The organism is Iodobacter violaceini, from assembly GCF_011601265.1.
In the GTDB taxonomy this organism is placed as follows: Bacteria; Pseudomonadota; Gammaproteobacteria; order Burkholderiales; family Chitinibacteraceae; genus Iodobacter; species Iodobacter violaceini.
Genome location: NZ_JAAOLX010000002.1, coordinates 514,951 through 562,641, shown reverse-complemented (window position 1 = coordinate 562,641; position 47,691 = coordinate 514,951). Strand labels below are relative to the sequence as shown.

Genomic DNA, 47,691 nt, shown 5'->3' with positions numbered 1-47,691 from the left:
GAAAAATAGCGGGCGGGCCGTTCGCTATTTGCTAGACTTATCCACAGTTGCTCGATGAAAAAGCAACGCCCCGGCCTGGGTCAAAATTGGATCGGCAGGGTGGGTCAAATTTCAATCGGCGCTAACAGGTGTACGCGCCAGGCGGCAAGAAAGACGGCATGCAGATCCTGCCTATCTCGGAAGTGGCGGCTAAGGACGACTTCTGGAACATCAAGAACGTAACCCGGGATGACCAACTAAGCGCCCACCGTGTACCGGCACAACTGATGGGCATCATCCCCAACAACACCGGCGGCCTGGGCGATGTAGAAAAGGCGGCCACCGTGTTTGCCTATAACGAGATTGAACCCTTGCAGGAGCGGATGAAGGAGCTGAACGACTGGCTGGGGGTGGAAGTGATCCGGTTTAAGACGTATTCAGTTATGGCAGAGTAAATTAATTCAGCCCCAATAAGTGGGGCTGATTTAATAAAAGTAAACCTTTGCCTTTCTTATTTAACCACATTTTATATTTTCAATTGTGTATTAGAGGTATTCTGTATTTCCAATTATCCGCATCCACTATGCTGTCTATTGTCGTATAGTTTTCTTTTTCTTTCATTTTTCTTTCTGCACGAGAGGTGTCAAACTCAAACCCTCTGGCTTTCATGCAAATTTTAATTAATTCTTCTTCTCTAACAAGATACCCTCCCGTACTAACTTCATTATAATTAATGAGAAGTTTTATGGCTTCATACTGGCATTCAGTAATATGCGATCTGACAGAAGTACACCCTGTTAGAGTTTCTGTGAATAGCAATAAAATTATTATGTATTGTAGAGTTTTTTTCGTTTTCATGTGGTGGCCAATGGTCTAAATTTTCGTATTATCCATTCTATCTTCTATGTCCTTTATGGCTTCTTTCATTGCTTGGGAAATATTTAAATAGGCAATTTTTCTTTTCAATGAATCTTTTTCTTTATCTTGCATAAAATCAAAGAAAATATCACTGACCTCTCTAGGGAATATAATAGATATGTCGCTTATTATTTCCGCTGGGTATTCGTTATTATTTATTGCGTCAGATAGCTGATTAATTATTTTTGTATACGAAATTTCATATTTTTCTTTTTTACTGTTTAATCTTGCGATTTTTGCATCATAGACAAACCTTCTATGTTGATAATAAATTGTAAGACATGGGGCTATACCAGTTAATAGACCACCAACAATGACTCCTAACAATGTAGATGTTTCCATTAGGAAAATCCTTAATTAGTATGAAGATGCGACTTGTATTGTGTAAACGTTTGTTGAAAAAATAAAAACTATGCTTCTTTGTATAGATCAAGAAGACTACTAATTCTATGATGTTTTCATTGGAAAAATGAAAATATTCAAATTCTGCTTATAAGCCCCCAGCGCGCGCCCTCGTGACCCCGCCACGCCTGCCCACTTAACACACTATTTTTTATGCACCTGCATGGTGAAGGCTTAGGCCGCGCCAGATATGGCCCTATGAGGTAAAAAATGCGCCTATAAAAGCTTGCATAATTTGCGTATTGCTTGCCTGTTATTGCAAGAGACGCAATACGCCATATCAGGGGTGTAATTATATTTCTTGCTACGATTATTTTTAGGGCGTACTACAGTTTTAAGCGGGACAAAATGGCCCGCTTAAAACTGTTCGGTTGAACGCTATGTTAGCGTGTTTGAAAAACTTCATTTAGCTTGATGATTGCAAGAACCGTTGCTGGCTCTTGATCATCAGCTTTAATGCGGTAAACTGGTATGCTACCTGCATTTGTTACCTCTTCGATTTTAAAATCATCCCGCCAATGGGGAGATTCTTTTAGCTTTTTATATGCATCTTCCAGATTGGATTTTTGATTCATGGTATGTTCCTTTTTAAATTATAAATAACAAATTGTATCGACAAAAAAAGCAATTGGGTCAGGTCTTGCATTAACATATTTTCAAATCTAGGCTGACTTTACTATGTGCTAATGCAAGACCTGACCCCAATTTTTTCCCCATTTATTAGTATCCAACTCTATCTATTTTTTCCTCTGTAATTTTGTGAATAGTTTCTGCCAGATTTCGGAGAAAGCTAATATCAGCCGTGAGGTCCTTTGAAAGTTCACAGGAGTACCTCCAATCTTCAAAGCTTTTTGCGTGAGATTCTAGGAAATATTTAAGTTGCTTTGTATCACAGTCCTCATATCTTGGGTATTGAGGTAACGTAATGCGATTTTCAATTTCATTTTGTGTTTCTATATCAAGAGCTTGATACAAACTATCGAGATCATGACCTTTTTTATTTTTTTTGTGATTGAGTATATACAATCCCTTCAGGCCTAGTTCTACAGAAAAAGAAAGGCATACAACAGAGGGGGTAGTAGCAGATACTAATTTACCATTACTTACGAGGAGTTCACTTGCTCTATATGAAGCCTCGAGGAAATCCTTAGAGGACTTAAGGAATGCCTTAGTCATATCAAATGTCATAAATTTCTCTTTATTGGGAATCTGTGGTTAGAATTTTGCAATTCAACAATTAAGAAAACTATTTGTTAGTTTGCAAGACCTAACCTCAATTTTGTTAATTATTTCTGGTTAAAATAAGTCATCAAAATCTTTAAAGTTTCTAGATTCTTCGTTATTTTTTTGTATTTTTTCTAAATTGCGTTGTGCAAGCAAAAAAATTTCATTTATTTGAGGCTTTATTGCATAAAAAGAAACTCCTTTTTCTGGCGATGTTAATGAATGAATCAAATCCCATATTGTTTTGGGTATCTGAAATAACTGGGGTCAGAACAACATTAAATCCTACAATGCTTAATGCTCTTGGAGCCAAAGAAAGCGGATTTAACTTTACTCTGACCCCAGTTATGACCCTTATTACTATTTTTCTGTAGCTATTAATAGCTTCTTACATAAAGCATCAGCGATTGCCTTTGATCTTCTATCAATGAATTTTTCATAATTATTTTCATCTATACCAAAACCACCCACGCTTGAAATTAAATGACTTTTGAGGGACTCCGCAATTTCAGTATTTTTACTTGAAAGTTTTTCAATATATTCCTTGGGCGACTTTTTCCCTATTATATGCTTGTTTGAATAACCATCGATTAGAGTGATATTAGAAATTAAATTTGGTTCGGCATCATTAACATTGTCTTTCAAATATTTCTTCGGGAAAAAATGATGATAGTTTCTGCTGGTTGCAATTTTCAAATTGCTGTTATCAAGTATTACGCTTCCGTTTGTATCAAATGATTTTGGTTGATTATATGCAAATAAGCATAAAATTGATTTGCAAAATGCATTTCCAGATGAGAAATGGACTAATTTAATTTCTTCATAATTTATTTCTTTGATTGTATACTCAGGCGCCTGATCTTCTACAATTTTATCCATTTTGTTAAAATCTTCGATTATCTTAGAGTCTGAGGATGATTGATATCTTTCTGTCAAGCCAACCCAATAAAAATACTGCTCAAGAAGTTTACCTTGATTCAATGTTTGTTTCTTATTATTCGTTTTATAAAAGAAGTACGTAATTGGTATTAACAATGCTGGATATGGCAGCAAATGGGAAACGGGGACACGAAGCTCTGAACGAATAAAATCTATAGCTGAAAATAAAGATTCCGTCATTGGCACCCAATGAGCAATGAAATCCTCCCGTTTAATTTTCAATATATCTCGACCACGAATAGCCCTTTTACATATAGCTGCAACACACTGCATTATTAGAGAATTTGGAATGGTTTCGAACTTTGTCAATGCTAAGCATTTTTTGTCTTCGTCAGACCCATCTCGTAAAACGTCATACTTATCTGCCAAATTAAATCCTTTAGCTTCATCATAGGTTTTTGCAACCATAATTTCGAAAACAGTTAATGCTTTACCACCCGTGTTAATCCTAGAAAAAACTTCACAAGCTATTTCTATTGGGTAGTCTTTTATAGTTATTGTAGAAAAATCGTAATTTACAAGGCGTCCCTTATAGAATTCAATTAATGGAATTACTTCAATTGGAATAGAGCCGAAAAAATCTGAAATATTTTTTGTTAGCAATTTATGTACTGATACATATCTGCCTTGTTCGGCATCTTGAGGAATCTCAGTTGTGACGATTGGTTCATCATCATCTAATTTACCATTAAGATTTATAAATATATCTTGGTAATCTATTTCTTTTCCGTCCTTAGTAATTCGAATGCCTTTGCGAATTGCATAAAGCGAGGTGATCCTCTGTTGCCCATCTAAAATATATTGAACATAATCATTCTTTGGTGTCTCTGGAAGAGTATGATTACCAACCTCCTTATAGCTTCTTAGCTCCTCTCGTGTTTTCCAAAAAATAAATGTCCCTATTGGAAATCCTTTCAAAATTGAGTCAATTAACTTCGCTGACTGCTCCTTTTCCCAAACAAACTCACGCTGAAACATCGGCAACTTTATTTGCCCTGAATCAATCTCTACGAAGAGCGATTCATATTTTTTGTTGTGATTTTCTGGCTGAAGCAAAGTATGGATTTCCGCTTTATTGCCATGCTGCTGGTCACTCATTAAAAAATTTCCTTTAGGTAATGTATTGCATAACGTTTGAATTCACCGGCCTGCGCGGCTTTTCGAGCAGGTCCGGTGGAATGATGGGTTGGGCCTCACTTGGAAGTCTGCTACTTGTTCTGGCATGGCATGTTGGTCATTAGTGCATTGAGCATGACTACCACCGCCGGATCACGACGAAGTTTGAAATTGCTTTGCAGACTATCGTTAAGCATGTTCGACAGATTCACGCTATTGAGAAGCCTCTGATCGCCGCATACGACTGGCACAGCAGTCTGTTCTGATATGAAGAGCAGCGCGCTAATGAACCCGGCTTCATACTGCGAACACAGGTTGAACCCCAGATCTCCGATCTTGCATGTGTCCACCAAATAGTCGGCTGATATTCCGGTATGAACTTTCCCCTTGATCTTTCCGCAGCTGTGATTCTTGGCAAGTAGGGCGAATAGAACTGCGTGAGTTTCCGCATCACGTGCTTTGGGGTTTGTATGAACTTCTTGGATGAACTCATGCACGATGTCTGCCGTGTCTCCACATATGCCATTCCCCTTCGAGTTCATGGTGTACATCATGGCTACAGTGTCCGCAAACCCGGCGAAATAAATCTTGCAGCTAGCCTGCTGCTCTGGGTCTGCTGAACAGGCCATGGCTTGCAAGGAAGCGGGGACGCGGTTGTAGCTTGCAGAAGCAGACTTTGGAACAGGTGCAGGGGCCGGTTTCCCTGTTTCGCAATCAACCCAATCACCGCCTGCCGCACTCTTGACGCAGTTCGCTTGGGCTGCTGCCGCTACAAGCGAGAAGAGCAAAACAAGAACATTTTTTCTCATCTAATGTCTCTGCGGAATCATGCGTTGGGGACGGATGGCGAGAAATGGCCTTGGGGTCACGTCTTGCATTAACATTTCTTCAAAAGCAACGGGGTCAGACCTTACATTTTGCATAAAATCAAAACAAAAGACTTGGCCCCAATTTTTTTATGCCGATATACTACACCCGACTGAGTGGGGATTCCCATCTTTTCTTTGCTTTTGAGTCAGGTTATCGATTGATTACTTGGAATTCAGCGTAAGGTGGTGGTATGAATTTGACATGAAAATAGATGTCATAACTATTTTGTTTAATTATTTCTGCTGCGGGATTTTTGCGGGGCAGGGTGATTATCTGTTGCGATTTGTGGTGATGCCCTTCAATGTGACTTAATTCTAAGTATTTGATTATATTTACTAGATTTAAACCCCTCACGCATGGGGTGCAAGAGGGCTGCTAAGGCTGGCCCTTTTCAATTGCTGGCCGAATTAATTCGCTTGTCAGTTGCTAAGCATTAGCAGGCAGGTCTGATCATTTATCTTGGAATACTGCTTGGTACTGGCTGTCAGGTATCCGCTACTGGCCATTTCTAAATCATGACCAGCGCAGATATGAGCAAAGCCACCTTGTAAATTTCCTAACACAACGGCAGGCTATCCGGCTTATAAACTAATGATTGATTTTACCTGGCCTGTGTTACGTTAAGGATGAGCTTCGCCTTTGATTTTATTGGTGTTTAATGCATTTTTACTGAATGAAAAACATCTGTTTAATATTCTGTTTTCCCATGCGCGGGTGAAATATGTGCGTGTAATTTCACTGCTGTAATTATGTATCTTGTCTCTGATCTTTAAATAACAGAAGTTTTTTTTATTTATGAAGAAAGGAATACGGCGTGATAAAACTTAAAGTCTTTTGCCTGCTTATGCTGGCGTCAGCAGGTGTAATAGCCAGTGAGGCTAATCTGCCTGAGGAAATGCTGCGGGGAAGAAATCAGCAATATCAGGAAGGCTTTCGTGATGGCTTTCGCGAGGCGGTGCGGATGATGAATGGCAATCAGGGAAGTCAGAGTAGCGACAGGCGAAAAATTCAGATTTTGAATGCGACTTATGGCTCAGCAAGAGGGCGGTGTGATTTTACTCAGCGGCTGGCCCGATCTGCCAACGATAAATCATCTTATCGCTTTAAATCAGGTAATCAGTGGTGCGGCGATCCTTCTGATGGTTATCAGAAAATGGCAACGGTTGAATATGCCTGCCGTGGCAAGGTAAGACGAGCTTATGTTCGGGAGGGGCAATCGGAAACGCTGCGGTGTTATTGATTTTTGCTGTTCAATAGCCTGGCGAGTTGTTTTGCATGAAAGAATATGTATGGGTATTTACACTAGATATTGAGCTTTAGTTCTGTTTAATGGCGGCTACTTTATTTATCCAAAAACAAAATGAGTCAAAAGATAAGTTTCATCAGACTTTATGCAGCTGAACAATGCGTTTATTCCGCTGATCGTTGACTAGAATGCATAACAATGTGGGGCTTAACGCGGTCATAGCCGGCTGTTTTTATGTTTGTTGACAAGGCATGCATGGTTTTTTTCGAATAAGCCTTGCTTTCATCGATAAATTTTAAATAAAGGTGGATTGCATGCAAAAAAAATTCTGCCTGTTCAATGTTTTTATTGGAATAATTTTAAATTTATGGATGTTTGTTTTCGCCATTGCTGCTGAGCCATGGGGCGGCCCCATTACCGGGCCGCCAGCTCAAACCGGAAAGACAGTCGTTTTTATTGCTTCAGACCTTAAAAATGGCGGAGTAGCCAATGTGTATCGCGGTTTGGAAAAAGCCTGCCAAAAATTGGGATGGAGGCTTATCTTGCAGAATGGCGAGGGCAAAAATGACAAACTGCAAATGCTATTCGTGCAGAGTATTGCCCGGCAAGCTGATGGCATTGTGTTTGGGGGCTTTCAGCCGGATGATTTTCCGGAGCAACTAAAAATAGCCAAACTGAATAAAATAAAGCTGGTTGGCTGGCATGCAGCAAAAAATCCAGGCGCGACGCCTGATCTGTTTGTTAATGTGGCAACGGATGCGATTGAAGTAGCCGAAATGGCTGCTCATTTTGTGCTGGCTGATGCAATAAAAAATAAACGCCCACTGGGCGTGATTATATTCAATGATAATCAATTTGCAATTGCCAATAATAAAACAAATAAAATGAAACATGTTGTTGAATTGTGCAGCGCTTACAAAGATTGCAGAGTGCTTTCAATTGAAAATGTGAAGATATCTGATTCTTCGCTTCTTATTCCAGAATTGGTTCCAAAGCTTTTAAAGCGCTATGGAAAGAGCTGGACTTATAGTCTGGCCATTAATGATATTTATTTTGACAGTATGAGTTATCCGCTGATTCAGGCAGGGGCTAAAGAGTTGATGCTTGTGGCTGCTGGCGATGGCTCTGCCCTGGCGCTAAGCCGGATCGCTTCATGCCGCTCTCAGCAAGCGGCAACGATTGCCGAGCCGCTGACAATGCAGGGCTATCAATTAGCGGATGAGTTAAATCGGGCTTTTGCAGGCAGCCCGCCAAGTGGTTATATATCGAGGCCAATTTTAGTAACGTGTGATTTTCTTAAGAAAATAGGCAATCTCAGTATCGAAAATGAGTTGGGGTTTGAGAGTGCATACAGCAGAATTTGGAAAAATAAATAAAAAATCAGGGAAAGCTTATATTTTGATGGCTGTTCAAAGGAGGCAGACTCTTTTTATTTGCCGGTTTGGGTTGTACTTGAGGATTGGGGCGGGCGGATATATGCCATTTAATAGCGGGCTGTAGAATTAAAAAAGGCAAACACACTGTGCTTGCCTTTGATTAAAGAAACAGCGGGTATTATTTTGCCATTTCTTCTTTAGGTGCATCTTTTTTCATTTCTGCGGCGTGTTTCTTAGCGTCTTTCCGTGCTTTATGTTTTTTCGTTTCTTTCTTTTGTAAGGTCATGCCGTCTTTGTTCATCAGCCCTTCAGCAAATGAGGCGACAGAAGTTAAAGCAATACACGATGCTGCAATTGCGATAATAAGCTTTTTCATAAATGGAGCTCCTTGGATGAAAACGTCTGGATGTAGATTAAAGCTGCAATTTAGCTCATGTCAGCATGCCTGATATTTCAGTAGCATTACATGCTCTTGTGAGCAATGAGCGTCCTTATTCATAAACTACATCAGGTGTTTTTTCCAGAAGGAAAAACGGTAATATTGTCACTGGCTTTCGATTTTATTGGGTTTGTGTTTTAAAAGCTTTTAAGTTTTGGTGTGAAAACAAGCTTGCAGGCTGATTGTGTAATGACAATCTGGGTTGCTGAGTTCATGTTTTCTTTGATATCGGCCAGTTTTATATGGGGAGTGATTGCGCTTAATCACCACCGCCCCCGCCTCCGCATCCGCCGCTACAGCCCCCGCTGCATCCGCCACTATCCCCGCTGCTGTCTGATCCGCCGGAAGAATCTGAGCTGCTGCCAAAATCGCTGCTGCTGGTGAATTCACTACTGAGATCAGATGAATAAAATCCTGCGCCGCAATGCACTGTGCCGCTGCTGCTTGCCGCAAGCTGGCTGCAGTCGGGGGTGTAATAAAAGCCATTGGCTAAGTTCCATTTAGCATCTAAGGCAAAGAGCAAAGGCAGGCGGGTTGGGTGTTTGGGGTTGATGTTTTCTTCAAGGCAGGCATAGCGCCAGCAGGTGCGTAAGCCATCGTTATTTCGCAGCTCAGGGCTGAGCGCGCTGGCGGGGGTGTGATGCAGATAGCGGCCAAAGGCTTTCTTACAAAAGGCCTGATAGTTTTTGGTGTAAAGAATGAATTCATGCCAGAGATCATCCACCACTTGTGAAGGCATGGCGATGTGGCGATAGCCGCTTTGATGATAAACCTGAAAAAACTGCCTGAGGGCATGCGCCACCAGCTGCCGGTCTTTGAGGTTAAGCTCTGGCCTGACTTTGTGCAGCTTATCAAGCAGGCCGGGCGGGAACATATAGCTGCGAATATAATCCGCACGGGCTGTTTTTCTGAGGCGGTGCCACATTAAAAGCAGGGCAATGCTCAGGGTAAAAAGGAGGAAGTACATATTGCTCGCTTGTTTTGATGAGGAATGGATGCGCCATAATGCCCCGGGCCTGTGTCCAGGCTCCGGGGCGCTTGATCAGGCGTCCAGGCCATCCTGTACTAACTCTGCTGCACGTAAGACTGCGCGCGCTTTGTTTAAGGTTTCCTGCCATTCGCTCTGTGGTACCGAGTCAGCCACAATGCCGGCTCCGGCTTGCATATACAGTACTTTGTCTTTCACAACCGCAGTACGCAGGGCGATGGCGACATCCATATCGCCATTAAAGCCCAGATAGCCAACAGCGCCGGAGTAAATGCCGCGCTTTACCGGCTCCAGCTCGGCAATGATTTCCATGGCCCGCACCTTAGGCGCGCCAGAAACGGTGCCGGCGGGGAAGGTAGCTTTAAGCACATCAATATTGCTCATGCCAGGTTTTAGTTTGGCCTCCACGCTGGACACAATATGCATGACGTGTGAATAACGCTCGATCACCATTTTATCGGTTACCGCTACGCTGCCGGTTTGCGCCACTCGGCCTGCATCGTTGCGGCCCAGATCCATCAGCATAATGTGCTCGGCAATTTCTTTAGGATCGGCCAAAAGCTCGGCTGCGAGTGCTTCGTCTTCCATGCGTGTTTTGCCGCGTGGCCGTGTGCCGGCAATCGGGCGCACGGTGACGGTATCGTCTTCAAGCCGTACCAGAATCTCTGGCGAGGCACCCACAATATGAAAGTCACCAAAATGGTAGAAAAACATATACGGCGATGGGTTTAAGGAGCGCAGCGCGCGGTAAAGCGAGATTGGCGATTCTTCAAAGGGCAGGCTCATGCGCTGTGAAAGCACCACCTGCATGATGTCGCCATCAATAATGTAATCTTTGGCTTTAAGTACAGCAGCTTTAAACGCTTCCTCGCCAAAGCCTGATGTCATCTGGCTGACGCTGGGTGCCCGGCCTTGTAGTGGAATTTTGGCGGGCTCGCGTAAGGCCATACGCAGGGTATGGATGCGGTCGGCAGCGGTCTGGTAAGCGTTATTTTGTTCGGTATTGGCGTAAACCACTAAAAATAATTTGCCGGACAGATTATCAACCACCACCAATTCTTCAGACAGCAACAGCTGGATATCGGGCGCGCCAATTTCATCCGGCTTGGGATGATTGGCTAGTTTTTTCTCGATGTAAGCGATGGTTTCATAGCCAAAGTAGCCGACTAAGCCGCCCAAAAAGCGCGGCAGCATTTTATTGGCCGGGGCACGGTAGCGCTGTTGAAAGCTTTCAATAAAATCCAGCGGATTGCCCTGATGGGTTTCAATCACCTCGTTATTACAGATAACTTCGGTCAGATTGCCACGCACTTTTAAGCGTGTGCGGGCGGGCAGGCCAATAAAGGAATAGCGGCCAAACCGCTCGCCACCAACAACAGATTCTAAAAGATAGGTGTAAGGCTGATTTGCCAGTTTCAGATACACAGACAAAGGCGTATCTAAATCGGCAAACAGCTCTAATGCCAGCGGAATGCGGTTGTAGCCTTGCTCTTTAAGTGCATTAAATTCGGTGATCGACAACATGGATAGACTCCAAACTGGGTTTCGGTGACATGACGCAGAAATTTGTAAGCAAAAGGGCGGGCAGCAAGCTTTACATGCTGCCTGTGCAAATTAAGAGCGACGCCATCGCTGTGGGTTGGAGTAAAAGCCCATATTGCTCCGTGAGGTGAGAGATCTACCCCGATTTTTGCCGATCTTAGTCAGGATGGTCAACCTTCTTGATGGGCCAAATGGGGCAGCTTTGCTGATTTCTTCGCTTTACAGAGGAATATATCTTTGCGAGTGCTGTCTGAAAGGTATTTTGATATCCGTTTTCTCCGTGGCCGCAGTGCTTTCGTTCAGCGCACCGTGCGTTGCGCCATTTCGAGCTGGGAAAGCAGTTTTTGTAATTTGGCTTCGAGCTGATGATCCAGTGCAATAAAGTGCATGCCCAGCAGTAAAACGTCGTGCTGCGCTGAAATTTCCTGGAATTGGCGCAGGCTGCAAATCTCAATCAGTGTGCTGGCGGAGCCAGTATGGCCAAGTTCTATGATGATTTTATGTTGCTGAGCTATTTGTAGCACTTGTGCAAAATCTGCCGGAACCCAGCAAGAGAGCCCGCCAATGGATAAATCACAGATCACAAAGCGTGAGGCTTTGCTGCCGGTGCTTTGAAACTGGCAATAGAAGGGCTGATTCTCAGGAATTTTGGTGCGAAAGTGCTCCCGCCGCTGCAGCTTAATAATGGAATCGGGTATGGAGGTGCGAAATGCCGCCTGCCCCTGGTAGCGCCATGGGTTCAGATCGCAGTTGAATTTAACTAAAGAGCCACCGCCAGGTGTTGCAATACAGATTGCTTCGCAAACAGGAATATCCGCCTGAGGGTTGAACAGGCAGCAGATATTGTCGGCCTGGTTTATTTCTAAAAGGTGGCTGAGAATCAGCTCGTCGCCGTTGTTCAGAAATAAATTAATGGCATCTCCGTGTTTTTGGAGCATGGAAAAAATAGATAAGATTTCACGCCGGTCTGTCTTTCTGAATGATTCCAGCTCGTCGACTTCATTGATCAGCGATTTGAGTGTGGTTTTAAAATTCATACGCCCTTCGCACTTGTTTGGGGACGCAGGCTTACGTCCACTTTAATAATTTAGGCGATAAATCTATCGCTGGCCTGTCGTGGTGTGATTGTTTTGGGTGGATGGTATTTTTTACATCCTGCTCTGCATTTCGTCGCGCTTTTATACGTCTTATCTGCCTGAGTTGCGCTTTATCTCATCCTCCTGAACCTTGTGTTAAGGCCGCATATATTGGATGCATTCTTCTGATGAGGTCTGCTCAATGTATCCCGTTATCTTAAAACAGGTTAGCAAGCATTATCGTATGGGCTCGGTTGTTGTGCCCGCCTTGCAAGAAGTCAATCTGGTTATTTATCCCAACCGTTTTACGGTTATTGCCGGCCAGTCGGGCAGCGGTAAAAGCACTTTGCTTAATTTAATCGGTTGCATAGACCGCGCCGACGAGGGTGAGGTGATTGTGGCGGGGCAATATATTGCGCAGCTGCCTGATAATGCGCTGGCCGATTTCAGAGCGCGGCATTTAGGGTTTATTTTTCAGAATTTTAATTTGCTGCCCGTATTGTCAGCCTTTGAAAATATTGAATACCCGCTGCGCATGCTGAATATGCCTGCCACCAAACGTAAAGCCCGCGTGATGGATTTGCTGGATGCAGTAGGGCTGGCCGATAAAGCTCAGCATCGCCCGGGGCAATTATCCGGCGGGCAAAGACAGCGGGTGGCGATTGCCCGCGCACTGGCCCCCGCGCCGCAATTGGTGCTGGCCGATGAGCCAACGGCCAATCTGGACAGCCAGACGGGTAAGGCCATTTTGCAATTAATGCGCCGTATGCAGCTGGAGCATCAGGTGAGCTTTGTGTTCTCTTCCCATGATCCGCAGGTGCTGGCCGAGGCCGATGATGCCATCATGATTCGTGACGGGCGGGTGATCTCTGTAGAGCAGTTTGACCGGTCGGCAGCCAGAAAACAGGAGGTGCTGGTATGAAAATCTTCTCTTTAGCCATGCGTAATCTTTTGCGCAATTATCGCCGCTCTCTGGCTACCTTACTGGCGATGCTGGTGGGGGCGGTGACCATCTTATTATTTGGCGGCTACAGCCAGGATCTTAATTTAGGGCTGCAAACCGGCTTTGTGCAAAGCAGTGGTCATTTGCAAATTCAGCATAAAGATTATTTTTTATACGGCAATGGGAATCCGGCCGCTTACGGTATCGCTGATTATCCCAAGTTGCTGGAGGTCTTGCAAAAAGACCCTGTGCTGGCCCCCATGCTGAATGTTATTACCCCCACGCTGAGCCTTGGCGGCATTGCCGGGAATTTTTCGGCGGGCGTATCCCGCACGGTGCTTGGGCGTGGCTCAATAGTGGAAGACCAAAATAAGCTGCGGCAGTGGAATGATTATGATTTTCCGATTAAGCCCAAAAAATCAGCGCTGACAGGCACAGCAGAAGATGCCGTGGTGATTGGCTCTGGTGTGGCTCGGGTCTTGGCTTTGTGCGGCGTTTTGCAAGTGAAGAACTGCCCGCAGCCCAGTGTGGAAGCTGCCAGTGGTGCGGATGCGCCCGCCGATGTACTGGCCTTGTCAGAAGGCACGGCGGGCACAGCAAACACTGGGCGTATTGAAATGCTGGCGGCTAATTCGCATGGTGCGCCTAATGTGGCGGCCCTGACGGTGGTGAAGGCTGAAACCATTGGGGTGAAAGAGCTGGATGATATGTTTGTGGGCCTGCATTTATCTCAGGCTCAAAAGCTGATTTATGGTGCGGGCACGCCGCAGGTTACGGCAATTGTGCTGCAGCTGAAGCACAGCAGCCAGATGGCCGCAGCCAGAGCGCGGCTGGCGGAATTGCTGGCCGGGCCACTTAAAAACCATCCGCTTGAAGTGCTGGATTACACCACGATTAATCCGCAATACGGCCAAATCACCGGCATGTTTACTGCCATCTTTGGGTTTATTTCCTTACTGATTGGCTCGATTGTGCTGTTTACCGTGAGCAACACCATGAGCATGGCCGTGGTAGAGCGAACTGTAGAAATCGGCACCCTGCGCGCTATCGGCTTGCGCCAGTCGGGTATCCGCCGCTTATTTGTCTGCGAAGGCGTGCTGCTGGGTTTATTGGGTGCGGTGGCAGGGCTGCTTACGGCGTTGGCTCTGGCGTGGATTGTGAATCACAGCGGCCTGACCTGGACTCCGCCGGGTAACGTTGATCCTATTCCGCTGACTGTACGGGTGTGGGGCGAGAGCCGGATGCTGCTGACGACGGCACTGGGGCTGGTGGGCGTGGCCTTATTGTCGGCATGGTGGCCGGCAAGGCGGGCTGCGCAGCTCAATATTGTGGATGCCTTACGGCATACCTGAGCAGGAGCGAGAAATGGTCTCAATCTTATATGTGCATCTGGTTTTTGCGATAAGCGCCTTATTAATGGGTGGGGCGGTGTTATGCCTGGCTAAGGGATCGGCCCGGCACCGGCTCATGGGCAGGGGCTGGATGGTCTTAATGGCGGGTACGGCGATCTCCTCTTTTTGGCTGTCGGGCTTGTGGGAAGACCATCGTTTCAGTCCTGTTCATTTATTGTCGGTATGGGTGCTGGTTTGCATTGTAGTGGCGGTTCGTGCGGCCAGGGCCGGGCAAATTAAGCTGCACCGGCGCTTTGTCCTGGGGAGTTATCTGGGTTTGCTGGGGGCAGGCGCAGCAACGCTGCTGCCCGGGCGCTTGTTTCACACGTTTTTCTTTGCCTGAGAACGGGGAGATTGTAATGAAACTACTGTTTGTGATGAGCCTGTTACTCAGCAGCGCCAGTTTTGCTGCGGTGGATGCACAGGCTTTGCTGGCGGCCAGCGATGCTATTCGTAATCCGGATAAATCGTTTGGTCTGAATTCAACGCTGATCGAATACCGCAAAGGCAAAGAGAGCGACAGAAATACGCTGGCGATTTATTCCCGGCCAGATAACGGGCGTTTTCGTAATTTGATCCGCTTTGTGGCGCCCATTCGCGATGCGGGTAAATTGCTGCTCAAAGATGGCAATGATTTATGGTTTTATGATCCGGCCAGTAAGGCCAGCGTGCGGATCTCACCCCAGCAGCGCTTGCTGGGGCAGGCCGCTAATGGGGATGTGTTAACGGTGAATCTGGCGCTGGATTACCGTGCGGCATTTTCGGGTGAAGAAGAAATCCAGGATGGCGAGCGTAAAAAGCGTGTGTGTTACAAGCTGACTCTTAAGGCTGTTTCGCCGGATGTAACCTACCACGGCATTGAGCTTTGGATCGACAGCAGCAGTAAACAGCCGGTTAAATCTTTGTTTTATACCGAAAGCGGCCGTTTGTTAAAAACAGCGTACTTCCGCCATTATCAAACCCTGCTTGGGGCGGAGCGACCAAGTGAAACGGTGATTATTGATGGCCTTGATCCAACATGGGTTACGGTGATTAAAAACAGCGATTACGCATGGCGTGATGTGCCTGAAAGCTGGCTGCAGAGGGATTATCTGCCCCGCTTTAAGCCGGAGTAAGCGATGAAATGGCTTATCGCTTTGCTGAGCTCCGCAGCAATCGCCAGCGATCAGGATGCGCTCCTGCTGGCGGATCAAACCTCGGCAGAAACGGTGGTAAACAGTGATTGGTATTTATCTGTAGAGGGGGCATGGGGCAAAGCGTATTCAGATAAGGGCAGCGAAAATACCCAGCGCCGCTCGCTGGATTTTCGTCTGGATACCGCGCTGACGGCGGATTGGCGTGTGGTGCTGGCAGACAGGCTGGATGGTTTTGGCCCTGGCTGGCAAGAGCCGGAAAGTAAAGTTAATACTTTAAAAGAAGCCTATTTAAGCTGGCAACCTGCTGCCGATATGGTGTTTGATTTTGGCCGGATAAATACCCGCTTTGGGGTGGGGCTGGGCTATAACCCGAGTGATTTTTTTAAAGAAGGGGCGGTCAGATCGGTGGTTTCGGTTGCCCCTGCCAGCTTGCGTGAAAATCGTCAGGGCAGCGTGATGCTGCGCGGGCAAAAGCTCTGGTCTGGTGGTGCGCTGACGGCTTTGTATTCACCCAAACTGGCGAATTACCCGGATAGTGATGCGTTTAGCCCGGATTGGGGGGCGAGTAATCCGCGTCATCGCTATTTGCTGGCACTAAGCCGCAATGGTGAAATTACATCGCAATTTATATTGTTTGGCGATATGGATGCAGAAGTACAACTGGGGCTTAATTTAACCGGCCTGCTCAATGATGCAACCGTGCTGCATGCCGAAGCCAGTACCGCCAGCGAAGGGGGCAGGGTGTACCGGCTTGCCAGCGGGCTGACATGGACGTCTGAATCCAAGCTTTCGTTAAGCTTTGAATATCAGTACGATGGCGGAGCAAAAAATGCCACAGATTGGGAAGCGTTGCAAAAAGGGCCTGTGCAGGATTACTGGCGGTATCGCACAGAGGCGCAGTCGCGCCAGGCTTTGCTGACCCGGCAAGCCACAATGGTCAGTGCGCGCTGGCCTGATTTAATTCCTCAGCTGGAGCTGACTGCGCTGTGGCGGCATGATTTAATCGATCGTAGTGATATGGCATGGGCTGAAGCGCGTTACCACTTTAAAACCGTCGATATTGCATGGGAATTTCAGCTGAATCGCGGGGATGCACTATCTCAATATGGCGCTTTGCCAGAAAAACGCTCAAGCACCCTGTTGTTAAAATATTTCTTTTGATTTGTTTTTGAATAGTTGTTGCTTAAGAAAATCTGCCTGAGTGTTGCCGCTAAAACGGCTGATCAGGTTTGTGTATTTGCCTTAAGTTAAATGATTTAATCCTGCTTGCCATGCACTATTTTTAATCAGTTTAAATAAGAGCCATATGATTAATACTTCTGAGTTTCTGGCCCGGTGGCGGCGCGATTTTCCTATTCTATTGCTGGTTAATACCCTTATCGCTGTTTTATGCACTTTATCGAGTAAGCCTGAATATTTTTGGGATAATTTGCTTATTTCGCATTCAATCGGCTTTAGTATTTCCGTGCTTAATACGCTGGCTTTTTGTTCGGGCAGCGGCATGGGGGGGCAGCGTTTATGGCGTTTAATTGTGGTGCTGCCGCTGGGGCTCTTCTTTGGTTTTAAGCTGGCTTATTTTTTGGGCGCGCCGGATGTGATCAGCTATTTCTGGCTTAACCCGCAGTATCAATGGCGCTGGATTGCGCTGGCTTTTTTGGTGGCAGTCGCGGCCACAGGGTTCTTTTATGTCCTTTATCGCTCACAAACATACCGTGCGCAGCTGGCGGTTGAGCAACAACGTCTGGCCGAAGTGCAGCAATCAGAAATTGCCGCCCAGCTGGCCATGCTGCAGGCGCAAATAGAGCCGCATTTTTTATTTAATACGCTGGCCAATATGCGCAGCCTGATCAGCCGTGATGCACCGCTTGCGCAAACAATGCTGGATCATTTAAATGATTATTTGCGTGCCAGCTTAAGCCGCACGCGTAAAAAGCAGGTTACTTTGGCGGAAGAGCTGGATTTGGTGACTGCGCTTCTGGCGATCAGTAAAATTCGCCTTGGCGATCGCTTGCAATATCGGATCGATGTGCCGGCTGATTTACAAGCCGCGCTGTTGCCGCCGCTGCTTTTACAGCCACTGGTAGAAAACGCTTTAGAGCATGGCATTGAGCCGGCTATTGCCGGGGGCGAGCTGCATATTGTGGCGGATGTTGTTGAAAAACTGCTGCGTTTGCGGGTTTATGACAGTGGCTTGGGTTTGCAAAGTGCGGGTGAAGAAGGCGTGGGCCTGCCTAATGTGCGTAAGCGTTTAGAAAACCTGTATGGCAAGGAAGGGCGCCTGGCGCTTTATCCCAATGTGCCCTGTGGTGTGATTGCCGAATTAACACTGCCTTTGAATAAAATCTGAGGAAAGGAAAACCCATGCCTACCGCCTTAATTGCCGATGATGAGCCTTTACTGGCCAGCAGTCTGGCTGAGCGCTTACAAGTTCTTTGGCCGGATTTAAATATTATAGCTGTTGTTAAAAACGGGCTGGAAGCGGTGAATGAGCTGAATCGCCTGTCACCAGATTTTGCTTTTTTAGATATTCGCATGCCCGGCTTAAGTGGCCTGCAGGTAGCCAGCACCTTGCGTGATACCCGTGTGGTGTTTGTGACGGCTTTTGATGAGTATGCCATTTCGGCTTTTGATAATGCGGCCCTCGATTACTTATTAAAGCCGGTCAGCGATGATCGCTTATTGCAATGTGTGACGCGTTTGCAAAGAGAGCGTAAACCACAATTCGATTTTAATGCTTTGCTCAGCAGCATCCATAAAGAGGCTGCGCCACTGGCCTGGCTTACTGTGGGCCTTGGCGATATTACCCGCTTAGTGGCGGTGGATGAGGTTTTGTTTTTTCAGTCGGCAGATAAATATACCGAAGTTGTAACTGCACACGAGCGGCATTTAATTCGCACCTCGCTTAAAGATTTATTGCCGCAATTACACCCCAAAAGCTTTGCCCAGGTACACCGCTCTTATATTGTGAATTTGCATGTGGTGGCACGCATCGAGCGGGATATTCTTGGGCGGCAGCGTATCGAGATTAAAAATACATCGCATACATTACCGCTGAGCCGTAGTTTTGCCGGGCAGTTCAGGCAGATGTAGGCGCCGGTAGTTTTGATGAAAGGTATCTAAATACGCTTGCAGAGCGTGATTTAGTGTTTTGTTTTATATGAATTATTTTTTAATGGTTCATGGCAGGCGGATTGTTTTTACTTCTTATGTTTGCTTTTTAGCCCTGTGATCAGGGCAGGTTAAAGCAGGTCTGCGGATTTGTTAAAGTGGCAGATTATGTTTTTATTTGTATAAAAAATGATTTTTTCGCAACAGCGTATTCTTATGTACCCTGATGGGGCGTTCTGGCATAGAATCTTAGCTCTGAAAAAAGTATTAAGCATGTTTTACTAGCGTGTGGGAGTGTGCCGCACGCTTAAGGGTAAAATCCTGATTTTGGGGTTTTGTCTGGTAAAACAATCTTAAGTCCGATAGGCTGCCAGGGGCTCGATAATGAATATTTCACAACGCCTCACCGCGTTAATTACTGTTGCACTCCTTTCCTTATTGTCTGTGATGCTGCTGGGCGTATCACGCTTGAATGATCAGGCTTCGCGTTTAAAATATATTTCTGAGCATTCAATGCAAAGTACTTTATTGGCGAATCGGATTGCTAATGATTTAAATCAAAACCGTATTGTGTTGTTTGTGCATATCTTGTCTTCAAAAGATGCTGAAAAAGCAGAAATTATAAAATTTGCATCTGGTAATCGCGATACGCTGGTGAAAAATATTAATGCGTATAGCCAGTTGGTTGCAGGGCAGGAAGACGGCGAGTTATATAAAAAACTGCAGGCTGCATATAATGATTACGATCGTTTGTATATGGATGCAATTAAATTATCTGATGACCGGGATTTTACCGGTGCCTTTGAGCTGGCAAATGCCACTGGTTTTGCCAAATTTATGGCGGTCATTCAGCCTGTTAATGGGTTGGTTAAATTTAATGATGATTATGCCAAGCGCCTTATTGTTGAGGCAGATGAAGCAAATTCAAAATCTATTACATTATTCTGGATGATTTCTGTCCTGGGTATTGCTCTTGTATTATTTATTGGTATATTGATTTATCGTGCAATTAAAAAACCAATGGCCGACAGCCTGACTGCTTTATCGTATATTGAAAAAAATCTGGATTTTACAGGCCGTATTCCGGTAACGGGCAATGATGAAATCAGTCATTTAGTTAAAGCAGTTAATCATATTTTAAGCACTGTACAAAACAGCTTTATCAGTATTGAGCAGTCGATTACACAAATGGCAGGCTCTGCCGTGCAGGTTTCTGCCAATACTCAGCAGCTTTCAAAAATATCTGCCGTATCGAGCGAATCAGCAGCACATATGGCAGCAACAGTGGAAGAAGTCACGGTCAGCATTAATCATGTTGCAGAGCGCGCGCGGGATACCAAAGTACATACGCAGGATTCCGGGCGCCTTGCCAGCGATGGCGAGCGCGTGATTAATGCAACGGTAACCGAGATTGACGCCATTGCCGGCACGGTGCGGGAAGCCTCGGCGGAAATGAGCGATTTGCAGTCCAGAAGCAACCAGATTCGCACTGTGGTCAATGAGATTAAAGAGATCGCCGATCAGACTAATTTACTTGCGCTCAATGCCGCGATTGAAGCGGCCAGAGCGGGCGAGCTGGGGCGTGGTTTTGCGGTTGTGGCCGATGAAGTACGTAAGCTTGCCGAGCGTACCAGCCGCTCTACACAAGAAATTGCCAATACCGTGAGTGCGATACAGGAGGGGTCGGACCGCGCGGTGGCGCGGATGCGGCAGGTGGTATTGCAGGTGGAAGATGGTGTGGCGCATGCGCGTGATGCAGGCTCGGCGATTGCCAATATTCGTGTGGCTTCGGGCATGGTGGTGAATTACGTGGTAGATATTTCCGAGGCGCTTGTTGAGCAAAGCAGTGCCAGCACTGCAATGGCGCAGCAGGTGGAGAAAATCGCCCATATGTCGGAGCAAACTAATGATGCCGCTGTGCATTCTGCGGCGTCGGCTGACCAGCTGCAGCAACTGATTGAAACGGTTAAGAAGACCATTTCTGGTTATAGATTGCGTTAACTGCTGCCGTATTGCATGAAATAGGCCCCGTTCTGACGGGGCTTATTGCTATTTGATTCAGGAGTGAAGATGTTAGAGCGGCTTAAGCAATCGAGTTCTTTTTGGATGATTCTGGCTTGTTTTTGTTTTGCAATTATGGGGGTGTTTGTTAAGTTAGGCAGCCAGCAATTTTCAGTGGCTGAATTGGTGTTTTATCGCTGCATAGCTGGGCTGGCTGGCATTTTTGTGGTGGTTTTATTGCAGGGTAAAACGCTGAAAGTTAATTTGCCCATATTTAAATTACATATGTCACGTTGTGTGGCGGGTTTTATTGCATTGTTATTGTATTTTTATGCGATTGCTCATCTTGCATTACCTACGGCCGTTACACTCAGTTATACCTCGCCGTTGTTTTTAACTCTGATTACTATTTTTTATTTAAAGAATAGACTTCAGCCACGCCAGACACTGGCTATTCTGATTGGCTTTGTGGGGGTGGTTCTTTTATTAAAACCAACCTTTGAAAGCTCGCAGTGGCTGGCAGGTTTAATGGGCCTTGGCTCCGGGCTTTTATCTGGTGTGGCCTATTTTAATGTAAATAAATTAGGTCAGGCTGGTGAGCCCGAATGGCGTACTGTTTTTTATTTCTCCCTTGTTTCAACAGCAGGGGCTGCCATATTAATGAGCCTGCAGGATGCGCCATTAACCTTGTTAAATCCAAATAATATTTGGATTGTTGCAGGCTTGGGTGTTTCGGCAACGATTGCACAATTGGGAATGACGCGTGCATACAGCAGGGGTAAAACATTGACGGTGGCCAGCCTGGCTTATTTAACCGTGCTCTTTGCTACTGTATTTGCCGCTCTGCTTTGGGATGAGCAGCTAAGCTGGCCAAGTTATATCGCCATGGCTCTGATTGCGGCATGTGGCATATTATCAAGTGCATTTAAAAAAAGTGTTAGGCTCTGATGCTTTGCATCTTTGCTCATGTTTTGTGTTTTCTTGTAAATGAATAATGGCCGGTGGCGTCTGTGATGATGTGCTGAGTTTGAGGAGAAATTGATGCGATTTTTATTGTCAAATGATGATGGTTATTTTGCCCCGGGTATTTTGGCTTTAGCAGAAGCATTACGTGAAGAAGGAGAGGTGACGGTCTGTGCTCCGGAGCGGGATCGCAGCGGGGCCAGTAATTCACTGACGCTGGATCGCCCTTTAAGTGTGCGCAAAGCTCCCAGTGGCTTTATGTATGTAAATGGCACCCCAACCGATTGCGTGCACCTTGCCGCAACAGGTTTGATGGATTCCTTGCCGGATATGGTTGTTTCGGGCATTAATCATGGTGCCAATATGGGTGATGACACGATTTATTCGGGCACGGTGGCTGCCGCCACTGAGGGGCATCTGTTTGGTGTTCCGGCGATGGCTGTTTCACTGGCTTCACGCAACCCGCAGCACTTTGACAGTGCAGCGCAGGTGGCCAGAGATTTGGTGCGGCGGTTTATCCGCCAGCCTTTTGCCTCGCCTGTATTGCTGAATGTAAACGTACCGGATTTACCTTATGCCGAGATAAAAGGGGTGTTAATGACGCGTTTGGGGCGTCGACATAAATCTTCCGGCGTGATTCAATCCAAAAATCCGCGCGGTGAAACCATCTGGTGGGTAGGGCCGGTAGGGGAAGTCTCTCATGCCGGAGAAGGGACTGATTTTCATGCCGTAGCAAATGGCTATGTATCAGTGACACCACTATCGGTGGATTTAACCGCTAAATCTCAACTTGATCTTGTCTCAACATGGCTATCCGATTAAATATTGCCGCCCTGGGCGGCGCAGGCATGACGTCCGCAAGAACGCGGGCGAGGCTGGTAGAGCGCTTAAAGACGCAGGGTATCAGCCATGCGGGCGTTCTGGCCGCGATGGCCGAAGTGCCCCGCCATGGTTTTATGGATGAGGCGCTGGCGCATAAGGCTTATGACGATGTGTCTTTGCCCATTGGTTTTGGTCAGACCATTTCTCAGCCTTATATCGTTGCAAGAATGACCGAGCTGGCAATGGGCGCTGCCCGGCATGACAAAGTGCTGGAAATTGGTACAGGCTGTGGTTATCAGACCACAGTATTAGCGCTGTTGTTTAAAACGGTTTATTCGGTCGAGCGAATTGGTGGCTTATATAAAGCCACGCGGGATCGTCTGAGTGTGCTCGGTGTACATAATGCACGCTTACGCCATGCTGATGGCAGCAAGGGGCTTGCGGAAGCAGCCCCTTACGATGTCATTATTATCACGGCGGCAGCGCCTATTTTGCCGGAAGATATGCTCCCGCAGCTGCAATTAGGCGGGCGTCTGATTTTTCCTGTGGGAGAAACAGATCAGGAATTACGACAGATAGAGCGTACTGCCGGGGGCTTTATTGAAACCCGGCTGGAAAAAGTTAATTTTGTGCCGCTGTTACCGGGTGTTGTGTAAGTTGTTTTGTAATGCGACTGCGGGCAGGTTCGTGCCTGTTGCGTGATTGCGTTATTTATATTGATGAGTAAGGAGATTAATCCGTGAATTGGCAACGCTTGTGTGCCCCTCTGGCCTTGATGCTTGGCGCTTGCGCCAGCCAGCCAACACCTCCTGCACCGATTGTAGATCGCAGTGCTCAGGCCGTTGTTCCTCCAGCGCCTCGCGTTAATACACCTGCCGCGCCTGTAGCGGGCGCAGATCCCCGTCCGGCAACTTACACGGTGAAGAAAGGCGACACACTGTACCGGGTTGCTTTGGATCATGGTCTTGCCTATCGCGATTTGGCAGCATGGAATAATCTGGGGGATGTGAATGGGATTAAGGTGGATCAAACCTTACGGCTCACACCTCCTGAAGGCGCGGTTGAAATTCGCCCTTTAAAAACAGATGAAGTGCAAAAAACAGACACTAAATCTGAACTGAAACAAGAAACTAAAAACTATCCAAAAGCTGTAAAAGTGCCCTATGGCGCACAGTCTGCCAGCGCTGTAGCGGCCCTTGCTGAAGGCCCGGTTGTTGTGTCTAAATCACAATCTGACAGCGCAAAACTACCGTCTGTCACCGCTTCTGGCGGATCGGTGGCCAAAACAGCCTCTGAGGTGCGTGCAGCTTCCGCAGTGAAAACAGCCGAAAAACCAAGTAATAATGCCTCTTCTGCCCCCATTAACAGCGATGAAAAGCCAGGAGATTGGGCTTGGCCGACAGCAGGTAAAACAGTGAAGGCTTTCTCTGAAGAAAATCGCGGTATTGATATCTCAGGGAAAATAGGCCAGTCTGTAATTGCATCAGCTAATGGTAAGGTTGTTTACGCAGGCTCCGGCTTACGTGGTTACGGAAAGATGATTATCCTTAAGCACAACCAAGAATTCCTGACGGCATATGCAAATAACAGTAAACTGTTTGTCAAGGAAGGGGGTGAAGTCCGAAAGGGGGATAAAATTGCTGAGATGGGCAATAGCGATAGTGATCAGGTCAAACTGCACTTTGAAATGCGCAGATTTGGGAAGCCGGTAGACCCTGCAAAATACATCCAAGCGGAAAAAAAATGAACGATCAGCTTGATATTCTGGAAGAGGAATTACTCGAGGAGGCCGACGATCTCGAGAAGGCCGAGCAGGAAGATGGTTCGGAGATTGAGGCCGAGCCTGCTGCGGATGAAGCGGAAGCCCACGTTCATGAAAGTACGGGCGACGTGACGCAGATTTACCTTAATGAAATTGGCCAGAGTAAATTACTGACCCCTGATGAAGAGCGTGCTCTGTCACGTAAAGTGGTGCAGGGGGATTTTTATGCCCGGCAAAAAATGATTGAGCACAATTTGCGCCTGGTCGTGAATATCGCCAAGCATTATATTAATCGTGGGATGACCCTTCTTGATTTAATTGAGGAAGGAAATATCGGTTTAATGCACGCATTAGAAAAATTTGACCCCGAACGGGGTTTTCGTTTTTCTACTTATGCCACTTGGTGGATTCGGCAAAGCGTAGAGCGCGCAATTATGAACCAGTCGCGCACGATTCGTTTGCCCGTGCATGTGATTAAAGAATTAAACGTGTATTTACGTGCACAGCGCCATTTGGAAGCCCAATTGGGGCACGAGCCGGTGATTGAAGATATTGCTCATTTGGTGGGCAAATCTGTGGAAGATGTACGCCGGGTAATGAGCTTGAATGAAAGAGTCGCATCACTTGATGCGCCGCTGGATATTGACCCGATGCTGACCATTGGCGAGTCAATTCCGGATGACCAGCACGATGGCCCTGAAGCCATTTTGCAAAATGCTGAAGTAGAGCGCTATGTGCGTGAATGGCTGAAGCAGCTTAATGAAAAACAACGTATTGTGATTGAGCGCCGCTATGGCCTCAACGGCTATGAAGTCTGTACCCTCGAAGACTTAGCCGCCAATTTGAATTTAACCCGCGAGCGCGTGCGCCAGATTCAAATTGAAGCACTGGAACAACTACGCCGTATCTTACGTCGCTATGGCGTAACGAGTGATGTCTTGCTCTGATCGGGCCTTTGCTCTGCATATAAAAAAACCAGTGCGATCCACTGGTTTTTTGCATTTACAGGCCCTGCTCCGGGTATATTGAGCACCATCTTAAGGGCTTAGCTTATTCAAAAAGAGGGGGAATGCCCAGCGATGTGCTGATAATTCCTTTACTTATTTCGAAAAAAAGCAGGGTGAATGAGTGCAAACGAGCAACATCGCTGCTCAGGGTGAAGATTTATTCTGTATGTGTTTGTGAGAGCTGCAAGGCGTAAATTCCACCGTGCTCACCCGCCTTCGCTTGTATTTTTCCGCTACCAGACCAGCCGGAGAAATCGCCAGTGCCACTATCCGGTTCAATGCTTAATGTGCCACTGACCCCTGCAGTGCTGGAGAACAATCCGTCGTGCCTGAGTACAAAGCTGCCTTCATATTCTGCAATTTTGCCAGTAATGCGCTCATATCCCATAAAGGCAACGTCACCGCCTGCTTTGCGGGGATAAGACAATAAATATTCGAGTACGCCATCCCCGGTCAGATCGCCTGTTAGTGTATTGCCAATGCTGGCACGGCTGAGCTTGCCTGCACCTGCAGACTCATGAAAGGCAATTTCGGACCAGCCCTTAGCGACAAAATGAATGCATAGTGAAGATGGAAGCATTTTATATCCTTAAAGTGGGTGATTGGAGTCAGACAACTGTATTTCAAAGGCATAACTGGCCCTTTTTTTACTAAAGCCAATAGCTTCGTAAAAAAGGTGGGCGTTTTCTCTGTGCAGGCCGGATCGCAAGCGCACGCGTTCATAACCTTTTGACTGGGCCCAGCTGTTTGCATGGGTAACCAAGGCTTTGCCAATTCCGCTGCGTTGCAAAGCGGTGTGGACGACCAGTGCACTAATCTCTGCATAGCCATCACTCGCAATTAAGCGCACCCCCTGAATATGGCAAAGGCCTGCCAGTTGCTCATTGTAAAATGCCAGCAAAACGACGTGATCTGGTTGGGCTGAGAGCGCTGCAAAGCGCCTTTCCACATCGCCAGGGCTGCCTGTGTAATCCAGTGCGGGCAGCAGGGCAGAAACCGCTGCAGCATCATGAGTGATCATTGGGCGTATGTTGATCTGAGGCATTATTTCGCTGTTCATTTAGCCGGGGGATTGGTTGAGTACATAGAGCACATCCGGGCAGCCTTCTTCATTGCCGGAGCCATCGCTGAATTCCAGTGCAATAAATCCATATCGCTCATAAAAACGCCTGGCACCGGTATTGGCCTGAAAGGTATAGAGATACACAGGGCGGGGTATTTGGGCTAAAGCATATTTAATCAAGGCTGAGCCTGTGCCTGATCCGGTGTGCAGGGGGTGGATATAGAGATGATTAATCCAATGCCTGTCTTCATCGCCTGCTGTGGCGATAAAGCCATACATCTGGCCATCTTTTGAAGCAGCAATAATGCGGTTTGTTTTAATCAGCACGTCAGCTGCCCAGCTGTAAATAGCTTCGTCGCTATGTGCTAATGGCGCGTAGGGAAGATATGCTTTGCGTGAAGCCAGATAGAGGCTGGCAATTGAATGGCTGTCTGAGCTTTCCGCTAATTGCATGGTTTTTTCCTAAAGCTTTTTAAGCATATTGATTCCCGTTACTTCGTAACCCAGCTGGCGGTATAAAGCTAGCGCGCCGGTGTTATGGCCAAATACATGCAGGCCAATACTGGCCAGACCAAGATCACTCACCAGTGTTTCAATGGCTTTAAATGCTTGCGTTGCATAACCCTGACGCCGGTAAGGGGCTTTGATCTCTAAATCATAAACAAAGGCAAGCCGCACGCCTTTATCTGAAACAGCGGCAAACCAGATAAAACCAACGGTGCTTAGATTGTCTCTGCCAATGATTTCAAATAAATACTGATCGGGCGTATCTGTGCCCTGTGGCAGTAATTTGTGAAATTCATTGCGGGATTGTTCAAGTGCATCTTCTTCCTGCCAGCGGCCGGACTGAATATTCTCTTTGGCATAGCTAAGAATGGAAGACTCAAGATAAGACTCGTAAACCGCAGTACGCATTGGCAATAGAGTGGTCATGGGATTGTTGCCTGATATGGGCTGAAATAGCTGCTCAGCATATCGAAATTTATATGTCTTTAGTTGATTTATTTCTATTTGGCGGGATTTATTTGATTGAATAAACTGGCAGGGCGCGCAGGGCGGCTGTTTAAATATTTACATTGATTTTAAGTAAATAAAAACCCGGGTAAATGATTTTACACCGGGTTTTTTGAATTTAATAATTCAGATTAAATACCGCGCAGCAAATCATTAATACTGGTTTTTGCACGGGTTTTTGCGTCTACTTTTTTAACAATTACCGCGCAGTACAAGCTGTATTTGCCGTCCGCCGATGGCAGATTGCCAGACACCACGACAGAGCCTGCCGGGATGCGGCCGTAAGTCACTTCACCGGTTTCGCGGTCGTAAATCTTGGTGCTTTGGCCGATGTATACACCCATCGAAATCACCGAGCCTTCTTCAACAATCACGCCTTCAACAACTTCAGAGCGCGCGCCGATAAAGCAGTTGTCTTCGATGATGGTTGGGTTGGCTTGCAGTGGCTCCAGTACGCCGCCGATGCCAACGCCGCCGGATAAATGCACGTTTTTACCGATTTGCGCGCAGCTGCCCACGGTGGCCCAAGTGTCGACCATGGTGCCTTCGTCTACATAGGCGCCGATATTCACGTAAGAAGGCATTAACACCACGTTTTTACCAATGAATGAGCCACGACGCGCCATGGCGTTTGGCACTACACGGAAACCGCCTTCACGGAAATCGTTTTCGCTGTAATCAGCAAATTTTGATGGTACTTTGTCGAAATACTGTGTGCAGCCGCCATCCATAGGCACGTTATCGTTAATGCGGAAAGACAGCAGTACGGCTTTTTTAAGCCATTGATGGGTATGCCACTGACCATCAATTTTTTCTGCAACGCGGTATTCACCCTTGTCCAGACCCAAAATCACGCTATTAATCGTTTCACGCAGCTCGGATGGCACATTGGCAGGGGTGATTTCTGCACGGTTTTCAAAAGCAGTTTCGATGATTTGCTGAAGTTGGCTCATGGTGCTTCCTCGGTTAGGTTCTTCGTAGAGCGGGTGAAACCCGCCAAAGTGGTGGTGCGGTATATGCTTGCGGCTTTTACCCGCACTGCAGGATTTTAAAAAGCAGGATGGCGCTGGCAAAAGTGAACGATGCGTTTTGCGGCAGTAATGCAATCATTCAGTGGTGCAACTAAGGCAATACGGATGTAGCCTTCACCAGGGTTGACGCCGTGGGCGCCGCGGGCGAGGTAGCTGCCGGGCAGGACGGTGACGTGTTCTTCTTCAAACAGCTGCCGGGCAAAGGCGGCATCGTCCCCTTTGATTTTTGCCCACAGATAGAAAGCCGCATCGGGCATGCTGACGTTTAAAACGCTTTGCAGCAAGGGGGTAACAGCAGCAAATTTTTGGCTGTAGAGCAGGCGGTTTTCGGCTACATGCGCTTCATCATTCCACGCTGCAGCACTTGCGGCCTGCACCATCGGGCTCATCGCGCAGCCATGATAAGTACGGTAGAGCAGAAATTGCGCTAAAAGTTTCGCGTCCCCGGCTACAAAGCCTGAGCGTAAGCCGGGCACATTGGAGCGCTTCGACAGGGATGAGAAAATCACCAGATTATGGTAGTCCCGCCCCAGTTGAGCTGCCGCTTCGAGTGCACCCAGTGGCTTATCTTCGCCAAAGTAAATTTCTGAATAACATTCATCAGATGCAATCACAAAGCCGTACTGATCAGACAGAGCAAATAGTTTTTGCCAGTCGGCCAGTGAGGCGACTGCGCCAGTCGGGTTGCCGGGTGAGCAGGCAAAGACCAGCTGAGTGCGTTGCCAGACCGCATCTGGAACGGCGTCCCAATCAGGCTGAAAGCGGTTTTCTGCATTGCAGTTTACAAAATAAGGCTCGGCCCCTGCTAAAAGGGCCGCGCCTTCATAAATCTGGTAAAAGGGATTGGGCGAGAGCACCACGGGCTGCTGCTCAGGGCGGGTGTCAATGATAGTTTGGGCAAAAGCAAACAATGCTTCGCGGCTGCCATTCACAGGAATGATTTCGGTCGCCGGATTGGGGGCTGTAATACCGTAGCGATTAGCTAACCAGTTGCTGATGCTTTGCCTCAGCTCATCTGATCCCAGCGTGGCCGGATAGGCGGACAGGCCATCAAAGTGTGCGATCAGAGCCTCGGTAACCAGCCTGGGCGTGGCATGTTTGGGCTCGCCAATGGATAAATTAATATGTGCTAATGCCGGATTAGGGCTAAGACCCGCAAAAAGCTGCTTAAGTTTTTGAAACGGATAGGGCTGAAGCAAGGAGAGTTGCGGCGTCATGGCGTTCCGAAAGCACTGGGGAAAACCCCGATTATAGCGGCAGAGCGCCGTCAGGTCTTGTGTGAGTGATTGTCAGCCAGGCTTAGCTTCAGCCCTGAACCACAAGATTTCGAGATCACAGAGTGGTATGGAGAAAAACAAAGTAAGCCTGTTGGGCTCCATACGACTCCGTTTCTTTTTGTGACTAAGTTTCTTTTGCCTGGAGGCTTGCTTATTTAAGCAAATCGCCATAGTCCTGCATCAGCTTACGCACTTTCCCCGCAACCACAGCCGAGCAATAAGGCTGCTCAGGGTTTTGTTCGAAGTAATCCTGATGGTAGGTTTCAGCGGGCCAGAATGTCACAGCAGGTGTCACGGTTGTGACGATGGGATCTGCATACTGATCAGCTAATTCTTTGATCATCGCTTTTGCTGCACTCTCTTGCGCTTCGTTATGGAAAAACAGGCTGGAGCGGTATTGCGTGCCAACATCCTCGCCCTGGCGATTCAGTGTGGTGGGGTTGTGCAGGGCAAAAAATAATTTAAGCAGGGTGCTGTAGCTGATAATGGCCGGGTCAAAAGTCAGCTGAATCACTTCGGCGTGGCCGGTGTCGCCCGTGCATACTGCTTTGTAAGTGGGCGCTTCAACACGGCCGCCCATATAGCCACAATCAACTTGAGATACACCACGCAGGCGGGCAAAAGTGGCGTCGAGACACCAGAAGCAGCCGCCGGCTAAGGTTGCGATTTCGCTCATAATTCGTTTACCTGTTTAATGGTTCGGGTTAATGGCTTATTGCCGCGCGCCGCGCAGATTACCGGGGAGCGGGCCGCTGAAATTACAGCGGTAGGGATTAATATCCAGGCCGCCACGGCGGGTGTAGCGGGCATAAACGGCAAGCTTCAATGGCGCGCAATCACGCATGATATCGACAAAAATGCGCTCTGCGCATTGCTCATGAAATTCATTGTGATTACGAAATGAGATTAAATAGCGCAGCAGGGATTCACGATTAATCGGCTTGCCGGTATAGCTGATTTGAATGCTGGCCCAATCGGGCTGGCCGGTCACCAGGCAATTTGATTTGAGCAAATTGGATGTTAAAGACTCGGTGATGGTGGTGTCCCCGTTGTCACACTTTAATAAGCCGGCTTGAGGGGCATACTGATTAACTTCGATATCCAGGTTATCGATGCAATAGCCATCGAGCTCTGCAAGGCGTTGCTGATGAAATTGCTCCGGGCCAACCAGCTGTACGCTAACGTTTGCACCAGCAGCTGCGGATAAGTCAGTTTGCAGCAGCTTTTGTAAAGCTTCGCGTGTTTCTAATTTGGTCTGATTAAAGCTGTTCAGATAAAGCTTAAATGATTTAGATTCGATGATATTCGGGCTGCTGGCGGGGATATTGAATATTGCAATGGCCACCTGCGGCTTGCCACGGCTATTGAGCCAGGACAGCTCGTAGCCATTCCAGATATCCATACCCATAAATGGCAGGGTTTCACCCACGCCAATTTCCTCGCGCTTGCCCGTACGCGAAATAGGGAAGAGCAGGCCGGGCTCGTATTCGGTGATATAACTAACTGTTTTTCCCAGTGGGGAGAGTTCAACGTCGCTCACGAGCGCTCCTTTTAGTGGATTAAATCAGATTGCTGCAATTAAGCTGCAGCATCTGATCATTTACGCCGTATTTTATCTTTTAAAAGCGGGGTAATGGGGAAATAAGGGCGTGGGGCTTATAAATACCCAGTACTGAAAGCGCCGTTATTGCCATATGACCTTAACGGCCATCCTCTGCTGCAGCGGATATTTGATGAAACCCCCAGGAAAACCCGCTTTATTTGTTCAGTTTTACTTAATGAGTAAAGCACCGGGGCTTAAGCCTTATTTGTACTTTCTGATCAGCCCAACCATTACGCCAAATATTTCCAGCCCTTCTTTAGGGCGGATGGGCTCATAAGCGGGGTTGTGTGGCATCAGCACATAGCCTTGTTTATCGCGGCTCAGGGTTTTAAGCGTGTATTCGCCATCTACGATGGCCACGACTACATCACCTAACTTAGCACCATGACGCTTCTCTACTACGGCGATATCGCCATCGTGAATACCGGCATCAATCATGGAATCCCCTTTGACTCTCACCATTACCGATGCTGAGGGGCACTCGATCAGGTAATCATCGATACTAATGGCTTCGCTCATGGCGTCGTTTGCGGCCGCAGGCAGCCCTGCAGGGACAGGAAAATCTGCCAGCTCGCGCTCAAAAAAGCGTTTGGTGGGAGCGAGGCGTTTGTCTGGCGTGGTATCCACATAACCCGCGAGCATGAGGCGTTTAACAAGGGCTGATACGGCGGATTTGGAAGCCAGCCCGAGTAAATCTCCGATCACCGAATAAGACGGCAGATTGCGGTAATCAGCGTAATAGTCTTGCAGCTTGCCAAGATATTCGGCGTCGCGATTGGGGTGTGCCATGGGTTTTGACCTGTGCAGAACAAACGTTCTACTCTAGCGTAGTGAACGTTCGTTCTGCTGTCAAGCCTGAGCCGCGTGCCTGTTGTATCTGTATGCAATTGATCTTTTGTGTCCGCCCGGACTTTTACCGCCCGCCCGGGCACGGGCTGTTTTACAATAAGCGCCTTTCTGCATTGCTTTGGCTGTATATCTTGAAGATTTTACTTGCCCCTATGGAGGGGCTGCTTGATTTTGTGCTGCGTGATGTGCTGACGCGGGTGGGTGGCATTGATATGTGTGTCACTGAGTTTATTCGCGTGAGCGGCTCTTTATTGCCCAATAAAACATTCTTGCGGATTGCACCAGAGCTGCTTAATGGCAGTAAAACCGTAGCGGGTGTGCCGGTGAGCGTGCAATTATTGGGGTCTGATCCTGTGTGCATGGCTGAAAACGCTGCGCGACTGGCGGAGCTTGGGCCTTATGAGATTGATCTGAATTTTGGCTGCCCTGCCAAAAGCGTGAATCGCCATCGTGGAGGTGCGGTGCTGCTGCAGGAGCCAGAGTTAATTCATGAGATTGTGGGCGCTGTGCGCCGGGCTGTGCCTGCACATATTCCGGTGACGGCCAAAATGCGCCTTGGTTATAACGATAACAGCCAGACGATTGAATGCGCTCAGGCGATGGCCAGTGCGGGCGCCGCGCGGGTGGTTGTGCATGCGCGTACCAAGCTGGATGGCTATAAGCCGCCTGCCTATTGGGAGCTTATTCCTGCCGTGCGTGAAGCCCTGGCCGTGCCGGTGGTGGCCAATGGCGAAATATGGACGGTGGAAGAGTTTCACCGCTGTGCGGCGGTTTCGGGTTGCGATCAGATTATGCTGGGGCGCGGGATTGTTTCTAATCCAGGCTTGGCGCTGATGGCTAAAAATGGCCAGCCCCAATTGCCGTGGGCAGATTTGCAGCCATTGTTTATTTGTTTCTGGCAGCTGATTCAGGCTCAGCACATTATGCCTAAGCACCGCGCAGGGCGGATGAAGCAGTGGCTGACTTATTTGCGCCGTACTTATCCGGAAGCCGAGGCCTTGTTTGCACAGGTTCGTACATTAACCGAGCCGGATGATGTGGCTGCCGTATTGTTGGGAAAGTAGCCTCTAAGGATGGATATGCAAGGGTATTACGAAAGACTGGCGGCAGCTTTGTTGCCGATGCTGGCAGACAGGGCATTGATTCGTGATGCGATTATTTCTGCTGTTTTTATTTTTTCTCTGATGGTTTGCCGCTCCCTGATCCGCCGCGCTATTTTACGCAGGCATGATTTAGGGCCGGAGGTTCGCCGCCGCTGGGTGGTTTATTTACGTAATTGCTCTTTGGCGGTGTTTGCGCTTGGGATGATTTTTATCTGGGGGCATGAGATTCAGACTTTCGCCGTATCGCTGGTGGCGATTGCGGCGGCGATTGTGCTGGCGACCAAAGAAATGATTCTTTGTATGCTGGGGTCTATTTTTCGCAGCAGCAGCAATGCATTTGCCGTGGGGGACAGGGTTGAAATAGGCGGGATACGCGGCCAGGTGATTGATATGAATCTGGTTTCTACCACGCTGATGGAATCGAGCCATGCTTCCCATCGCCAGGGAACCGTTGGCCGAGGTGTAACCGTACCCAATTCATTACTGCTGAGCCAGCCGGTCTTTAATGAAAGCATGCTGGGCGATTATGTGTTGCAGACTATTCATGTTGCTATTTTACGCAACGATGACTGGGAAAGAGCAGAGCGGGTGCTGATGGAGGCGGGGGATGTGATTGCTGCCGAATATGCGCAAGATTTATCCCGCCATGCCCGTGAGCTGGAGCGCCGGTATGCACTGGAATCGCCGATGATGGAGCCAAGGGTAAGAATTTTTCTCGATCACTACGAGGAAATTGGCCTGCAGCTGCAAATTGCGGTGCCGCTTGGGCATCGTGCCAGAATTGAGCAGCGGGTATTAAGATTGTTTTTAAAGGGTATGAGTGCCAATAAGCCATTAGCAAAGAGCGATGTGAAGTGATCCTCCCGGTGGTGTTTTCGCTTTTTCTGAAGGGTTTTATCAGGGATTGAGCTGCGAGGGCAGGCGCTAAGGGGATGAAGGGGGCCGTCTTACTGAGGCCTTAATACATTAACTTCCGGCGGTGGCACATCATTGGGCAGCCATTTTCGGTGTATTTTCTGAAAGTGGCCTTCTTTTTTAAGCCAGATCAGGGCTTCTTCCCATTCTTTTATCGTGCGGGCAGACGTTTGGGCAGAAAACGCTAAATAGAGCTCTAAGCTATCCAGTGTCATGACTTTTTCGACCTCATTAGCAGAGTGGCCGATTTCTTTTAAAACAGATGCAATCACTACGCTGCCATCAACCCACAAATCAAATCGTTTGGCCATGAGTTTTGTGGCTGTCATCTGCGGCGTAGGGGCTAAGTCAATGTTGCTGAAGCCTTTCTTTGCGGCGGTATCAGCAAAGATACTGCCCCGGTAACCGCCAATGGCCTGTTTGTATATGCCATCACCTAATGCCAACAGACGCTCAGCATTGCCTTTGCGGGTGTAAACGCTGGTGCTGCTGATGGCTATGGGGCCAAGCAAAATCATTAATTTCTCACGCTCGCTGGAGCGCCCCACGCTAAATAGCATGACATCCGGCCCGTCAAGCAGTGCCTTGTAGCCGCGTACCCACGGTACGAGCTGAATCGGGTCTTTGTTTTCCATTCTGCTTTGTAATGCTTGTACGATTTCAACGCCCATTCCTGTTAACTTATTGTCTGCCATATAACTAATGGGGGGCCAGCTCTCGGTATAAATCGTGAGCGCATGGCTTGGGGCGCTTACAAAGCAAAAGGCAAGCAGGGTGATGGCTTGCCTGAGCGTGTAAGCTGACAGAGAAGGAGAATGTGCTGGCCGCAACATGGATGAGTGTCGGAAGTTAAAATCTTCAATTACGGTATAGCATGTTTTAAGTGGGTGTCGTCTGGGCTTGGTCTTCTTAATCCATCCCTTGTTCTTTCGTTGTACCCCATGGCGTATTGGCTTGAGCCGTCTTCAATTGATGAATTGGTGCTTAGCTGGTGAGTATGTATCCATTCTTTTTTTTGATCGCTTGTGTGCTAAGTCGCCGATGATGGTGCCATGGATGAGGATTTTCTCTGGTAGCTGCGAATAAATTGGCGTACAGCTGTGCAGGTGTCGTTTGGGCCTCGTGCCAGAATTGTGCAGCGGTGATTAAGAATGTTCGAAGTGTATTGGTGCCAGTGAGCCAGTAGCAAAGAGCGGTGTGAAGTGCTCTTTACGGGGTGTTATTGTCTTTTCTGAAGTTTTTATAAGCGGGCAGAGCTGCTGAGGGCAGGCACTAAGGAGATGAGGGCTGGCGATCCTGCTGAGGTCTTAATACATTGACTTCCGGTGGTGGCACTTCATTAGGGAGCCATTTTCGGTGTATTTTCTGAAAGTGGCCTTCTTTTTTAAGCCAGCTCAGCGCTTCTTCCCATTCTTTTATCGTACGGGCGGGGGTTTGGGTAGAAAACGCTAAATAGAGCTCTAAGCTATCCAGTGTCATGACTTTTTCGATTTCATCGGCGGAGTGGCCAATTTCTTTCAAAATAGAAGGAACTGCTACGCTGCCATCAATCCAAAGATCAAAGCGTTTACCCATCAGCTTGGTTGCTGTCATTTGTGGAGTGGCGGCCAGATCGATTCGGGTGAAGCCTTTTTTGGTCGCGGTGTCCACAAAGATACTGCCCCGGTAGGTGCCGATGGCCTGGTTGTAGATGGAGTCGCCAAGGGCCAGCAGGCGTTCTGCATTGCCTTTTCGGGTGTACACACAGGTGCTGCTGATGGCGATGGGACCAAGCATCACCATAAGCTGCTCACGCTCGCTGGAGCGGCCTAAGCTGAACAGCATCACATTGGGGCCTTCAAGCAGTGCTTTATAGCCCCGCACCCAGGGCACAAGCTGAATGGGGTCTTTATTTCCCAGCCGGTGTTGTAATGCCTGAACGATTTCAACTGCCATGCCTGCTACTTTATTGTCCGCCATATAATTAACGGGCGGCCAGTTCTCGGTGTAGATTGTGAGCGCATGGCTCAGCGTGCTGGCGCAGCAAAAAGCAAGCAGGGCAATGGCTTGTCTGAGCAGATAAATGGCTGGGTAAGGGTAAAATGCTGGCCGTTTCATGGACTACCTGGCTGCGCCGATAGTTAAAATCATCCATTACGGTATAGCATGCTTTGGGCTGGCATTAGTTTGAGCGGGTGCAGTGGTATTGCATCCATCCTCTGCGCTTAAGCCCATCCATTGATGGTGGCGGGTGAATTAAGTTCAGAGGATGGCTGCTGTATTCAGCCTGCAGTCAGCCCGGTTTTTGATAGTCTGAGCATGCGCCCGCATTTGGCAGCAAGCTCAGGATCATGCGTCACAATTACAAAGCCTGTGCCAGATTCCCTGGCTAATTCGAGCATTAATTCAAACACACCGCCTGCGGTTTCGCGATCCAGATTGCCGGTGGGCTCGTCGGCCAGTACACATGCAGGGCGGGTGACCAGCGCACGGGCAATGGCGGTACGCTGACGCTCGCCGCCTGATAATTCGCCAGGTTTGTGGTGGCTGCGATCGGCAAGGCCTACCCGTGCCAGGATGGCTTCGGCTTCTTTCAGGGCGGAAGTCTTATCCATGCGGCGGATAAGCAGGGGCATGGCGACGTTTTCTGCTGCGGTAAATTCGGGTAACAGATGATGAAATTGATAAACAAAGCCCAGATGCTGATTGCGCATCAGGCCGCGTTCGGTTTCATTGAGTGCCAGCGGGTCTTTGCCCATCAGCTGAATTTGCCCGCTGCTTGGTGCATCCAATGCCCCAAGACAGTGCAGTAGTGTGGATTTGCCAGAGCCCGATGCCCCCACAATGGCCACGGTTTCACCCTGATGCAGTTCAAAATCAATATGGACCAGCACCTGGGTTTCCAGTTTGCCGGTTTTATAGTTCTTGCTTAAATTTTGTGCCGCCAGTACGGGCGTTTGACTGGTATTACTCATAACGTAAAGCCTCGGCAGGATTAACGCGGGATGCGCGCCAGCTTGGATAGAGGGTTGCAACCAGCGCTAAGACCAGTGAAATACCACCAATACTGCTGACATCGCCCCACAGCACGCGCGATGGCAGCTCGGAAATCAGATAAACATCCGGGGATAAAATTGTTGTGCCCAGTATGCGTTCAATAAACGGCACAATCACATCCAGATTTTTGGAGATAAACACGCCCGCCAGTACGCCGGAGCCGGTGCCAATCAGGCCGGATAAAGCGCCCTGGATTACAAATATTTTCATAATGGAGCCAGGAGATGCGCCCAGCGTGCGCAAAATGGCGATGTCGGCTTGCTTGTCGGTCACCACCATCACAAGGGTAGAAACCAGATTAAACGCGGCAACGGCTACGATCAGCGTCAGGATGATAAACATCATGCGCTTTTCGATTTCAACAGCGCGGAAATAGGTGGGGTTTTCCTGTGTCCAGTCGGCCACAATTAAATTAGGCATTTCGTAATTGAGCTCGCGCGCAATGCGGCGGGCTAGATTAAGGTCGTCCAGTTTAAGTCTGACGCCCGAAACAGCATCTGCGGTGCGAAATAGTTTTTGTGCGTCGCCAATATGAATCATGGCCACACCCATATCGTAGGGGGCGTAATCGGCTTTAAATATGCCGGTCACGGTAAATTGCTTATATCTTGGCGTGAATCCAGCAATGGTCACCTGGCCTTGCGGGGTAATCAGAGTGACGCGATCGCCCGTGCGAACGCCCAGCTCGCTGGCAAGAGAAATACCCAGTATGACGCCGAATTTATCCGCCTCCAAAGATTGGAATGTTCCGCTGACCAGTTTGCCAGAAACCTCGTTCACGGAGCTTTCCAGCTTGGGATCAATGCCGCGGATGAGTACGCCTTTGACCTGATCGCCACCATTCGTCAGCAAGCCCTGGCCTAAAACATAGGGGGCGGCGGCAAGTACATGCGGATTCTTTTTTGCTGTGCTGGCGGCCGATTGCCAGTCATTCAGCTGGTTGCCTACGCCGCTGATCTGCACATGCGCTGCCATACCAAGAATGCGGTTACGCACTTCTTCCTGAAAGCCATTCATGACAGAGAGCACAATAATGAGCGCGGCCACACCCAGTGCAATACCGATCACGGAAACCAGAGAAATAAACGAGATAAAGCCATTACGACGGCTGGCACGCGTATAGCGCAGGCCGATCAGAAGTTCATACATGGGAATCTAACAGGGCGGGAAAGGCGGCTAGTTTAGCATGCTTCGATCACTCAGCTTGCTTGCTGATGGAGTAAATAGGGTGGCCAGTGCGTGTTTTTTGCAAAAAAAGGAGTGGACATAAAGCGTTGCCCACTCTGCATTCTGACTTGTTAACAGGTAAACAAACCGCGCTGGCGGAATTGATCACGAACCCGTTCGACCAGATCCATCGTTGGGCTTGGGGTGTCGGTCAGCTCGTACTTCATGCCCAGCTCTGCCCATTTGTTTTCGCCCATTTTATGAAAGGGCAATACTTCAACACGTTCGACGTTTTTCATGGGCTGCAGATAATCTGCCAGTTTTTCTACATCTGCAAAATCGTCGCTGATGCCGGGGATGAGTACGTAGCGAACCCAAACCGGTTTGCCCATTTTTTGTAAGCGTTCAGCAAAATCGAGTGTGGGCTGCAGCGGTTTGCCCGTCAGGGCTTCGTATTTAACCGGGTCGCTTTGTTTGATATCCAGCAGCACTAAATCTACATTATCAAACCATGCATCATCAAGGTGGGCGGCTAAAAAGCCTTGGGTATCGAGTGCGGTGTGCAGCTTGAGATCATGTTTGGCGCGGCGGAAAATTTCGCCTACAAAATGAGCCTGCATCAAAGGCTCGCCACCGGAAATCGTCAGACCGCCAGCAATGCGTAAAAAACTGGCGTATTTACTCAGCTCGGTCATGACGGCTTCGACGGTATAGCTTTTGCCGTTATGCAGCTTCCATGTATCCGGGTTGTGGCAATACAGGCAGCGGAACTGGCAGCCACTGACAAAAAGGGCAAAGCGCATGCCGGGGCCGTCGACGGCCGCACCGGTTTCAATTGAGTGTACAAAACCCTGCTGGTGATGTTCGGTATCAAAAGAGATCGGGATGATTTCCCCTGGTGGTTTGCTTGGTTTCATGTTTTTTCCAGTGGTGCTTATTTTATTGTTGTACGTTAAAACGGATCATTAAGCCTGTGCTTAATGATCCGTTTTGGGTAGATCTACTTTGCTTTTGAGCTGCCAGGCAGCATCACTTACGTTTTTTCGTGGAATGTACGGCTGATGACGTCCATTTGCTGCTCACGGGTGAGCTTGACGAAATTAACGGCGTAACCGGAAACACGCACGGTGAGTTGTGGGTATTTATCCGGGTTTTCCATCGCATCAACCAGGGTATCCCTGTTTAACACATTCATATTGAGGTGAAATAGTTGTGCCATGGGCTGCTCCTTGGGTGAGTGTGTGCTCGTCAGTCTTTGGTTCGGATTAATCTGCCAGCCCCTCAGGGCTGACAGATTACAAAGCAATACTTCTTAGCACTTGCCGTGGAATGTGCGGCTGATCACGTCCATTTGCTGTTCGCGGGTCAGTTTCACAAAGTTCACTGCATAACCAGAAACACGCACGGTCAGTTGTGGGTAGTTTTCCGGGTGCTCCATGGCATCCAGCAGGGTGTCACGATTCAATACATTCATGTTCAGGTGGAAGAGCTGATCCATGGTTTGATCAACTGCATCTTTATCGAGGCATGCGGAGCATTCTTCACCGTGTGGCCCAAACAAACCGTCAATCGAAGCCGCTAATGTTTTAACGCGGTCTGCATCGTTATGGCCCAGGGCATCCGGAGTCATGGATGCTGTCCATGACACACCATCCAGGGCTGCTTCGTAAGGGATCTTCGATACTGAGAAGCCCGCAGCGATAAAGCCATTGGTGTCACGGCCATTCATCGGGTTTGCGCCTGGTGAGAACGGTGTGCCTGCACGACGGCCGTCAGGTGTGTTACCTGTTTTCTTGCCATAAACCACATTAGAAGTAATGGTCAGCACCGATTGAGTAGGCATTGAATCACGATAGAACACTGGCTGAGCCTTGATCTTGTTCATAAAGGATTCGGTGAGCCATACCGCAATATCATCTACGCGATCATCGTTGTTGCCATAAGCTGGGTAGTCGCCTTCGATTTTGTAATCAACGGCAATGCCTTTTTCATTACGTACAACGCTTACTTTTGCGTGTTTGATGGCAGAAAGTGAATCTGCAGCCACTGACAAGCCGGCAATACCACAAGCCATGGTGCGCAGAATGTCGCGGTCGTGCAGCGCCATTTCAATGCGTTCGTACGAATACTTGTCGTGCATGTAATGGATGGAGTTCAGCGCGGTTACGTATGTTTTTGCCAGCCAATCCAGCATCACATCGTATTTAGCCATTACTTCGTCGTAATCGAGCACATCACCTTTCAGTGGTTCAAAGCCATTAGCAACCACTTTACCGGTTTTTTCGTCCACACCACCGTTGATTGCATACAGCATGGCTTTGGCAAGGTTAACCCGTGCGCCAAAGAATTGCATTTGCTTACCCACGGCCATGGCTGAAACACAACATGCGATGGCATAATCGTCACCCCATTTAGGTTTCATCAGATCATCGTTTTCGTACTGGATGGCTGAGGTATCAATCGATACTTTCGCGCAGAATTCTTTAAAGCCTTGCGGGAAAGAAGTCGACCACAATACAGTCAGATTAGGCTCAGGAGCCGGTCCGAGGTTGTACAGTGTATGCAGAACACGGAAGCTGGTTTTAGTAACCAGTGTACGGCCATCAAGGCCAGTACCACCGATAGACTCAGTAACCCATGTTGGGTCGCCTGAGAACAGATCATCGTATTCTGGTGTGCGCAGGAAGCGGATAATGCGTAATTTCATGACCATATGGTCAATCATTTCCTGGGCTTGTGACTCGGTAATACGGCCTTCCTGCAGATCGCGTTCGATATACACGTCAAGGAAGGTAGAAGTACGGCCAATCGACATCGCCGCGCCATTTTGCTCTTTAGTGGCGGCAAGATAGCCAAAGTACAGCCATTGGATGGCTTCCTGAGCGGTGGCAGCAGGCTTGGAGATATCAAAGCCGTAAGACTTAGCCATTTGCTTAAGTTCGCCCAGCGCTTTGATCTGCTCGGACAATTCTTCACGCAGACGAATCACAGATTCGGTAAACGGAACATTGTTCAGTTCTGTTTTTTCGCGTTTTTTATCGTTAATCAGGAAATCAACGCCGTATAAAGCGACGCGACGATAGTCACCAATAATACGGCCGCGGCCGTATGAATCGGGCAGACCAGTAATCACGCCTGAGCTGCGGCAAGCCATGATTTCCGGGGTGTAAGCATCAAACACGCCCATATTGTGATCTTTACGGTATTTGGTAAAGATATCCACAATTTGTGGGTTCATTTCAAAGTGATAGGCTTCAAGGCCATTTTGAACCATGCGTAAACCGCCGTTCGGCATAATGGCGCGACGCAGTGGTTTGTCGGTTTGTACACCAACGATGGTTTCTAAATCTTTATTGATGTAACCAGGGCCGTGCGCAGTAATGGATGCACCAACGTGGGTGGATACTTCCAATACGCCACGTTTACGCTCTTCTTTTAACTGAACAGATAATTCTGTCCAGAGCTGAGTGGTGCGTTCGGTCGGGCCGGCAAGGAAGCTATCATCATCCAAGTAAGGCGTATAGTTAAGTTGGATAAAACCACGAGTGTCCACTTTATCTTGCCACTCGCCAGTTTTAAACCCGCGCCAAGCGTCAAGTTGCAGATGGTTTTCTGGTGCGTTCATAGCTGATGCTCCTGTAGGCCTCAAGACCCTGTTGCCATGCATGCCTTATAAGGGCACGCTTTAAGTTTGATCTGTCTGAAAAGCGATCAACCCGCGTTTCAATACGTTCATCCTAGTCCGATCTTTGACGCAAAAACTTAATATAAATCAACTTCCTGGTTTTGTAGCTTGTATAGAGTTGACTACTTTTGCTTTGGGAAAACAGAGCATAAAAACCCAAAAAAAACAGCGCCAAATTACGGCGCTGTTGAGTTAAATATTTACAAGGTAACGGCATGCTCACGGGTTGCATGAAACACAATTTTAGGCCAGCGCTCCTGAGTGAGCTGTAAGTTCACCCGGCTGGTTGCGAGGTAAGCAAGGCTGTTTGCAGCATCGCGTCCCAGGTTATTTACCAGCTGTCCTTCAAAATCGTCGAGCATTTTGGCGTCTTCACAGCTTACCCAGCGTGCCGTGTAAATGGTGGTGGATTCAAATACAGCTTCTACGCCGTATTCATTGGCAAGGCGCGAGGCCACCACTTCAAATTGCAGCACTCCCACCGCGCCCAGAATCAGATCCGAGCCATTTAGCGGTTTAAATACCTGCACCGCACCTTCTTCACCCAGCTGTTGCAAGCCTTTTTGCAGCTGCTTAATTTTCAGCGGGTTTTTGATGCGCACAATACGGAACATTTCAGGTGCAAAGTATGGAATGCCGGTAAAGGCCAGTAATTCGCCCTCAGAGAACGAATCACCAATCTGAATATTGCCGTGGTTAGGAAGGCCGATAATATCGCCCGCGTAGGCTTCTTCAACTTGTTCCCGGCCTTGCGCCATAAAGGTCACTACCGAGTTGGCCGCAATTTCACGGTTAAGCCGCAAATGCTTGAATTTCATGCCGCGGGTAAATTCGCCCGAACAAACGCGCAGGAAAGCAATCCGGTCGCGGTGTTTTGGATCCATATTGGCCTGAATCTTAAATACAAAGGCCGAGAACTTTTCTTCAGTCGGGCTGATGGTACGCACGGTGGCATTGGCATCGCCTGGCGAGGGAGCCCAGTCAACCAGCGCGTTTAAGATTTCACGAATCCCGAAGTTATTAATCGCCGAGCCAAAGAAAACCGGGGTTAAGTCACCCGATAAAAATTCTTCCAGTACAAAGGGATGCGAAGCGCCGCGTACCAGCTCCAGCTCCATACGGGTGTTTTCGATTTCCAGCGGAAAGAGTTCATCAAGGCGCGGGTTATTCAGGCCTTCAATGATTTCCACTTCATCCAGCGGGCCTTTGCCCGGGGTGAACAGCAGCACGGTATCGGTGAGGATGCTGTATACACCACGGAAGGTCTTACCCATGCCGATCGGCCAGGTAATCGGCGCGCAGCGGATTTCCAGCACGCTTTCTACTTCGTCTAATAGCTCAAGCGAATCACGTACTTCGCGGTCGAGCTTATTCATCAGCGTAATAATCGGCGTATTACGCAGGCGGCAGACGTTCAAAAGCTTGATGGTTTGCGCTTCCACGCCCTTGGCCGCATCAATCACCATTAAGGCGCTGTCTACTGCGGTAAGTACGCGGTAAGTGTCTTCAGAGAAATCTTGGTGGCCCGGGGTGTCGAGCAGATTGACCACATGATCGCGGTAATCAAACTGCATCACGCTGGAGGCCACCGAAATACCCCTTTGCTTTTCGATATCCATCCAGTCGGACGTGGCGAACTTGCCGCCTTTTTTACCTTTAACCGTACCGGCGTTCTGAATCGCACCCGAGAAATAAAGCAGCTTTTCGGTGAGCGTCGTTTTACCCGCATCAGGGTGGGAGATAATGGCGAAGGTGCGGCGACGGCCTACTTCGCGTGCTAAATCAGTCATGTAAAGGGCTACAAAAAAGCAAAAGAGGGATTTTACGTTAATTACGGGGGATAAGCACGGATCACTGTGCAGAGCCCCGGCAGGCCGGAGGGTTTGCTCCGGCTTTATGTTTTATCAGGAGGCTCCAGTGGCAGCAAAATACTGATCACTGCGCCGCCGCTTTCGGCATTGCGGGCATTAATTTCCCCTCCATGATCGGTCATGATCTGGCGGCTGATGGCCAGCCCCAGGCCAGTGCCACTGGCGTGGCTGTTCAGGCGGCTGCTTTGAATAAACTTATCAAAAATTAAATCGAGCTCTGCTTCAGGAATACCGGGGCCGTGATCTCTGACACTTAAGCCGCTGGCCGCTCTGCCGTCACTGAGGCGGGCATCTTCAATAAAATGAATATCTATTTCAGTATGGTTGGGGCTGAATTTAATGGCATTTGAAAGTAAATTAATAATCACCTGAGTAATGCGTGCTTTATCAAAGAAAAGCATCAGCGGCGGGTTGCCGGCATCTAAATTAAGCTGAATATGCTTGCTGGCCAGCAAAGTAAGCAGCTCGGTTGAAGCGTGTTTTGTAATTGTTTTCAGATCGAAATTCATTTTTGAATAACGCATTTTATTGGCTTCAAGCCGCGACATATCTAAAAGATCATTCAGTAAAATAAGTAAGCGGTTGCCGCTGGAATGAATGCGCTCAAAATAACGGATTAAATTAGCGCTGTCGGCTGTACCTACTTTAGACAGGCCAATTTCAGAAAAAGACAGAATGGCATGCATGGGCGTGCGAAGCTCGTGCGACATATTGGCCAGAAAAATAGATTTAGCCATATTGGCTGCTTTTGCCGCTTCTTTCGCTTCTAAGAGATTACTTTCAACTTCTTTGAGTTTGGAAATATTAGTGAGAAAAGCAAAAGCATATTCTAAATGCTGGTGCTCATCATAAATACAGGCAGAATTGACTAAAAACGGACGCTGTTTGCCATCTGCGGCAGGAAGGCTGACTTCCTCCACATGATTGGATTGCATCTGCTGGCTGGATAAATGAGCCGGGAAGATGGAATTGGCGTGTTCCGGCCAAAGCTGCTCAGGTTGTTTGCCAATCAGCGTATTGCGATTTAGCCCCAGCTGTTGGCAAAAGGCCTGGTTGATATCAACAATGCGGCTTTTGCTGTCAATCAGAATAAAACCGTCGGCAGTGCCCTCGATAATCGTGCGTTTAAGTCGTTCTGATTGTCTGAGCGCCTGCGCTGCAATTCTGGATGCACTGACATCTTCAATCACGCAAATCAAGCCCTTGCTGATGTCACCAGCCACCATTTCTTTGGCGTAGACCATGGCCCAGAAGCTGGAGGTGTCTCTGCGGTAGAGCTCCATCTCGCCCCTGAATGTGCCTTTACTCTTAATGGCTTCACGGATGGGCTTGTTATAAGCCGTAAAGTGCTGGGCTGAGGCGTGCAGTATATCTGTTGGCATGTCGGTGATTTCTGCCGTGCTGTAGCCAAACAGCGCCTCAAAAGCAGGGTTGACCAGCCGTATCGTGCCTTTTACCGAGAGCATAATGGCCAGCGGGCTGGCATCCAGCACGGAGCGGATTTCCGCGGTGCGCTCCCAGACTAAATCTTGCAGGTGGTCGCGGTGCCGGCGCAGCTCGCGTTCGCTGTTTTGTTGCTCGGAAATATCACGCACCGTGGCGCAAAGATAGGCAACTTCAGCAAAAGTGATTTGGCTGAAGGTGATTTCAACCGGCAGCTGAGTATGTTGCAAGTTGATCTGGTGCGTGGTGTAAAGTAAGCGCTTTTCAACTGTAAGGGTGTTCCAGAATTCTTGCCACTGGGCTTGATTGATTTGCGGGAAAATATCAAAGAAACGTAATTTGAGCAGCTCGTCCTCACTGTAGCCGGTACTGGCTGAAGTGGCACGGTTGGCATAGCAAATCTGGCCGGAATAATCGGCCCAGAGAATAATATCCGGGGCTTCATCCACGGTGAATTGGGTGAGATGCAATCTTTCTTCGATGCTTTCCACTCGTCTGATTTGCTTTAACAGCAAATAGAGCAGGCAGGAAATAATCAGCACAAAGCTTAAACCCGCCAGGGCACGGGTAATAAGATCGCTCATAAAGCGATCCAGCAGGGTGTTGCGGTCGGTGGAAATCAGAATAATCAGTGGCAGAATACTCTGGCTGGTGTGAAACGCAGTCAGCAGCTGGGTGTTGTTCTGGGTGCTTGGGTAAACGCTGGAGCCTTGCAGGCGGCGCTGCTCGAACAGCAGCGGGTCTATATCCCTTAAATTACGGCCAATCTGGGCTTCATCAAAAGGGTAGCTTAGTAAAATCACGCCATCGCTGCGCAGTAAATGAACATGGCTGCCTGGCGCTAACTTGAGCGATTGATAAAACTGAATAAAATACTGAGGCTCTACGCCCGCTAAAATTACGCCACCAAACTCGTTATTATTTTTTTTGATGCGCTGTGTCACGGGGATCAGCCATTTTCCATCTGTGCGGCTCAGGATTGGGTTGCCAATGAGCGGCCGGCTGTCCTGAAACTGGCGGTGATAGAGAAAATAACTCCGGTCCGCCAGACTAACATGCCGGGTAGGGTATTCCAGCCCGTGGCTCTGGATCAGCCCCTTGCTGTCGATGGTGATGATGGCCCGTACCTGCGGGGTAAGCTTTACCTTATCTTGTAATACCTTATGGGTTTGCAGCTCATTGGCTTGATCCACTCCGCCATACTGATTGAGATTTTCCACGATATTTTGCATGGATTGCTCAACCGAAACAAAAGAGCGTGTGGCGTGCTCATCCAGTGAGCGTGCCAGAGACAGGCTGCTGCGTTCTGCCTCTTTGATGGTGGCCTGGTAGTCATGCAAGGACATGATGACCAGCGCAACGGTAGTGACAATGGCTAAAATGGCGTACAGCAGGATCAGGCCACCACGCAGTAGCTTGAGGGATGTAGCCGAGCCCGTGGGGCGCAGTGATCGTGCGAAAAACCGGTTCATAGTTCAGTGGTTTGGGATGGATGCATTGAAATTGGGCCTGGCAAAGAAAATGCGCGGATTGCCGGGCAAAGGATAAGCCGGCTGTTGCTGAGCCGGCTTATCCTTTTTGATCACTTAATCAGACATACTATAGTGTATTGCATCAGCCATTTTGCGCTGCAGCAATACGCTATTTATAAAAGACAACTTAAGCTTTTGCTTCCAGCTCTTCCCATTTAGTCATCTTTTCGAGAATTAGCCCGTCCAGCTCTTCGATGCGCAATTGCATTTCTCGGGCCTGCTTGGGCCCGTTGCGATAAATGCTGGCGTCGAGTAATTGCTGCTGGATATCCAGTTTCTCGGCTTCAAGCGCATTAATTTGCAGTGGCAGCTGCTCCAAAAGGCGGGCGTCATTAAATGAAAGCTTTTTCTTCGCTTTGGCAGGCTCAGCCGTTTTGCTTTGTGGTGCTGAGCTGGCTTTGGGTGGGGCAGCAACAACAGGCGCATTGCTGGCCATCCGTGCTTTGGCTTCCATCCAGTCTGCGTATCCGCCGGCGTTTTCAATCAGTACACCATTGCCTTCAAAGGCAATCACCTGAGTGACCACATTATCCAGGAAGGCCCGGTCGTGGCTGACCAGGAACACCGTGCCGGAATAATTAGAAAGCAGTTCTTCCAGCAGCTCTAAGGTGTCGATATCCAGATCGTTGGTTGGCTCGTCCAGTACCAGAACATTGGCCGGGCGGGTAAACAAACGGGCCAGTAGCAGGCGGTTACGCTCACCACCGGATAAAGAGCTGACCGGGCTGCGGGCGCGTGCTGGCGCAAACAAAAACTCTTCCAGATAGCTGATAACGTGTTTACGCTGATTGCCAATTTCGATGTAATCATTGCCCTGGCTGATGGTATCGATCACCGTGGCGTTTTCATCCAGC

47 protein-coding genes (1 of these 47 only partly in view) are annotated in these 47,691 nt (G+C 48.2%); 18 read left to right on the top strand and 29 right to left on the bottom strand.

Annotated elements, in window-relative coordinates:
- The first annotated feature begins 158 nt into the window (after window positions 1–158).
- The gene (locus HA050_RS06160; protein WP_240928985.1) at window positions 159–434 is read left to right on the top strand and encodes a phage portal family protein; all 276 of its coding nucleotides are present in this window, start codon (window positions 159–161) and stop codon (window positions 432–434) included.
- Between the two features lie 79 nt (window positions 435–513).
- Here HA050_RS06160 and HA050_RS06155 read toward each other — a convergent pair whose 3' ends face one another.
- The 6 genes from HA050_RS06155 to HA050_RS06130 form a co-directional block, all read right to left on the bottom strand.
- Window positions 514–837, bottom strand: coding sequence for a hypothetical protein (locus HA050_RS06155; RefSeq protein ID WP_166823433.1), 324 nt, complete (start codon window positions 835–837; stop codon window positions 514–516).
- Between the two features lie 15 nt (window positions 838–852).
- Window positions 853–1,239 (bottom strand): hypothetical protein, encoded by a 387-nt coding sequence (locus HA050_RS06150; protein ID WP_166823431.1) that lies wholly within the window; start codon window positions 1,237–1,239, stop codon window positions 853–855.
- 443 nt (window positions 1,240–1,682) lie between these two features.
- A complete protein-coding gene (locus HA050_RS06145) occupies window positions 1,683–1,874 on the bottom strand; it encodes a hypothetical protein (RefSeq protein ID WP_166823428.1) in 192 nt (63 codons plus the stop codon).
- Window positions 1,875–2,019: 145 nt separating this feature from the next.
- A complete protein-coding gene (locus HA050_RS06140; protein ID WP_166823425.1) occupies window positions 2,020–2,487 on the bottom strand; it encodes a hypothetical protein in 468 nt (155 codons plus the stop codon).
- Between the two features lie 396 nt (window positions 2,488–2,883).
- Window positions 2,884–4,560 (bottom strand): DUF262 domain-containing protein, encoded by a 1,677-nt coding sequence (locus tag HA050_RS06135; protein WP_166823422.1) that lies wholly within the window; start codon window positions 4,558–4,560, stop codon window positions 2,884–2,886.
- Window positions 4,561–4,670: 110 nt separating this feature from the next.
- Entirely contained in the window at window positions 4,671–5,387 is a 717-nt protein-coding gene (locus HA050_RS06130; RefSeq protein ID WP_166823419.1) for a Rap1a family protein, read from the bottom strand.
- A gap of 875 nt (window positions 5,388–6,262) precedes the next feature.
- Between HA050_RS06130 and HA050_RS06125 the strand changes: the two genes are divergently transcribed.
- A complete protein-coding gene (locus HA050_RS06125; RefSeq protein ID WP_166823416.1) occupies window positions 6,263–6,688 on the top strand; it encodes a hypothetical protein in 426 nt (141 codons plus the stop codon).
- Window positions 6,689–7,008: 320 nt separating this feature from the next.
- Complete coding sequence (locus HA050_RS06120; RefSeq protein ID WP_166823413.1) at window positions 7,009–8,070, top strand: substrate-binding domain-containing protein; 1,062 nt, start codon at window positions 7,009–7,011, stop codon at window positions 8,068–8,070.
- A 178-nt stretch (window positions 8,071–8,248) separates the two neighbouring features.
- On the opposite strand, the gene HA050_RS06115 is transcribed toward HA050_RS06120, so the two are convergent.
- The 4 genes from HA050_RS06115 to HA050_RS06100 all read right to left on the bottom strand — a co-directional run bounded on the left by HA050_RS06115 (window position 8,249) and on the right by HA050_RS06100 (window position 12,076).
- Window positions 8,249–8,446: a hypothetical protein gene (locus HA050_RS06115; protein WP_115227841.1), complete on the bottom strand. Its 198-nt coding sequence runs from the start codon at window positions 8,444–8,446 to the stop codon at window positions 8,249–8,251.
- Between the two features lie 322 nt (window positions 8,447–8,768).
- Complete coding sequence (locus tag HA050_RS06110) at window positions 8,769–9,476, bottom strand: glycine-rich domain-containing protein (RefSeq protein ID WP_166823410.1); 708 nt, start codon at window positions 9,474–9,476, stop codon at window positions 8,769–8,771.
- Between the two features lie 75 nt (window positions 9,477–9,551).
- Window positions 9,552–11,021, bottom strand: a complete 1,470-nt coding sequence (gene trpE / locus HA050_RS06105; RefSeq protein ID WP_166823408.1) for an anthranilate synthase component I — start codon at window positions 11,019–11,021, stop codon at window positions 9,552–9,554.
- Between the two features lie 317 nt (window positions 11,022–11,338).
- Window positions 11,339–12,076, bottom strand: coding sequence for a flagellar brake protein (locus HA050_RS06100; RefSeq protein WP_166823405.1), 738 nt, complete (start codon window positions 12,074–12,076; stop codon window positions 11,339–11,341).
- A 241-nt stretch (window positions 12,077–12,317) separates the two neighbouring features.
- On the opposite strand from HA050_RS06100, the gene HA050_RS06095 reads away from it, so the two are divergent.
- The 13 genes from HA050_RS06095 (at window position 12,318) to rpoS (ending at window position 25,188) form a co-directional block, all read left to right on the top strand.
- Complete coding sequence (locus HA050_RS06095; protein ID WP_166823403.1) at window positions 12,318–13,037, top strand: ABC transporter ATP-binding protein; 720 nt, start codon at window positions 12,318–12,320, stop codon at window positions 13,035–13,037.
- The gene (locus HA050_RS06090; protein WP_166823400.1) at window positions 13,034–14,410 is read left to right on the top strand and encodes an ABC transporter permease; all 1,377 of its coding nucleotides are present in this window, start codon (window positions 13,034–13,036) and stop codon (window positions 14,408–14,410) included. Before HA050_RS06095 ends, HA050_RS06090 begins: the two co-directional genes overlap by 4 nt.
- Before the next feature lie 13 nt (window positions 14,411–14,423).
- Window positions 14,424–14,792 carry a DUF2306 domain-containing protein gene (locus HA050_RS06085; RefSeq protein WP_205836311.1) on the top strand — a complete coding sequence of 123 codons (369 nt, stop codon included), beginning with the start codon at window positions 14,424–14,426 and terminating at the stop codon, window positions 14,790–14,792.
- Window positions 14,793–14,808: 16 nt separating this feature from the next.
- Window positions 14,809–15,564, top strand: coding sequence for an outer membrane lipoprotein-sorting protein (locus tag HA050_RS06080; protein WP_205836310.1), 756 nt, complete (start codon window positions 14,809–14,811; stop codon window positions 15,562–15,564).
- 3 nt (window positions 15,565–15,567) lie between these two features.
- Window positions 15,568–16,746 carry a hypothetical protein gene (locus HA050_RS06075; RefSeq protein ID WP_166823378.1) on the top strand — a complete coding sequence of 393 codons (1,179 nt, stop codon included), beginning with the start codon at window positions 15,568–15,570 and terminating at the stop codon, window positions 16,744–16,746.
- A 145-nt stretch (window positions 16,747–16,891) separates the two neighbouring features.
- Window positions 16,892–17,932 (top strand): sensor histidine kinase, encoded by a 1,041-nt coding sequence (locus tag HA050_RS06070; protein ID WP_166823375.1) that lies wholly within the window; start codon window positions 16,892–16,894, stop codon window positions 17,930–17,932.
- 14 nt (window positions 17,933–17,946) lie between these two features.
- On the top strand, window positions 17,947–18,675 hold the full coding sequence (locus tag HA050_RS06065; RefSeq protein WP_166823373.1) for a LytR/AlgR family response regulator transcription factor: 729 nt from the start codon (window positions 17,947–17,949) through the stop codon (window positions 18,673–18,675).
- A gap of 402 nt (window positions 18,676–19,077) precedes the next feature.
- Window positions 19,078–20,694, top strand: a complete 1,617-nt coding sequence (locus tag HA050_RS06060; protein ID WP_166823370.1) for a methyl-accepting chemotaxis protein — start codon at window positions 19,078–19,080, stop codon at window positions 20,692–20,694.
- Between the two features lie 69 nt (window positions 20,695–20,763).
- On the top strand, window positions 20,764–21,642 hold the full coding sequence (locus HA050_RS06055) for a DMT family transporter (protein WP_240928984.1): 879 nt from the start codon (window positions 20,764–20,766) through the stop codon (window positions 21,640–21,642).
- Between the two features lie 93 nt (window positions 21,643–21,735).
- The gene (gene surE / locus HA050_RS06050) at window positions 21,736–22,479 is read left to right on the top strand and encodes a 5'/3'-nucleotidase SurE (RefSeq protein WP_166823367.1); all 744 of its coding nucleotides are present in this window, start codon (window positions 21,736–21,738) and stop codon (window positions 22,477–22,479) included.
- Window positions 22,464–23,135, top strand: coding sequence for a protein-L-isoaspartate(D-aspartate) O-methyltransferase (locus tag HA050_RS06045; RefSeq protein ID WP_166823364.1), 672 nt, complete (start codon window positions 22,464–22,466; stop codon window positions 23,133–23,135). The genes surE and HA050_RS06045 overlap by 16 nt, the downstream gene beginning before the upstream one ends.
- Window positions 23,136–23,218: 83 nt before the next feature.
- A complete protein-coding gene (locus tag HA050_RS06040; RefSeq protein ID WP_205836309.1) occupies window positions 23,219–24,226 on the top strand; it encodes a peptidoglycan DD-metalloendopeptidase family protein in 1,008 nt (335 codons plus the stop codon).
- Window positions 24,223–25,188, top strand: coding sequence for an RNA polymerase sigma factor RpoS (gene rpoS / locus HA050_RS06035; protein ID WP_166823362.1), 966 nt, complete (start codon window positions 24,223–24,225; stop codon window positions 25,186–25,188). The genes HA050_RS06040 and rpoS overlap by 4 nt, the downstream gene beginning before the upstream one ends.
- Before the next feature lie 217 nt (window positions 25,189–25,405).
- Here rpoS and HA050_RS06030 read toward each other — a convergent pair whose 3' ends face one another.
- The 9 genes from HA050_RS06030 to HA050_RS05990 all read right to left on the bottom strand — a co-directional run bounded on the left by HA050_RS06030 (window position 25,406) and on the right by HA050_RS05990 (window position 32,025).
- Complete coding sequence (locus HA050_RS06030; protein ID WP_166823359.1) at window positions 25,406–25,828, bottom strand: DUF3224 domain-containing protein; 423 nt, start codon at window positions 25,826–25,828, stop codon at window positions 25,406–25,408.
- A 9-nt stretch (window positions 25,829–25,837) separates the two neighbouring features.
- The gene (locus HA050_RS06025; protein ID WP_166823356.1) at window positions 25,838–26,293 is read right to left on the bottom strand and encodes a GNAT family N-acetyltransferase; all 456 of its coding nucleotides are present in this window, start codon (window positions 26,291–26,293) and stop codon (window positions 25,838–25,840) included.
- Between the two features lie 15 nt (window positions 26,294–26,308).
- Entirely contained in the window at window positions 26,309–26,764 is a 456-nt protein-coding gene (locus HA050_RS06020; RefSeq protein WP_166823353.1) for a GNAT family N-acetyltransferase, read from the bottom strand.
- Window positions 26,765–26,773: 9 nt separating this feature from the next.
- Window positions 26,774–27,244 (bottom strand): GNAT family N-acetyltransferase, encoded by a 471-nt coding sequence (locus tag HA050_RS06015; protein ID WP_166823350.1) that lies wholly within the window; start codon window positions 27,242–27,244, stop codon window positions 26,774–26,776.
- 212 nt (window positions 27,245–27,456) lie between these two features.
- Window positions 27,457–28,278, bottom strand: coding sequence for a 2,3,4,5-tetrahydropyridine-2,6-dicarboxylate N-succinyltransferase (gene dapD / locus HA050_RS06010; RefSeq protein ID WP_166823348.1), 822 nt, complete (start codon window positions 28,276–28,278; stop codon window positions 27,457–27,459).
- 95 nt (window positions 28,279–28,373) lie between these two features.
- Window positions 28,374–29,573 (bottom strand): succinyldiaminopimelate transaminase, encoded by a 1,200-nt coding sequence (gene dapC, locus HA050_RS06005; protein WP_166823345.1) that lies wholly within the window; start codon window positions 29,571–29,573, stop codon window positions 28,374–28,376.
- Window positions 29,574–29,784: 211 nt separating this feature from the next.
- A complete protein-coding gene (gene msrA / locus HA050_RS06000; RefSeq protein WP_166823343.1) occupies window positions 29,785–30,309 on the bottom strand; it encodes a peptide-methionine (S)-S-oxide reductase MsrA in 525 nt (174 codons plus the stop codon).
- Window positions 30,310–30,345: 36 nt separating this feature from the next.
- Entirely contained in the window at window positions 30,346–31,173 is an 828-nt protein-coding gene (gene queF, locus HA050_RS05995; protein WP_166823340.1) for an NADPH-dependent 7-cyano-7-deazaguanine reductase QueF, read from the bottom strand.
- 264 nt (window positions 31,174–31,437) lie between these two features.
- Window positions 31,438–32,025 carry a LexA family protein gene (locus HA050_RS05990; RefSeq protein ID WP_166823337.1) on the bottom strand — a complete coding sequence of 196 codons (588 nt, stop codon included), beginning with the start codon at window positions 32,023–32,025 and terminating at the stop codon, window positions 31,438–31,440.
- A 191-nt stretch (window positions 32,026–32,216) separates the two neighbouring features.
- Here HA050_RS05990 and HA050_RS05985 point away from each other — a divergent pair, with 191 nt between their 5' ends.
- On the top strand, window positions 32,217–33,149 hold the full coding sequence (locus HA050_RS05985; RefSeq protein WP_205836308.1) for a tRNA-dihydrouridine synthase: 933 nt from the start codon (window positions 32,217–32,219) through the stop codon (window positions 33,147–33,149).
- A 15-nt stretch (window positions 33,150–33,164) separates the two neighbouring features.
- Window positions 33,165–34,046: a mechanosensitive ion channel family protein gene (locus HA050_RS05980; RefSeq protein WP_166823334.1), complete on the top strand. Its 882-nt coding sequence runs from the start codon at window positions 33,165–33,167 to the stop codon at window positions 34,044–34,046.
- A gap of 89 nt (window positions 34,047–34,135) precedes the next feature.
- On the opposite strand, the gene HA050_RS05975 is transcribed toward HA050_RS05980, so the two are convergent.
- The 10 genes from HA050_RS05975 to HA050_RS05930 form a co-directional block, all read right to left on the bottom strand.
- Entirely contained in the window at window positions 34,136–34,936 is an 801-nt protein-coding gene (locus HA050_RS05975; RefSeq protein ID WP_166823331.1) for a substrate-binding periplasmic protein, read from the bottom strand.
- Window positions 34,937–35,375: 439 nt separating this feature from the next.
- The gene (locus HA050_RS05970; protein ID WP_166823328.1) at window positions 35,376–36,200 is read right to left on the bottom strand and encodes a substrate-binding periplasmic protein; all 825 of its coding nucleotides are present in this window, start codon (window positions 36,198–36,200) and stop codon (window positions 35,376–35,378) included.
- Between the two features lie 164 nt (window positions 36,201–36,364).
- Window positions 36,365–37,057 carry a lipoprotein-releasing ABC transporter ATP-binding protein LolD gene (gene lolD / locus HA050_RS05965; protein WP_166823326.1) on the bottom strand — a complete coding sequence of 231 codons (693 nt, stop codon included), beginning with the start codon at window positions 37,055–37,057 and terminating at the stop codon, window positions 36,365–36,367.
- On the bottom strand, window positions 37,050–38,288 hold the full coding sequence (locus HA050_RS05960; RefSeq protein ID WP_205836307.1) for a lipoprotein-releasing ABC transporter permease subunit: 1,239 nt from the start codon (window positions 38,286–38,288) through the stop codon (window positions 37,050–37,052). Before HA050_RS05960 ends, lolD begins: the two co-directional genes overlap by 8 nt.
- Before the next feature lie 149 nt (window positions 38,289–38,437).
- Complete coding sequence (gene pflA, locus HA050_RS05955; protein ID WP_166823323.1) at window positions 38,438–39,223, bottom strand: pyruvate formate-lyase-activating protein; 786 nt, start codon at window positions 39,221–39,223, stop codon at window positions 38,438–38,440.
- Window positions 39,224–39,339: 116 nt separating this feature from the next.
- Window positions 39,340–39,612, bottom strand: coding sequence for a glycine radical domain-containing protein (locus tag HA050_RS05950; protein WP_277344367.1), 273 nt, complete (start codon window positions 39,610–39,612; stop codon window positions 39,340–39,342).
- 6 nt (window positions 39,613–39,618) lie between these two features.
- A complete protein-coding gene (gene pflB, locus HA050_RS05945; RefSeq protein ID WP_166823320.1) occupies window positions 39,619–41,931 on the bottom strand; it encodes a formate C-acetyltransferase in 2,313 nt (770 codons plus the stop codon).
- A 260-nt stretch (window positions 41,932–42,191) separates the two neighbouring features.
- Window positions 42,192–43,781: a peptide chain release factor 3 gene (locus HA050_RS05940; protein ID WP_099397472.1), complete on the bottom strand. Its 1,590-nt coding sequence runs from the start codon at window positions 43,779–43,781 to the stop codon at window positions 42,192–42,194.
- 104 nt (window positions 43,782–43,885) lie between these two features.
- Window positions 43,886–46,777, bottom strand: coding sequence for a PAS domain S-box protein (locus HA050_RS05935; RefSeq protein ID WP_166823317.1), 2,892 nt, complete (start codon window positions 46,775–46,777; stop codon window positions 43,886–43,888).
- A gap of 187 nt (window positions 46,778–46,964) precedes the next feature.
- Window positions 46,965–47,691 carry the 3' end of an ATP-binding cassette domain-containing protein gene (locus HA050_RS05930; protein WP_166823314.1) on the bottom strand. The gene runs 1,172 nt beyond the window's last position, so the window shows 727 of its 1,899 coding nt (coding positions 1,173–1,899); its start codon lies beyond the right edge, outside the window; it ends in the stop codon at window positions 46,965–46,967.

Coding starts and splice junctions, on each gene's coding strand:
- lolD (WP_166823326.1), bottom strand. CDS start 37,057: ATGAGTAATACCAGTCAAACGCCCGTACTGGCGGCACAAAATTTAAGC.
- HA050_RS05970 (WP_166823328.1), bottom strand. CDS start 36,200: ATGAAACGGCCAGCATTTTACCCTTACCCAGCCATTTATCTGCTCAGA.
- HA050_RS06055 (WP_240928984.1), top strand. CDS start 20,764: ATGTTAGAGCGGCTTAAGCAATCGAGTTCTTTTTGGATGATTCTGGCT.
- HA050_RS06020 (WP_166823353.1), bottom strand. CDS start 26,764: ATGCAATTAGCGGAAAGCTCAGACAGCCATTCAATTGCCAGCCTCTAT.
- HA050_RS06030 (WP_166823359.1), bottom strand. CDS start 25,828: ATGCTTCCATCTTCACTATGCATTCATTTTGTCGCTAAGGGCTGGTCC.
- HA050_RS06025 (WP_166823356.1), bottom strand. CDS start 26,293: ATGCCTCAGATCAACATACGCCCAATGATCACTCATGATGCTGCAGCG.
- HA050_RS06080 (WP_205836310.1), top strand. CDS start 14,809: ATGAAACTACTGTTTGTGATGAGCCTGTTACTCAGCAGCGCCAGTTTT.
- msrA (WP_166823343.1), bottom strand. CDS start 30,309: ATGAGCGAAATCGCAACCTTAGCCGGCGGCTGCTTCTGGTGTCTCGAC.
- HA050_RS06150 (WP_166823431.1), bottom strand. CDS start 1,239: ATGGAAACATCTACATTGTTAGGAGTCATTGTTGGTGGTCTATTAACT.
- pflB (WP_166823320.1), bottom strand. CDS start 41,931: ATGAACGCACCAGAAAACCATCTGCAACTTGACGCTTGGCGCGGGTTT.
- HA050_RS06085 (WP_205836311.1), top strand. CDS start 14,424: ATGGTCTCAATCTTATATGTGCATCTGGTTTTTGCGATAAGCGCCTTA.
- HA050_RS06045 (WP_166823364.1), top strand. CDS start 22,464: ATGGCTATCCGATTAAATATTGCCGCCCTGGGCGGCGCAGGCATGACG.
- surE (WP_166823367.1), top strand. CDS start 21,736: ATGCGATTTTTATTGTCAAATGATGATGGTTATTTTGCCCCGGGTATT.
- HA050_RS06075 (WP_166823378.1), top strand. CDS start 15,568: ATGAAATGGCTTATCGCTTTGCTGAGCTCCGCAGCAATCGCCAGCGAT.
- HA050_RS06135 (WP_166823422.1), bottom strand. CDS start 4,560: ATGAGTGACCAGCAGCATGGCAATAAAGCGGAAATCCATACTTTGCTT.
- HA050_RS06090 (WP_166823400.1), top strand. CDS start 13,034: ATGAAAATCTTCTCTTTAGCCATGCGTAATCTTTTGCGCAATTATCGC.
- trpE (WP_166823408.1), bottom strand. CDS start 11,021: ATGTTGTCGATCACCGAATTTAATGCACTTAAAGAGCAAGGCTACAAC.
- dapD (WP_166823348.1), bottom strand. CDS start 28,278: ATGAGCCAACTTCAGCAAATCATCGAAACTGCTTTTGAAAACCGTGCA.
- HA050_RS06120 (WP_166823413.1), top strand. CDS start 7,009: ATGCAAAAAAAATTCTGCCTGTTCAATGTTTTTATTGGAATAATTTTA.
- HA050_RS06070 (WP_166823375.1), top strand. CDS start 16,892: ATGATTAATACTTCTGAGTTTCTGGCCCGGTGGCGGCGCGATTTTCCT.
- rpoS (WP_166823362.1), top strand. CDS start 24,223: ATGAACGATCAGCTTGATATTCTGGAAGAGGAATTACTCGAGGAGGCC.
- HA050_RS05975 (WP_166823331.1), bottom strand. CDS start 34,936: ATGTTGCGGCCAGCACATTCTCCTTCTCTGTCAGCTTACACGCTCAGG.
- HA050_RS06115 (WP_115227841.1), bottom strand. CDS start 8,446: ATGAAAAAGCTTATTATCGCAATTGCAGCATCGTGTATTGCTTTAACT.
- HA050_RS06015 (WP_166823350.1), bottom strand. CDS start 27,244: ATGACCACTCTATTGCCAATGCGTACTGCGGTTTACGAGTCTTATCTT.
- HA050_RS06130 (WP_166823419.1), bottom strand. CDS start 5,387: ATGAGAAAAAATGTTCTTGTTTTGCTCTTCTCGCTTGTAGCGGCAGCA.
- HA050_RS06160 (WP_240928985.1), top strand. CDS start 159: ATGCAGATCCTGCCTATCTCGGAAGTGGCGGCTAAGGACGACTTCTGG.
- HA050_RS06065 (WP_166823373.1), top strand. CDS start 17,947: ATGCCTACCGCCTTAATTGCCGATGATGAGCCTTTACTGGCCAGCAGT.
- HA050_RS05935 (WP_166823317.1), bottom strand. CDS start 46,777: ATGAACCGGTTTTTCGCACGATCACTGCGCCCCACGGGCTCGGCTACA.
- HA050_RS05990 (WP_166823337.1), bottom strand. CDS start 32,025: ATGGCACACCCCAATCGCGACGCCGAATATCTTGGCAAGCTGCAAGAC.
- dapC (WP_166823345.1), bottom strand. CDS start 29,573: ATGACGCCGCAACTCTCCTTGCTTCAGCCCTATCCGTTTCAAAAACTT.
- HA050_RS06095 (WP_166823403.1), top strand. CDS start 12,318: ATGTATCCCGTTATCTTAAAACAGGTTAGCAAGCATTATCGTATGGGC.
- HA050_RS06155 (WP_166823433.1), bottom strand. CDS start 837: ATGAAAACGAAAAAAACTCTACAATACATAATAATTTTATTGCTATTC.
- HA050_RS05980 (WP_166823334.1), top strand. CDS start 33,165: ATGCAAGGGTATTACGAAAGACTGGCGGCAGCTTTGTTGCCGATGCTG.
- HA050_RS06110 (WP_166823410.1), bottom strand. CDS start 9,476: ATGTACTTCCTCCTTTTTACCCTGAGCATTGCCCTGCTTTTAATGTGG.
- HA050_RS05960 (WP_205836307.1), bottom strand. CDS start 38,288: ATGTATGAACTTCTGATCGGCCTGCGCTATACGCGTGCCAGCCGTCGT.
- HA050_RS06100 (WP_166823405.1), bottom strand. CDS start 12,076: ATGAATTTTAAAACCACACTCAAATCGCTGATCAATGAAGTCGACGAG.
- HA050_RS05940 (WP_099397472.1), bottom strand. CDS start 43,781: ATGACTGATTTAGCACGCGAAGTAGGCCGTCGCCGCACCTTCGCCATT.
- HA050_RS06060 (WP_166823370.1), top strand. CDS start 19,078: ATGAATATTTCACAACGCCTCACCGCGTTAATTACTGTTGCACTCCTT.
- HA050_RS06145 (WP_166823428.1), bottom strand. CDS start 1,874: ATGAATCAAAAATCCAATCTGGAAGATGCATATAAAAAGCTAAAAGAA.
- HA050_RS06140 (WP_166823425.1), bottom strand. CDS start 2,487: ATGACATTTGATATGACTAAGGCATTCCTTAAGTCCTCTAAGGATTTC.
- pflA (WP_166823323.1), bottom strand. CDS start 39,223: ATGAAACCAAGCAAACCACCAGGGGAAATCATCCCGATCTCTTTTGAT.